This is a genomic window from Butyricimonas synergistica DSM 23225 (assembly GCF_000379665.1).
Taxonomy (GTDB): Bacteria; Bacteroidota; Bacteroidia; order Bacteroidales; family Marinifilaceae; genus Butyricimonas; species Butyricimonas synergistica.
Genome location: NZ_KB903369.1, coordinates 173015 through 230685, shown reverse-complemented (window position 1 = coordinate 230685; position 57671 = coordinate 173015). Strand labels below are relative to the sequence as shown.

Below are 57671 nucleotides of genomic sequence, written 5' to 3'. Positions count from 1 at the left end.
CCACATACAACCACCCCCAGCTTTTTTTCCTGGAGGAACGCACCCGTGCTTCCAGATGACGCTCCAATCGGATCAACCCGTCAATCGGGTCGCTTGGGGTTGTCGTCAACCCTTCCAGAGCCTCGTACAGAAACGGATCAGACAAAGCCTCCCGCTCCAGCTTATGGGCAGGCTTCCCTTTCCGGTTGCCCCGCAGGTAATCTTTTATATCATCATTCCGCTTCATACGAATTTATTCCTTTACGTTCCAAACACAATTTCAAATTACGTTTCCCATTCTGGATAAAACTTTTTACCATCTTCATGGAAAAACCAGTCCGTTCTTCCACTTCCTTGTACGACAGTTCCTGCAAGAAAAAATGGTTCACGCTGATACGTTGCTTTTCGGGAAGTGCCTCAATACATTCCCTCAGCGCTTTTTCCCGCTCCTCATCTTCTCCTGCAATAGTAAGATGAATATCATCGCAAAATTCCATAAAAGAATCGTCCAAAGAAACAGATAAATTTCTATTTCGCTTCCGAAGTTCCATCAAACAGTAATTCCGGACACAAGTGTAGAGCCATGCTTTAAAAGATTTGATGTCGCTTCCCTTCACCTTCACGATCAACTCCTCGAATAACTGCATAACAGCATCTTGAGCATCCTCCGGTCGTTTCAAGTATTTCAACGCAACACCGTAAACAAGCGGCATATACCTTTTGTATACCTCCACGAGATACACCAATTCGCCCCTTGCACAATACTTTCGCAAAAGTTCTTCATCCGTTCTATATTCTTGCACCTGATTCACATCCAAGTATTGATTTTCACAAATATACGAATTTATAAAAAATTCTTTCACACATTTATGGAATTTCTTTTTCGCATGCATCTTCTCGTAAAACAAACTTTAAAACATTGCCTTATGAAGACCTGTTACATTTTCACGAAGATCACTTTTATCCTGATACTAAGCATGGGGCTGTCTCACGCCGCTTTTTCACAAAAGATACAAGTACGCGGAGTCGTATTTAGCGCAAAAGATAGCTTGCCGCTTCCCGGAACCACAGTTTTAATAAAAAACACTAGCACCGGATGCGCAAGTGACTACAACGGGAAATACACGATTACGGCACAAATCGGCGACTTTCTACAATTCAGTTTTATCGGATGTAAATCAATAACCGTTCCCGTAAAGGACTCCGTCCTAAACGTTTATTTGCAAGAAAGAATCCCCATTAACGATATTACAATTCCCAACAATGAAAAAAACTCAAAGGAATCATTTGTTATTATGGGAGCAGAAGGATCAAAAGCAAAACTGCGACTTAATGGCAGAAAAACTCGAACTCTAAATTCAGAAATACGTGTTCAAGGTTATAGCCGTCAATATGCTCCAATAAACACAGAAGAGTACAAAAGTTTCTCGCAAAACAATTTCCAAAAAGCTTTGGACGCTCCGCTTTCCACATTTTCCATTGATGTAGATGTTGCTTCCTACTCGAATATGCGGCGTTTTATCAATAACGGGCAAATACCTCCCGCCGACGCCATTCGCACGGAAGAATTGCTGAATTATTTCACTTATGATTACCCCGCCCCCCAGGGCAAAGACCCGGTAAGCATCACGACAGAAGTATCCTCCGCCCCGTGGAATCAGCAACACCGCTTGGTACATATCGGTATCAAGGCAAAAGAAATTGCCATAGACAACCTACCCGCTTCCAATCTAGTATTTCTGATTGATGTTTCCGGCTCCATGGACTCTCAAAATAAATTACCGTTACTAAAATCATCATTAAAACTGTTGGTTCAAAAACTTCGCCCACAAGACCGGGTAGCGATCGTCACTTATGCTAACCACACGGAAGAGGCACTTCCTTCCACTTCTTGCGAAGATAAGCAAAAGGTACTCTCCGTTATCGAGAACCTGCACGCCGGAGGCGGTACTGCTGGCAGCGACGGCATACAAAGAGCTTACCGGATTGCCGAAGCGAACTTTATCAAAGGCGGTAACAACCGGATTATTCTTTCCACGGACGGCGATTTCAACATCGGTCCTTCCTCTCCCCAAGAACTCGAGAAACTGATCGAAATCAAACGTTCCTCCGGCATTTACCTTACCGTACTGGGCTTCGGCATGGGTAATTACAAAGACAACCGGATACAAACGCTGGCAGAAAAAGGTAACGGGAATCACGCTTATATCGACAATCTGACGGAAGCCAAGAAAGTTTTAGTCAACGAATTCGGCGGCACTCTGTTCACGGTTGCCAAAGACGTGAAAATCCAAGTTGAATTCAATCCTGCTAAGGTACAGGCTTACCGTTTAATCGGGTACGAAAGCCGCCTGCTGGAAGACAAAGATTTTAACGACGACACGAAGGATGCCGGGGAAATGGGAGCCGGACATAGCGTGACAGCCTTGTACGAGATTATCCCTGTCGGTGTGAAGAGTAACCTACTAGGTGACATAGACCCGCTGAAATACCAGAAAACCGAGAAGAAAGAAGAAAAGAAATCACTAACAGATAGCCCGGAACTCCTGACGTTGAAACTCCGGTACAAACAACCGGACTCAGACAAAAGTTCCAAAATGGAGGTTTCTGCCATAGACAAAAACACTTCGTTGAACAACGCTTCCGAGAACTTCCGATTCTCGGCAGCCGTAGCAGGATTCGGGATGCTGTTGCAAGACTCCAAGTACAAAAACAACTTGACCTATGACGACGTTATCTTCCTCGCCCGTAAAGCCACCCGTTACGACCCGGAAGGTTACCGGAAAGAATTTATCCGCCTGGTTGAAAGTGTAGCCTTACTGAAATAAATGATATCTTCATTACTACTGAATTATATTGTTCAGTAGTGATGAACAAAAAAAAGGTCTATAAAATCCGAACGGATTTTGTAGACCTTTCACGTACTAAAACGAATGATTATTTTATCAACAAATCTCCTTGCAAGGCAGTACGAGGAACAACAACTTCAGCGGAACCACAAGCATAAGCCCCGAGCACGTATTGTCCGTACAAGAAATAAACTGATGTTGCATTAAAATTGATTGCCCCCACTAAGTCTAATGTAGGTTCCATCGTAAAGCAACCATCCGGATTCTTAAAATTAGCCTTCAGCCGCGTGTTAATCTGGGCGGCATTGGCATAATTCAAGATTTCCTTGTTCGTCAGGAACTTTTGGTTTTTCACATCATAATTAAATGAATGATATACCGTCATTCCATGCGCTCCTCCCGTGAAGGTATAAACCCTTAAACGAACGCTGATAAATTGGTCGGTAGCCATAAACACGCTATCGTCAACCATCAATTCATACTTCCAATTCGGACGTTCATCCGGTTTATCCGCGAATGTTTGGAATAATTCCGTGGCATCCGCCCGCAGGCTATCCCTCAAGTCGTTTACCAACTTCTCGATTTTGCCGTTTAATACCATGCAACTTTTGTTAACAGCCTCGTCTGCAGCAGAGAAAACCGAACGGTCGATCTGAATGTCACAATCTTCCGAGGTCACTTCCGAGTGTTCCTGTTTCACGTTCAGATCCTGAACCCTAGGCTGGCATCCCACAAACGCAAGAGCCAGCCCCATTACCATAATTAGTGTGCTTTTCATAGTGTGTTTTATTTTTGTGTACTACAAATTTATGAATTAAAACATTATCCTAATCTCAAAACACAACTATTTTTTCTGCAAATCCAATGCCGCCAACTTTCTCTTGATTGTCATCTGAACGGCTTGTTGAGTCATCTTCTGCTCCAACTGCATGGACTCCATGAATGCCTGATTGTAGCATTTTTTAGCTTCATCGTATTTCTCCAATTCCCGATTGGCATCTCCCAATAAAACGATCATATTCAACTTATTCATCAGGGCAATATTCGGATATTGCAAAGCTTTAACAATCATATCGGCTGCTTTTTGATGCAATCCCGTTGAAATTTTTCCACTTGTGCCCACGTAAAGATTTTGCACGACATTGCCATAATCCGTATCATTTACCTGATCCCCCAATTCTTTAAGGTATTTTTCCTGCAACTCCATATACGCCTCTCCATCCTTTTTATAGTAAATCAAATACTCTCCGTCGTACATATATTTAATACGGTCATACGGACTCACGTTACGTTCCGGCATCAAGTCATAGGCAGCTTTCATATCCCCCCTCACCCGTTCCACGTATTTCTCGTACTCCTTCTTACCGGAACGAGCCAAACGAGAAGTCATTTTATTGTTATACTCCAATAAATAAGCACCGGCGTATTTCCCGACATTCTCTATATACTCGTCCAAATGGGCTATCATTTTTTCCAGGAACGGATCTTCTTTCCCATCCATTTTATGGAAAGTGCGAACAATTTTAAAGTCATCTTTATTGATTAACTCTTCGATCGGTTTCGTGGTAATATACTTCTTGTACAAATCTTCCACGCGAGTAACCCATTTCTGCTTATCCACGGGCTTTTCCAACACACTCACGAAACCAGGTGCCCGTACAAGCACCTGCTGCAATAACTTCATATCCTTGGAATTTGCCTTATACTTGGCATACAACGCTTCAAAACTCAACTCCTCGCCAGCAACAATCCGACCTTCCATAATAAAATCCTCCACGCTCATTGTTCCGGAAACCGAAGAAACCAATTTCCCGTCCGGTTGTAAATATACCAGTGTCGGCAAGGATGTTACCTTATATTTCTTCACATAAACCTTATTGGAAACCTCTTCCGCATTTACTTTCACGCAAATAAACTTCTCGTTGTAATATATTCCTACCTCAGGCTTCGTGAATACATCTTGAGCCAATTGCTTGCAAGGTCCACACCAATCCGCGTAAAAATCAACAAAAACCAATTTCTTCTCTTCCTTAGCTCGTTCAAACGCCTCATCCAAAGTACCCGAAAAGAACTCTATTCCCTGACCGAAAATATTTCCTCCCATCAGGAGCCATACCACGATTATAATCAATGCTTTCATTATTTCTCTCTCACTATAAATTTATAAATATCCTCTAAGTTCACACTATAATCCTCGTTGTACACTTGTAACGTCACCACGTAACGCCCGACAGGCAACTCCGTGTAAAGAGGCAGCTCCATCATTCCTCCCCCGCGGACTTTAAATTCTTTTTTGAAAATAGCTTCCGCTTCAGCAGAGGCAGCTTTTACACTCACCAAACGATAGCGCAACGGTGCGGTGCCCAACACTCCTTGTATGTTCTCCGTCAACCAGGGGATCTCTTTCTCGATTCGCTTTTTATCATCCGCATTCTTGATATCCAACTCCTTGCGAATAATCAACGAGTCGGTACCGTAAGCCGCGTTATCCGCTTTCAAATAACCAATTTTCGTGTCATGGCATCCCACCAAGAAAAAGATGCACAAATACATCATAGCATATAATTGTTTCATTTCATTCTAATTTTCATCATTTCACAACCATTTCACAACTCTCCCAACGTGTAATTCGGGTGCAAGGAATGTACCACGCCCGTGGTCGGCTCGATATTACAAGAAGCGATGTCAATATCCGTTTTCGTTCTCAACGAGCGAATCTTTATGACCACGGCACCTACACCGATCACCCCGTTATAAGGCAATTGCTCCGTGTACACCCACATTTCATTGTTCTCATCCCCTCCGGTCATAACCATTCCACCGGAAGTACCTTCCATACTGACGGTTCCGCGGGGAATATCGTTCAACATCGTTTTTCCCTTTACCACGTGAGCCATTACAAATTTGCGACACTCTTCCGGAGTCAGTTCCTCCAAACGCCGGGGTCTGGCAGCTTCACCCGGCTTCGGTGCCTCCAGCATCCAACGACGAATCGAGTGATTGGTCGGTCCCCAAAACGTGATCTCCTCGTAACCGGCTTCCCGCCCGTTAAACAAATTCTGCAACCCGGCCTTATCTATCATGATAAGCAATGAATCCCAGTTATACGAATCGGAATGGAAATACTCATACATAGTTCCAGCAAACTTGCCTTTTGCCAACCCCGTGTTGTCCATGTTATAATCAGTCTGACAAGCCACCGTTGTTATCGCGATCAATACCGCCCATAATATCTTTTTCATATCTCACTAATTATTCAAACTTAAACCAATATCTATTCTGTCTTAAAATATCATTCATCTCGAAAGCATCCTGATAAATCGGCAAATAAAGCACACCGTCTTGAATATCCTGTTTTGACAACTCGGCATACACCGGATCCAATTCCGTCAGATAATTATTACGCACGGCATCGTAATAGCGATGTCCCTCGTAAATCAACTCCTTCTCCCGTTCCCGGAAAATAGCCATACGAATATCTCCATCGCCCGGAGCCGGATACTCCGTGGCTTTTGCCCGACGACGAATCATGTTCAAATCTTCCTCCGCCCGGGCATCTCCCAATTTCGCGTAACACTCCGCACGCAACAGATAAATGTCTGCCAAACGCCATACCACGTAGTCGGCAGCCACGCTTGTCATAGAAACACTACCAGTAACAGATGTTTTGTAAAACCCTTCTCTCCACTTGTACACGTAGGCATAACCGCCCGTTACATTCACATCCTCGTTTGCCATGGAATCCAACTTATAAAAGAAGCTGTGGCGTCGTTCGTCTTGAAGTTCATACATATTTTGGATACGGGAAGCTTTCACCGCATAAGTTCGCGTCTTCACGGCAGCCTCCGAAGCTGTTGTATTCACCGGCCACGTTGTAAGAAATCGGGCAAGGGATACAGTCATCGGGAAAGATGAAGCATACTCGTCAAATGCCAGCGAAAATATATTTTCGCTACCATAGCCTCTTAAACTGTTGCGACAAAGATTCTCCACAGTTTCCAAATCGTAATTTCCCGCTTTATCCTCGATCAAAACGGTAGCCCATTCTATCGACTTCTCGTAAGCTGCCTTCGCGTCATCTTTCCAACCGTAAAGCTCGATCATCGCCCCCTTCCATGCGTAAGCATGTGCCAACAAAGCGACGGCAGCACCTTTACTCCCGTATTGCTTGGAAGGCAAGGCATTCCCGTTCAAATCGACCAACTCCTCGAATTTACCCAACGCCTTTTCTGCCAATTCCGCATTCCGGATCGCTTCCACCAACACCTCTTGATCAGTACTATTTCCCAGAATCGCCTGCGACTCACTATCCTTCGTGATCACGGCATGTCCCCAGTCCTGAGCCAGACGGAAATACATGAACCCTTTAGCAAAATACGCCTGTCCCAAATAGAAATTCTTCCGATCATCCGCCAAATTCTCCACCCGATGGATATTATCCAATATCAAATTCGCAAAATGAATCACGTCATAATGCCCTTTCCATTTCGTTTGAATATTATTCAGAATAGCACTCGGCAATAACTTCTTTGCGTCGGAATAAGAAGCTACCGAAGTATGATCAAAAATCATCCCCATCTTCACGTGCAAGTTCTCTGCCGCTCCCACGCTTTTCATAAAAGAATGCATTTGAGCGCACACGGAATTCAAATCCGACTCGGACTTGTAAAAATTGGTAAAGGTAACGGCATTCTCCGGCGTTACATCCAACAAATCGCTACACGAAGAAATACCCAACGCCACGACAATTAATAAGAATATCTTTCTCATGATCAAAAGTTTAAAGTCAAACCTAAAGTAAATTTACGAGCCAACGGATAATTGGAAAAATCATCAATACCCCCTTTGGCCGGATTCACCGTTTCCGGATCCAAACCGGAATAATTCGTCAACAAAAAAAGATTCTCTCCCGTGAGGAACAAACGAACTCCCTCAATATTCACCTTTTTCAACCACTCTTTGGGCACATTGTACCCCAAGGTCAATTGTTTCAAACGCAAGTGATTCACTTTCTCAATATTAGAACGGTATTGTCCATCAAATTGCCCCACGTAACCATTCGTGGAAGCCGTCAATGTAGGCCAATCCGCCTTATCCCCAGGCTTGTTCCAGAAAGTAGCATTCTCCACGTTCGTGAACAACGGGGAATCCTTGTATCTAATTGACCTGTAAGAGGGTGGGGTCGCGTAAGCATTCATAATATGCCGTCCTAAACTATAAGTAAGCAAAACGTTCAAATCAAAACCTTTCCATTTCAATTCATTCGCGAATCCACCGTGAGCCACAGGCAAGGCTGAAGCCACATATACCAAATCTTCCTGTCCTATTCTCCCATTACCGTCCACATCTTCCAATAAACGCATACCGGGTGTAATTGGATTTTCTGCAGACCCACTATTTAACGGGTTCTTATTTCCCCAACGATCGACATACACGGGAATCTCGTTCTCGTGTTCAACAATACCCAAATCATTGTAAGCATACACACCTTGCACCGGGCGACCGATAACGGCAGTCGTCAAATCCATCCCCGTGTTTGTCTTTTCAAAACGGTTCCAATTCCGGGAAATATTAAAACGGGCACGCCACTTCACCGGACCGTCACGCAAAATATCGGCCAATAATTCCAACTCCAAGCCCTCGTTGGAAATTTCCAACACGTTCTGCATTGCCGAGGTATGATAATAAACGTTTCCCGGCAATTGCACCAATTGCAACAAAGAAGTCGAATATTTATAATAGTAATCCAACTTGAATTTCAACCGATAGTCAAACAAATCCACATCTAGGCCGATATCATACTGGTCGGATTCCTCCCAGGTCAAATCACTTGCCAACATCATTGTCGGAACCATTCCTAACGTCCCCATAAAACTATTCCCGGAAGCCATCACCCCATGCGCCAAATAAGGATCCCGAAAAGCTTTTCCCTGTTTTCCCCAGGAAGCGCGAATCTTTCCATAGCTCAACCACCAAAAACGCTCCATAAACGACTCCTCAGAAAAAGCCCATCCCAATGCGACCGAAGGGAAGGTCGCCCAACGCACATTCTCCCCAAACACGGAAGAACCATCCCGACGCACGGTAAACTCCGTCAAATACTTCTTGTTAAAATTATATGCCAAACGCCCGAAATAACTCAACATAACGGACTCCTCGAAATCCGACTCGTAATTCTTCATGGCCGTGGGTTGCCCGTTAATACTGATAATGTCTTGAAAATCGGCAGTAACATATTTCAAATAATCACTGGGGGAACCCATGCCCCAACCTTTCAATGCATCAGAAGCCTCTCTCGTGTAAGACATTCCCAACATCACATCCAGATTATGAATCTCGTTAAAAGATTTGCTATAATGGAGCAAATTCTCGTTCGTCAACATCGTGGAACTTGCAGTTTCTCCCGTGGATTTACTCAAATCATCCGGATTCAAATAGCTCGGTTCGAAACCATTCTTTTTGGATTGCGTGAAGTCAATTCCTAAAGTAGTCGACAAATCCAACCCGGGTAACACGTTATACGAGAGTCCCATATTCGCCCGCACCCGATAAGTAAAATTCTTCTCGGAAGTTTCGTTCAAACGTTTCAATGTTTCGTCCAACACGGCCCCGCTACCCGGGTAAAGGGATGAATTCACTTTCGGGTCCACCGTCAAACCTTCAAAAGCCGTAGCCTGACTAAAAGAGGTGTTCGCCGCACCTTTGCTACGATCGGTGTAAGCCAAATACAAACGGGCATCCACCGTCAATCTCTCGCGAGGGACGATCCGCAAATTACTGATCATGTTTACACGAGAGAAATCACTGCCTAACATGATTCCCTTCTCATCATACCATCCCAGCCCGACCATATATTGAAAAGTTTCCGACCCGCCTGATGCCTGCAAGTTTGCATTCAAAATCTTTCCTGTCCGGAAACTATGCTTCCACCAATTAGTCGCGTTATTATAGAACGGGTTCAAGCTATCGTGCAAAATACGATCCCCATCAACATAAGACTCGCTGATCTTGTAACCATTATTCCAGAAATAATCGTAGACCCCCGCCGTACCATACACATCATTATAAGATGTAGGGATAATATATTCCCTTGTCCGGCGATCCTGATAAGCTTTCCGGCGAGCACGCAAAGCTTGAATATGCGCCATCCGCTCCCCGTGACCGATCACCTGGTAAGGAGTCTCTGGAAGAATTGACCAAGACTGCGACACATTAGCCGTAAATTTACCCCGTCCGGCACGTCCTTTCTTCGTCGTGATAAGAATTACGCCATTGCTGGCACGCGACCCGTACAAAGCGGCGGAAGCCGCATCCTTCAATACCTCAACCGACTCAATCGTCGATGGATCAATTTCTGCCAAAGTATTCGTACCCGTTACCGGAGAGGTAAATGAATTCACGGGAACGCCATCAATGACATATAGCGGCGTGTTATCCGTCATACCCTGCATCAACGAGTTGTAACCGCGAATAGCGACCTGAGATCCCCCGCCACCGGGAGAACCGGAAATATTATTCACTTCCACCCCGGCCATGTGTCCCTGAAGCAATGTTTCCAAACTTGCCGATGGGAGCTCGTCCAAATCTTCCGCTTTCACGGATGACACGGAACTGATCAACTCCCTCTTTTTCCGTTCACCATAGGCGACAACAGTCACCTCGTCCAAATCTGAAACATCCTCTTCCATCACCACATTAACCACATTATTTTGCCCCAGTTTCACATCCTGAGTTTTCATCCCGACAAAAGAGAATTGCAAAGATTGGGTTGAAGCCGGCACTTCTATTTTATAGACACCGTCCACGTCAGTAACCACGCCTATCGTCGTCCCCTTAATATAAACGGAGACTCCCGGCAAAGTTTCATTCCGCTTATCCAATACTTTACCGGAAACAATCCTTTTCTTGTTCGCGATAGCCGTTTTATCCTTCGCGTCGGCTTCTCTTTTCTTGATCACGACAACATTCTTTTCCAATGCATACGTGTAATCGGTTTTCCTCAAACAAACATTCATCACGCTGTCGATCAACACATCCTTCACGTCAATCGTGATCTTCCCGATTTTATTCACCGCGTCCATGCTATACACAAACGTCATCTTGCTTTGCTTCTCCACGGCAAAAATGATGTCCAACATCGAGGCATTCTCCCTTTTCAAGGTCAGTTTCTCCGTTTGTGCAAAGGTATTATTGAGCATACCACCGCCCAAAATGAATGCTAGACACAGGCAAATTTTCATGCAAATAGCACTTTTCTCCTTTTTTTTATCGTGCAGGAGCCACGTCCAAAGATTTTTTTTCATAACTTTGAAAAATTAAATTGATTTTGAATTTAACCAAATGGGTGGCAGGAAATAATCACCACAAAATTTCCGCTACCCGTTTTTTATTTATACCAGCTAATACTAAGTTCCACTCATCACGGTCAAAGTTTTTCCCTTCATCACAAACCTCACTTCCCCGGTCAATTCCAAAATATTTAAAAGAGTTTCCACCTGCTCGTATTTTTCCAGTTTAAAACCGAACCGTTTATCTGCCATCTCCGGATTCTGGTAAAAAATCTCGAAATCATACCAACGCGCCATCTCCTGCAAAATATCATCCAGCCGCTCCTCGTCAAACACGAACACCCGTTCTTTTCGCAAGCGATAGCTCTCCCCGTTTATTTCCCGGTAAGAGAAATCCCCCGTGTTCTTGTGAAAAACAGCCTGCATATTCGGGCGCAACACGTTATCTTTCAAACTTACCATACCTTCCACCAGCGACGTTTCCACGATGTCCATATTATTATAGGCTTTCACGTTAAAACTCGTTCCCAACACCTTCACGTCAAGCGATTTTGTTTTCACGTAGAAAGGATGCGCGGGATCGTGACGCACCTCGAAATAAGCCTCCCCGGACAAATACACTTCCCGCTTGCTTCCCTTGAAACGAGTCGGGAAACGAATTTCCGATTCGGCAAACATCCAGACTCTCGTGCCGTCTGCCAGCTTCAAATTATATTCCCCTCCCCGGGGCACAACTATCTTATGATACTCCACCTTCGCATCCATCACGGAATCCAATCCGGAATAATCCAACCCTTGCCCTTCAGCCATTGTGACACCAAAATCATTCAACTCACTCGTCACATTTTTCGTTGTATCCAAGGCAATACGTACTCCCCCGGGTAATTCCAGCATCGTCTTATGAGATTCAAAATAGGCGTCCACGATATACCGGGGATGATTTGCCTGCTTACTTCTATTGCTGAAAAAGATTGAAGCAGCCACGGCAAGAGGCAATACAAAAATTGCCGCGTACCGGAACACCCGGTATAGCATCCTCGAAGACCTTCTACCCGTAACTTTCCGGATCTTCTCCCAACTTTTATCCGCATTGAACGAATCATACATTTCTTTCTTGGCCGCAATCAACTGTTCATCCCGAACCCGAAGCAAAAGTCCCTCTCCATCCGGACGATCGTGTAGGCGTTTTTTCAATTCAACCTCCTCCTCCGGTGAAAGTTTTCCTTTCAGATATTTCGTGATTTGTTCCGCTAATTCTATCGACTCTCTATATTTTTCCATGTCATTTTCTCATTGTTTTGTATATAATATGCAAAAACATGATTTAGGGGTGACTGGAAACTCGATTTTTTTATAAATTCATGATAACAAGGAAAAATATGAACAAATTTTTCAACTCTTCCCGCAAAAAAGCATAAGCTTTTCTTTTCTGAGTCTTGATCGTGTTTATAGATACATGCAATTTCTCGGCGATCTCTTCTTGTGAACACCCTCCCATGCTCATTTCCACGATCCGCCGTCTTTCGGTAGGCAATTTATCAATCGCCCGGATGATTTCCCGATGCACCTCCTCCTCAATAATAGCATTCAAGATGTTATCCGAATTGTCCTCGATGGAAGGATCAACCTCCTCATTTTCCTGGTATTGCCGCAAATAATACAAAGCGTTATTACGGAGAGCCTTGAACAAATACGCCTTGAAATAAATCATATCCGAGTAAATACCCCGCTTCTCCCAGATCTGGATGAAAGTTTCCTGCACAACATCTTCCACGGCTTCGTGCTCTTGAATATACCGGTTCACGAAAGCGCACGACGACGCAAAAAAGCTATCAAACAACTTCTTAAAAGCCCTCTCATCACCTTGGTTTAACTGACTCAATAACATTTGTCTCCCTGTATAATTGGGATGGCAAGTTATGCTTTTTTTTCTTCAAAAAAAAGCTGCAACAAACCGAAATTTGTTGCAGCCAAGTTTTTAATATCTCGATCAAAACTATTTACAAGAAATAGGATTAGATGATACCTTGTTCAAGCATAGCAGTAGCCACTTTCATGAACCCTGCGATGTTAGCACCCTTCACGTAGTCGATATGACCGTCAGCTTGCTTGCCGTATTTAACGCAAGCCTCGTGAATAGAAGTCATGATGAAGTGAAGTTTAGCATCCACTTCTTCACCTGACCAACCGAGGTGAGCAGCGTTTTGAGTCATTTCAAGACCAGAGGTAGCAACACCACCAGCGTTAACTGCCTTACCCGGGGCAAAGAGAATACCGTTAGATTGGAATGCGTGGATAGCTTCCGGAGTACAACCCATGTTGGAAACCTCGCAGCAGCACCATGTTCCGTTAGCGATCAATTCTTTAGCATCGTCACCGTTCAACTCGTTCTGGAATGCGCAAGGCAATGCGATATCACATTTTACAGACCAAGCTTTCTTACCGGCAGTGAATTTAGCCTGTCCCGGGAATTTCTCAGCCATCATCTCAACGCGATTCTGGTTAGAAGCACGCATAACGAGCATATAGTCGATCATCTCTTTGGTGATACCGTTAGCGATTTCGCAAACACCGTCAGGACCGGAAATAGCGACAACTTTAGCTCCAAGTTCGATAGCTTTGGTTGCAGCACCCCAAGCCACGTTACCAAAACCGGAAAGTGCTACAGTCTTACCCTTGATGTCTTTACCTGCAGTGTGCAAAACGTGTTGCGTGAAGTAAAGAGCACCGAAACCGGTAGCTTCCGGACGGAGGATAGAACCACCCCAAGTTGCACCCTTACCGGTCAATACTCCAGTATTATATTCGCGGGCAAGTTTTTTGTACATTCCGTACATATAACCGATTTCACGACCGCCAACACCAACGTCACCAGCAGGAACATCGGTATCAGGACCTATATTTTGCCACAATTCATACATGAAAGCTTGGCAGAAACGCATGATTTCAGCATCTGATTTTCCAACCGGATCGAAATCAGAACCACCTTTGCCACCACCCATCGGGAGAGTCGTCAAAGCGTTTTTGAAAGTCTGCTCGAAACCGAGGAATTTCAACATAGAAAGGTTAACTGCCTTGTGGAAACGAAGCCCGCCTTTGTACGGTCCAATAGCGCTATTGAATTGTACGCGGTAACCCAAGTTGGTCTGAACTTCACCTTTATCGTCTACCCATGCCACGCGGAAAGTAAAGATACGATCCGGCTCTACCATACGTTCAACGATTTTTGCTTTCTCGAATTCAGGGTGTTGGTTGTAAACCTCTTCGATTGATTCCAACACTTCGTGTACCGCCTGAAGGAATTCTTTTTCACCTGGGTGTTTGGCTTCCAGGTCAGCCATTACTTTTGCTACATTCATAATAAAATATTTTAAAGTAAGATTACACATCTACACAACGGCTGAATTTTTCAACCGCAATCAACGATGCAACATTACTGCTTTTTTCCGGTTCAAACAAATATTTTAGCAAAAAAGTTTTTATCAAAATAAAAAACAGATAGATAGTAACAAAACACCATAAATATCACATCACTAAATGATAAAATTGTTCCCAAAAACCGGGAAACGACTTAGAAACCACATCGGCATCCCGCACGGTCAACCCGCAATACCTCAACCCGGCAGGAGCAAACGCCATTGCCATCCGGTGATCCTGGTAAGTATCGATCTCCAACGTCGTACATGCATTCCGCTCCCGGTTCCAACACAACTCGCCACGCGCAGGAACTTGTAAACCATACCCTAATTTACCAGCCTCCCGCATGACAGCCATCACCCGGTCACACTCCTTTATATATAACGTATCCAACCCCGTCAAATGAAAGGGAATATCCAACAAACAACAAGCCACAATCACGGGAAGAGCCACATCCGGCATCCCCGACAGATCAGCCTCAAAACGGGCAACACGATCGCTATTAGCCGACAGGCGAACCCCTCCAATTACTTTTTCCGTGGTTACACCCAACTGTCGCCACAAATCAACTTGATGGGCATCACCTTGTAAACTATCGATATACAGACCTGGAAGGAAAATCTCCCCCTCCCCGGCAATAGTCAACAACTCGTAAAAAAAAGAAGCGGCACTCCAATCGGCACTTACCCGGAAAGAAACAGGCGTGTACACGCCTTCCGGGATTGCCACCCGTTTTCCCTCGAAGTCGGTGTCCACCCCGAAGCGACGCATCATCTCTGCCGTCATGCGAATATAATCCGCAGAAGCGACCTTCCCCTTCAAATCGATCACAAGCCCCCCCTTCAACAAAGGTGCAATCATCATCAGAGCCGAAATATATTGGCTACTCACGGAAGCATCCAGGCTGATCGTCCGCTCTCCCTTCAACACGGAATTACCAATCCACAAGGGAGGGAAGCCCTCCCGTCCCAGATATTCGATCTTCGCCCCCAACTCCCGTAAAGCCTCCACCAGCACTTTTATCGGACGTTGCTTCATCCGTTCCGACCCGGTTAATTCCCACACCCCTTCCCGCAAGGCAAAATAAGCCGCAAGAAAACGCATAGAAGTACCGGCATGCCCAACATCCACGAGCCCCCCCGCCTGCTTCAACGCCTCCGTCAACACTTGGGTATCATCGCTATCAGACAGATTCTCCGGTATCCCGCTACCCGCCAATGCGCTCAAAACGAGAGCCCGGTTAGACTCGCTCTTGGATGCTGGCAAAATAACCACACCCTCTATCTTTCTCTGTGCCAAAACGATAACTTTATCCATCCTTACAATCTTATATTTGCCTTAAAGCCTCCATTACCAGTTCCCTCGAACAATAATTATCAACAGAAAACTGTCCAACGTTCTCGAGAAGTGTAAAATTCAACCCTTCACGATCATTTTTCTTGTCATGCGACATCAATTCGCACAACATATCGGCATATTCCATGACCGGATAAGCGGGATAATACCTTTTTATAAAATCACGCACCCGATGGTATATCTCTTCCGGGAAGCCTTTCTCCCGCACGGAAAGATACAATTCCGCGATCATCCCTAACGCCACCGACTCCCCGTGCGACAAATTTTCCTGCCGCATGACGGAACAACTTTCAATAGCGTGCCCTATCGTGTGCCCGAAATTCAAGGCTTTCCGCACCCCTTTTTCCAACGGGTCTAAAGTCACGATTTCACTCTTGACGGAAATCGATCGCTTGAGCAAATCAAGAAATTCTTCCCGGTCAGGCTCATTCCTACCACAGGTCAACAACCGGTCCAGATACTCCACATCAGACAACAAACCATGCTTCAACATCTCGGCAAAACCAGCCATCCGCTCCCGCATGGGCAAAGTCTTCAAAAACATGACATCAATAATCACCCGTTCCGGCTCCTTGAAAATACCGATCTCGTTCTTCAACCCGTTAAAATTTATTCCAGTCTTCCCCCCTAACGATGCATCCACCTGAGCCAACAACGTGGTAGGCACATAAATACAACGCATTCCCCGCTTAAAAGTCGAAGCAGCAAATCCACCCATGTCCGTCACCATACCTCCCCCCACGCACAACAGAATGGAAGAACGCCGAGCTCCTCGTTTACTCAGGACAGACCAGATACGGGCTACACTATCCAGCGATTTGTTTTCCTCTCCGCAATCAACCACCGCCACGTTCAACGGTATCCAATCCACCTTTTCCAGCAACTTATCGCAGAAACCTACCGTGTGCTTATCCGCCACGATAAACAATTGTTCATGCCTGACACCTCGTAACAAGTCGGCAAGAACCATGCTCGAATCCGTTGTAAATACAATATGCTCCATTTATCCCGTATTTCTTCACAAAATTACATTATTTTACGCATTAATCAAAAATACCCTCGCTAAGCAAGTTATAAATATTATCCAATTTAAAATCTAAAATCATTAAATTTAAAATTAATAGGTTTTCTCGCCATAAAAAGATAACTTTGAACCTATTCATTAAAACGACCAGCGGCATGAATAATGACAACTCAATCCTGACACGAGTAGCCATCACGATGGCTCCCAGGTTAAACAACGCTCTGTACTCCCCGTTATTTCTACAATGCGGGGGCATAACCGGATTCTTTCAAGAAAGCGATGCGAATATCGAGCTCCTTTTCAAAGAAACCCACCTGACGAATATACAACCGGAACGGTCGCTATGGCTGCAACAGGCAGAAGAGGAATTGAAAAACATGGAAAAACACCATATCCAGATCTGCGGGATTGAAGACCCTCACTATCCCCGCCTGCTAAAGCATTGCGCAGATGCCCCTCTCGTTCTATTCTACAAGGGAACGCTGGAAGCCGATGAAACCAAGAATATCGCCATCGTGGGAACTCGCAAGGCAACGGAACTGGGCAAAAACCGCGTGGGCAACATTCTTCAGCAACTGGCAGACATGGGATACCGCCCTAATATCATCAGCGGGCTTGCCTACGGGATTGACATTGCCGCCCACTCCGCCTGCCTTCGGCTCGGGCTACGGGCGCAAGCCGTACTCGGGCACGGGTTGCACATGGTCTACCCGGCATCTCATAAAAATATAGCGGAAAAAATACTGGCACAAGGAGGTACGCTACTCTCGGAATTCCCGACTTGCGCCCCCATTCATCCCACGAACTTTCTTCAACGCAATCGAATCGTGGCAGGCATGAGCGAGGCAGTACTCGTGGCTGAATCTCCAGTGAAAGGCGGTGCCATGTCGACTGCACGCCAGGCTTTATCTTACAGCCGGGAAGTGCTTGCTATACCCGGTCGTCCGGAAGACCCGAATTACACGGGGTGTAATATGCTGATAAAACAAAACATTGCGGCACTCGTGGAAAATGTTTCGGACATACTGAAAGCCGTAAACTGGGACCCTATCCCGACGGGACCACGCCAGACCACCATTGATTTCTTTTCAGCATCAAACGATGAAGACCTTATCAAACAAACATTAACAGTGGCGGGAGAACAGAACATCGACCAACTTCATCAACTCACTCGGATACCGGTACACGACCTGTCAGTTCTACTCCTAAAACTGGAATTGGAGGGGATTGTCACGCAACTTCCCGGTAAATGTTATTCACTCATTTAACCTATAACGCTTGCGTATAAACTTACTTAAACAATATTCAAATGAAAGCAGAGATTAAAGAATTCATGGATGCCTTAAAGGATAGAACTGTAGGCGAAACAGAATTTCACCAGGCTGTTCAAGAAGTGATCGAAACTGTATGGGATATCTATCAGGCAAACCCGAAATATAAAGCTAACAAAATCCTCGAGAAGATGGTAGAGCCTGAAAGAGTCATCATATTCAGAGTGCCCTGGATCGATGATAAGGGTGAAGTACAAATCAATCGCGGTTACAGAATACAATTCAACAGTGCCATCGGACCATACAAAGGAGGTTTACGCTTCCACCCGTCAGTGACTCTTGGCGGATTGAAATTTTTAGGTTTCGAGCAAACTTTCAAAAACTCTTTGACAACACTCCCGATGGGAGGTGGCAAAGGAGGTTCTGACTTTAACCCGAAAGGCAAATCCGATAACGAAGTTATGCGTTTCTGTCAAAGTTTCATGACAGAACTTTGCAAATATATCGGTGCAGATACTGACGTACCTGCCGGTGATATCGGTGTTGGAGCTCGTGAAATCGGTTATTTGTTCGGACAATACAAGAGAATTCGTAACGAATTTGTTGGCGTGTTGACTGGAAAGAACCGCGAATTCGGTGGTTCAAGAGTACGTCCGGAAGCCACTGGTTACGGTACCGTTTACTTTGCACAACATATGTTGGCAGAGAAAGGTGAGAAAATCGCTGGTAAGACGATAGCTATCTCCGGCTTCGGCAACGTTGCCTGGGGCACCGCCCAAAAATTAGTCCAATTGGGAGCCAAATTGGTCACCATCTCCGGTCCTGACGGATACATCTATGACGAGAAAGGCTTAACACAAGAAGGTGTTGACTACATGTTGGAATTGCGAGCCAGCAACAACGACGTGGTAGCTCCTTACGCCAAGAAATTCGGTGCTAAGTTCATCCCGAAACGCAAACCGTGGGAAGTAAAATGCGACATCGCATTCCCGTGTGCTATCCAGAACGAATTGAATGAAGAAGATGCAAAACAATTGGTCACTAACGGCTGCCAAATGGTTGTTGAAACTTCTAACATGGGTTGTACCGCAGAAGCTGTTAACTACTTGAACGAGCACATTACTTTCGCCCCGGGTAAAGCGGCTAACGCTGGCGGTGTTGCTGTTTCCGGTCTTGAAATGAGTCAAAATTCAATGAGATATAGCTGGACCGCAGAAGAAGTAGACGCAAAACTATTTCAGATCATGAAAGACATCCACGATACTTGCGTTAAATACGGCAAAGAAGGTAACAAGATCAACTACGTTAAGGGTGCAAACATCGGTGGTTTTATCAAAGTTGCTGAAGCTATGTGCGCTCAAGGACATTGCTAAAAAATTGATTTAGTTATAAAAAAAACCGCCTTTCAGCAAGGCGGTTTTTTTTATAACCAGACATTAACGTCCTCTCCTTCTTATCCATATTACGCTTGCAAACAAAATCAACATCAATGGAATTACTCCTATCAACACAATTTTTGTTACAGTCATTCCACCCTTAGTAACATAGACTTTATTATCTGGAAGTTTCGGACGACGAACATCAATAGGCACTTCTCCATCTGACATCCAAAAGAATGAGGAAGTAATTAAAGAATAATTGGATGCTCCTACCCCATTACGAGAAATACTGATCTCTCCGTTACTCAAGCAATCCGCATCTCCCAAGATAATAATTTTCTGTTCCCTGTTCCCCACGGCGCGAGAAAGAGCAACCATAGTTGGAACCTGATTCAATTCGACCTCCCCCTTATCCGGATTCATCACAGGTATTTCATCTACAAAGTCCGTACTTTCAACCTCATTCCAAACGGTTTTCAGTGAATCAGTAACTAACAATACTGTTACCTTGAAACCGCTATTCGGTATTCCGGATAAATCCAAGCCCACGGTAGAAGGCATCGTTGCCACGTTTCCATATCTATACATGTCTTTTAGTTCGTAAGAAAACTCGGCTGCCTCTTTTGTTACCTTGGACATGATAAAATCCGACTGAAAATTCTCACTTGGACTCACCAAACGTCCCGACATAAAACGAACCCCGAATTGCTCCACAAGAGGATTCATGTACTTCTGACGCTTAGGTTCTCCCGCTATCAAAAGATTCCCTCCCCGGGCAATATAAGCATCCAAATTCTTCCGATGTGCTTCCGGCAAAACCTCCCTCACATCCGCGATAACCAAAATATTGATATCTTCAGGAATTTCTTCGTCTAAAGTAACTTGTCTGAAATCAAAACCTTGATTAATCAAAGAATAGCGGAAAGGCTTATCTTGTGCAAAACGATTATAATCTCTATCGCCTTGTTTGATACAATCACGTTCTCCGTGTCCTTCCACGAATCCCACTTGCGGCAAATCCATCAGCAATCGTTTAAAAGCCGCGGTAATTTCCGTCTCGAACGGGAACACATACATATCATCATAAATACGCAAAAATGCCTTCTGCCCATTCTCTCTTTCCAATACTCGCACGAAACGATAATTTTCACCCGACAAATCTTCCAATTTGCTCACTTCATTCACATCAAGATAAATAGAAGAGTCTACACCATAATTCTGGGTGATTTTCACCATCCTCTCGCGATCATTCAAAGTAGGATAACGCTTATTCAACTCCTCCTCGTTATTTCCTTTGGCATAATAACGGACATATTTCATCTTGATATCCGGCTTAAAACGAGTATATTGCTTGAAACGTTTGATATCGCTCAACTCACTTTTCGGGAAGCCATACCACAAAAATCGATCTTCATCCAACACGTTGGCATAAGTGGTAATTGTCAAATTCCCTTTCATCTTGGACACGATTTCCTGACTATTCGGAGTCAAGGTATTTACTTTAGTCCGCGTAGCATCATAATAACACATGAATGTAGGTCGAGAACTCAAATACCCAATCGACACAGCAATCAATATCGCCGAGAAATACCAAGAAGTACTAACGAACCAACTTTTTTTCTTACGTATCACGGTCAACCTGATTACAGTAAAAGTCAGAAACAAAACGACAACAACCAAAAAGTAAATTACATCTTCGCTACAAAGCAAACCGTTGATAAATTCACCTGAACGCCCTCGAATTGACAACCAATACGTGATATCCCGCACAAAAGCGATATCCTGCCACATACCACCCACGTAATTCAACACGGCAAATACCGCAAAGGTACCCATCGCTGCAACCACCTGATAAGAGGTCAAGGATGACATGAAAAGCCCGATAGCTCCATACGCACAAATCAACAGGTAAAGCCCTAGCAACCCTGCCAATACCGGAGGTAAATCAAATTCATGCACGAAACATACACCATAAATAACGAACAGACCAAGTACCGCAATCATCACAAGCGCATAAATCATTATTGAAATAAATTTCCCGATAACAATCTGAAAATTCGTCACTGGTGACGAGTAAAGCAACTTGATTGATCCACTACTCAACTCCCGACTCATGATACCCATGGTCAATAAAGGTATATACAAGTATAAATACCCTTGAATTTCGGGAAACAATCCCCCACGCCAAGGATTGGTAAAAGTCCCCATGGTCACATTATAAACGTAACGTCCCAATTCTTGAGAAACGACATACCCCTCAAACGCATTCACAAACGTCATGCTGGCCTGAAACGTGAAAATAATCAAGATGAACCATGCTATAGGTGAATAAAACATAGTCTGCAATTCCGTCAGGGCAATTCTTTTTATAGCTTTCATATTTCTTCCTTTACTTTGATTTTTTAGACAATTCTGCAAAAATGGCATTAAGCGAACTTTTCTCTACGCGTATCTCGTTCAAGCGCCAAGCATTTTTATAACTATATTCCACCATTTGTTCGATAACATCATTCACGTCCGAGGCTATCAACCGGAACTTCGTTCCCCCCAACTCTTCCACTCTTGTTACCCCGGGAACTTCAATCAACACTTCCGGGGCCGGAGCATCAAGTAAAGATACGAATACGGTGTTCGGGGTAATATAATTGTCAAACTCATCCACACTACCCGAGAACACCATATGACCTTCTTCCACCATAAGAATATGATTACATATCGCTTGCACTTCGGTAAGCATATGGGTTGAAAGAATTACAGTTCTGTTCTCCGCAATCTTTTTTATCAGATTGCGGATTTCAAGAATTTGATTCGGATCCAAACCATTTGTAGGTTCATCAAATACAATCAACTCGGGACTATGAATAATTGCTTGAGCGATACCCACCCGTTGTTGGTAACCACCCGAAAGATTACGAATCAAGCGATTCCGGAAATGCAATAACCCACACTCAGTTAAAGCATTTTCCACCGCTCCCGGAATCTCGCTATCAGGCATAAGTCGAATTCCCGCGCAATGATAAAGGAACTCCTCTATCGTCAAGTCCATATGCAAAGGAGGTTTCTGAGGTAAAAAACCTATCAAACGCTTCGCCGCAACGGAATTTTCTTTTGTATTTATTCCCTTTATAAAAATATCTCCTTCAGTCTGTCTCAACACGCCACAAAGAATATTCATCAATGTTGACTTCCCCGCACCGTTTGAACCCAGCAATCCATAAATTCCCCGGGTAGGTATTTCAAAATTAATATCCCGTATTGCCCATTGTACACTATACCGATGAGAAACATTTTCAATTTTTACAATTGGTTTTTCCATAAATCTTAATTCACATATTTAAATTTCACACACAATACATTTTCCAAATACTAGTAATTGAAACCGAAAGCCCAACCGACATAACTACTAGGTTTCCAAACGACATCCGTAATTTTACCCAAACCTTTTGTCACGTGATAAGTCGCTTGCTCTCCCAAACCTTCTCCTGTAAAGAAACGATCGTACGTACCCAACAAGTGGAACTCTCCATTTTCCAACGCCACACCTATCATCCAACTCGCCGGATTTTCAGTAACACTTGTAATCCTTGAACCAAAATCCTTGAACAATCTCAAACCTCGTTCCGGAATACTCATTTCATAGAAATACAACCTGCTACCTTCTGCCACAAACATATAATCACTATCGTATTTACATTTCATGTAAATTGAATTTTCATTCACTTTACCATCAGCCGGGAATTCTACGGGTGCCTGCATTTTAGAAATCTTAAAAACACCGGAATAATAATCCACGTAAGCATAGCACTGTTGTGAATAAAGTTTATCTCCCTTTTTCAACAGCATAAATAGTGTCGATGAATTGTAATCACTGGATGATCCTATACTAGCCACATAAACCGGAGTATACTCGCCGGTATTCCCTAGTAGTACAAAGCCATCCGGTATCGTTTCTCCATAAGTTATATCCAAAAGACGAGCCGCTGCAGATTCACTAGTTTGTGCAACCGTAGTAACCGGTATAATAGCTTTATTTGTTTCATCATATACCAGCATCGCTCCCAATTTATAGATCCATGTATCAAATATTTTCGTGATTTTCCCATTATTACCGAAATAAAGCAGATTCTCCCAACGGCATTGTCTTGAATCCATTGTTGATGCATCGATTTTTCTCCAATAAATAGATCCGTCTTTCCCGACCATATAGTGAGAAGTCAGCGCATCGATAAACTGAACCGGTTCAAAAGCTCTGGCAACCCCGGAACCGAAATCTTCATTAAAAGCATAATATTTAGAAAAATCATTTGCATTCAACACCCAATTATCACCATTCTCTTGGATTACCACGATCTCAGCGTAATCATTACTGTAACCGACCCAACCCATATCCACGGAAACCGGTTTACTACCCAACGGACTATCCGGGTGCAATTCTTGATAAAGATCGATACCATCTTCCCAAGAACACAAATACCCTCCGCCATACACCTCTCCACTTTCCGTGATATCACCATTCTCGTAATCCACGTACCCCTCATCTCCTTCATCCAGATTATAATAATTCCGGGTTTGAATAAGCATTGACAAAGCCGTCCTTCCCTCCTTTTCAGACAAGATCAACCAACCGGTCTTGAAACGTGAATTCACGGTATAACTCACGCTCACCATTGTCATCAGTTTCGTGGCACGTTCTTGCGCTATCAAGTAACCGATGTGAGCACCAACTTCATCGGGAACAATTATCAGATTCCGTTCTCTACAAATTGTATCACCACTAAAAACATAAAAATAATCATAAGCTAATGTATCAACTTCCGGATTCACCCATGTAATCGTGGGGAAAATTTTTACCGTATCTCCCAACGTCACCGTAGACACATTCTGTTTCGAATAACAATTAAGTTTTTCAATGTTCGAATAAATATGATCATAATGACCCTTATCTTCATAACATGCCCCGAACGCAAAGACGATCAGACATAATAGCATATACTTCGTTATCTTTTTCATATCTTCCTATTTAAAATTAACCTCCAATATAAGCGACCTTCATCTCGGTACCATCCTTCTCGTACACGGTCTGATCATTCTCCGCCATCTGCTTCAAGTAGTTTTTCAGTTTCAGTGTACAGGTTCGAATCTCGTTGGCATCATTAACATTCACGTTTACTTTTCCGTCATTTATCTTGATAAATAACTCGTACTTCATATCAGAATACTTACCCAACCAAGTTTTTTCCACGGTAGAGTTCCACCAATCCGGTTTAAATATAATATTCGACACGTTGATAATTGCCACTAAACGATCTGCTTGCCCTAAAGCAAAATCTTCAGTTTCTTCCAGACACAACGTCAAACGACGGGCTACGCTAGAGAGTTCCGGTGTCTTTTTAAAAACAATCACACAAGTATCCACCACTTGACCGGCTTCCATCACAAACTTTTCCGGTAATATATAAGTACCATCCGGAGTATCAGTATAATCCTTCATCACGGAAATCTTGTATTCCCGATCCTTGTCTGAGGGAAGTCCTATCAACTTTACTTCCAACTTATACTCTGCTTGTTCCACGTTAGGATAAGCAAGAAAAGAGAAACTGGTGGAATCTTGAATATATTTCGTGAACAGGATATAATCCTTGTCGCTATATAACTTAATATCATCTTCGGAACACCCGCTCACGCTCCACGAAAACGATAAAAATAAAATATAAATCAAATACTTTCTCATAACACTTTTATTTTATTATAAATATGAAGTTTCGCCATCAGGAAGCGGTGCATACCAATTTTCAGGTTTCATCTCTATATTAGTAGCTCCGTTATAAATATCCCGATTCAATCGTTTGAACATAAAAAAGGTTTGCCCTTCTGTCAAGGTTTCTCGAATAATATCGTTATACAAGATTTCAAGCAATACCTCTTTTGTCGTCTCTTGTTCAATCTTCAACTTACACCCTCGCTTTGCACGCATGGTATTCAGCAATTCAATGGCTTCACGTCGTTCATTACGGTGCAGCAACATACATTCCAATTGAATGTGATACAATTCAGAAAAACGCAATAACGGCAATAGCGGACCTTGATCACTCACAGAGGCAGACACCGAAGATGAAGTGGATTGCGGGCGTTCCCATACCAACCAACGCTTATTATTGTTGTACCGACCGGTCACGCCATTCGTTCCATACATACCGCGCAAACGATAATCATCCTCATCTCCCTTAAACAGAGATGCCAAGTAATTAGCATTCATCACAAAACATTTGGCATAAGAACCCGTCGTATAAGCTTCCCAGTTATCATAGCTATTGTTATTGGAAAAACAAAGTAATAACTCGTCAAAACGTTTAGGATATTGGCTAGCCGCATTAGATGAATATTGATAACTACTACTTGTCCAACTATACCACCCGGCATCAACAAATTCCAGTGCTTCCAGCGCACGTTCATAAGCCTTGTCATAATCCCCTTTATAAAGATACATACGTGCCAACAATCCCGTAGCCGCCATATAATTCATCCGCATTCCCCGATAACTTACAAAATCATTAGGCGGAGCGGATGAATACGAGCTCGACTGGTAGATCCGTCCGGAAGTACTTTGGTTCCAACTCAAACAAAAAATAGTATCCACCGGGGCCAAAATCCCTTTTGCTTTCTCCATATCGGCAATAATACTTGCAAGCACATCATTCACACTCTTGTGTTCAGGCTGATGATCCGGATAAGTGGTCACGTAAGGCATTGCTAACCCTGTCGGGTTCGTCACCGGAGCAGGAGCAAACAAACGTAACAAATCAAAATGCATCATGGCACGAATGCCATACATCTCACCTAAAATCATATTCTTCTCCATACTTCCAAATTCGAAAAAGGAAGTGTCTTTCTTGGAAATCTCTTGAATAATATTGTTACAATTAGCAATCACATTGTATCCTTTAGCCCAAATATTAGTCATAATTGTTTGTACTCCAGAATACTCCCACGTATATCTAGAAGCATTATAATAGTTCGTACCCAAATTACTTGAAGAGGTAGAATTGTAATTATTTCCCAACACACTCGCTAGCCCCCATGTTAATTCCCGTCCATATAATGAAGTTTCAGACAACAAACGATAAACCCCGTTCACGTACATATGAACACCATTTTGCGATTCAAAAGTTTCATCTTGCAGCATCTCCTGCTTGGAAGATACATCCAGGAACTCATCACACGAATTGAAGAAACCTAGAGGCAATAATAATAACAGATATATTAACTTTTTCATTTCTCTCTTTGTTTTAGTTAGAAACTAGCATTCAACGTAAATGTAAACGTCCGGGCAAACGGATAAGACAACCCCATCTCTTGCTTGATGGTCGACCACGTGTCGATATCCTTCATGTTAAATTGCAATTTCAATGTACTCAGTCCCACACGACGGATTAACTCGCGATTAAAGTCATAACTCAAAGACAAGGAATTGAAGTTCACGAAATTATTTTTCTGCACGAAACGAGATGTCGGACGAGTCACATTATACCGATCCTTCAACGCCTTTAACGGACTCACATCACCCGGCTCCTGCCATCTATCCAACACCACCCGGTAATCAGCGTTATAAGCGTTCAAATCCACATTCTCCACGTTACTGATCAAAGTACTATTATAAGCATCTCCACCCCATTCATACAGGAACGTCGTGTACATAGTGAAATTTCGCCAACGCAAATTAACACCGAAAGCACCTTGCGCCCAAGGCTCTGAATCCCCCACTTTTTGTTGTTCAACAGATGACCAATCATAAGTCAAAGTTCCATCACGTTTTACGTAGATTTCCTGTCCGTCCGCCGGGTTTATACCGATAGATTTCATTCCATAGATTGCCGTCAGCGAATTTCCCTCCTCATACTTCATATAAGGCTTCATATACGGTTCGTTTTTCTTTATGGTACTCATGATCGTTTGCATTTTCGAACCTTCCGCAATCTCTTTGTACCCGGCATAAAATTCATCAATCCGCTCATTATATCGTTTCAATGTTTCGGAAATAGATTTCAATTTATTCTTGTTATGCGCCAAGTTTCCGAAAAGAGAAACATCCCAATCCTTCGTAGAATACACGCGCCAATTCACATCCACCTCGAATCCCTTGTTCTCGACTTCCCCAATGTTATCCGTGTAGACCGAGAACCCGGAAGAAAGCGGCAAAGAAACTTCTGTCACCAAATCTTTCGTATTCTTGATATAATAATCAAACTTTATCATCACCCGATTGAACAACCCGATATCCGCACGGAAATTCCACGTCAACAATTTTTCCCACGTCAAGTTTTCATTTCCCATCGCCACCAAAGAAGCTCCGATTCCGGTTGGATACCAGTCATCCAACATCGCGTTCAACGTATTACGAGCTACATAAGGCTGGAAATTTGATTTACCGGTTTCTCCCACGCTGGCAGAAACTTTCAGATTATTCAACCAGCCGTACTTTTGCATATACTGATAATTGTGAATGTTCAATCCCGCTCCCAATGACCAGAAAGGAGCATATTTACGATCTGTACCGAACTCGGAAGAACCGTCAAAACGATAAGAAGCATCAAACAAATAGATATCATTCAAACTATAGTTCAAAATCGCAAATCCTCCTAACAAACGCGTTTCATTATCCGACATCGTGGGCTTCTTCACGATCTCGTAAGCGTATGCCTCGGAATGATGGTCCGCATCCGGAAAACCACGATAATGAGAATAAATATACTTCGTACTCGTTGATTTAATATTTGTACCGGCAGAGAAGTTTATATTATGTATTCCTATCGAACGATTGTAAGAAAGAAATGCATTCCCATCCCAACTATTAGTTTTCGTTTCGGTTTTTGTCAATTCACCCTTACTGAATAACTGCCCCCGTTCAGTATAAGTACCCGAAGTTGGAGATGTAAAATTTTCCGTCCAAGCGTCATTTAAAGTAACCGCCACTTGGGCTTTAACCATCCAATGATCATTAAAGAACCAATTGACAGACAAATTATTCGTCCACTCCTTATATCCGTTCTTGCTGAAATTTCCCTGCTTGGCTTCATATAACGGATTCTTAACAGAAGTTGCCCCGTTAGAAATCAATTCCACCCATGAACCATCGTCATTCAACCAATAAGCATAAGGTTGTTTACGGGAATAATCGGAAAAAGAACCATAAGGAGAATTCTCGTTCTTCATCACGTTGTAGTTCACTTGATTTTTCACTTGCAACCCCTTCCAACGATAATCCAATGTCAATCCGGCACCAATACGATCGCGATAAGATTCCTTCATAACACCGTTTTGATTATCGTAACGCAACTCCACTCCAAAACGAATATTCTCAGCCCCTCCCTCCACGTACACACTGTGTTTATGATTGAACTGCGTCTGCAATGGTTGTGACAACCAATAGGTATCCTTTCCTTGTAACACGTAATTCAACTTTTTGATATAAGCACTGTAAGCACTTCTCCACCAACTATCCCAACTACTTTCATAAGAAATTGCATTTTCCGGTTCAAATAAACCGGCAGCAACTTCTGCCGCTAATTTATCTTTAGCATTCATCAAGTTATAACTGCTCAAATCAGGAGCCGTAATCTCTAAATTACCATTGTAATTCACTGTCAATTCGCCCGGTTTAGGAGCCACCGTTTCGATCACAATCACTCCGTTAGAAGCGCGGGAACCGTACATAGCCGTGGCAGCAGCATCTTTTAGAATTGTGATATCCTTAATACGGTTAAGATCCATGTCATAAATCTTCTGCACGGAAACCTCGAAACCATCCAATATAAAAATCGGCGTATTCGGATTATTGGTTAAAGCATACTTTGACACATCTTCCGCTTCCAACACATCCAACTCTCTTACATTAGAAATTCCTGAACGACCTCGTACATAAAATTCCGGCAACGTATTGGGGTCCGACCCCATATCGTTATTCCTCATCACACGCAAAGAAGGATCAAATACCTGCAAAATATCTATCACATTTGAAGCCCCCACTTTCATGATATCCTCTTTTTTCACGTGAGTAGCACTCCCCGTAAAACTAGATTTTTTGATATTTATATATCCAGTAACCACCACTTCATCAATTTTCTGTTCATCATCTTCCATCACTATACTCAAATCTTTTCGCTCTTCACCTGCTTTCAATACAACACGTTGAGTCTTCATTCCCACGAAAGTAAAAACAAGTGTTGCCGTGTCTTGAGGCAATGCAATCTTAAACACGCCCTTTACATCTGTAACAACACCCAACGAGGTCCCTTTAATCATCACCGTTACTCCTGGCAAGGGAATCCCTTTTGTATCCTTTACTATTCCATGCGCTACAATTGTTTTCTCTTTATTCTTGTCTTTCTCTTCCCCCTTCCGCATAATTATTATAAGCTCATCCCTAAATTTAAAAGTCAAATCCGAACCTTTTAAAACACATTTTAAAACGTCCTCTACTGTTTCATTTTTTACTCGTAATGATAATTTTCCCAACTTATCCGTCTGCTGTGGGTTAAAAAGGAAACATAATTTGGTTTGTCTCTGAATTTCATCCAACAATACTTTTACCGTAACATTCTTCAGATCAAAAGTAACTTTTCCCCTTTGTGCCAACGAATTAGCGGAAAGAGTAAAGGTAAAACCACAAATCAATAAAAAACACAGTTTCATAATCACCTTAAATTTTTTCACACGTCTTCGATAAAATCGAGGACATAATCGTTTTTTTTTCATACATTTGTCAATTAGAATAGTTAAACATTCAATAAGCCTCACTCCAACTGAAGTTTATTGGTTAATATTAAAGTTCAACGGAAAGTCTCCAACACTTTCCGTTTTTTCTTATTTCGACACAATAATCGTTCTTCCATTTACATCAAAATGCACATCCACAACATCCGTGATCGCATCAAGGATATCCATCACGTCGCTATACCTTCTCATATACCCCGTGAAAACTAATCCTTTCACTGATTCCGACTGAAAAAATACATCCACATTATACCACAACGAAAGGGTATTCATGATCTCTTCCAAACTCTCCTCTTCAAAAGCGAAAAAACCATCCTTCCAGGCAATATATCGACGTACGTCCACCTCCCGCAAGACAATCTCTCCGGTCTTCCGATCCAGTGTAGCCAACTCTCCCTGTTTCATTAGCACCTCATATTTTCCACGTCGGTCACGAGCTCCAATCTTACCGTTAACCAACACGGTTCGCACGCCTCCCTTTCCACGTGTATCCACATTAAACTCCGTCCCGTAGACCCGGATCTCCAACTCATCCGTCACCACGTAAAACGGTCGTTCAACATCTTTTGCCACCTCAAAATAAGCTTCTCCCGATAAATACACTTTTCTCTCTTTACCATTAAACGCCACGGGATATTTCAGTTTTGTTGCCGAATTTAAATAAATAACCGTTCCGTCCGACAACGTTAATTGAAACTCTCCTCCTCTCGGAATCCTCAACGTATTCATCTCTAATATATTTTCATGCTCTGCCGCAACCACAGAATCATACACCAAATTACTTCCACCATGCTTAACCAAAACTCCTTCCCCCACCTCTATCACCTGTTGTTCTTGTTTCCCGTTCAACTCGTGAATCTTCCCATCTGCGGCAACCAGCACTGCCTTGCTCTCGCCCGGAACAATGGTTTCGCTAGACCGAGAAGCCAACTTGACGACATTGTCCCTTTGTCCCAAATACCAAAATACCGAAATTATTAATGGAACCGCAATAACCGCGACATACTTCAACATTTGCCAAATAACCACTTGTCTTTTTCTTTTCCTCGTTATTGTTTTAAATTTCAACCAAGCAAACTCATCATTCAACGAACAGAACACCGGACTCTCAACGGAAACACGCATGTCCCTTTTAACCTTATTAAAAAGAACACCATGCTCCCTTGAATCCTTCAGCCACGCCTCTAACTCCTGCCTCTCTCTCTCTGTAAGCTCACCCAGTAACGAACGTTGTATTAATCGGGCGATATTTTCGTTGTATAACTCCATGTCGTATCTTCATTTTACACCATATACAACAAGGGTAGGAAAAAGTAGCAAATGAAATTCGATTATTTTTCAAAAAAAATCAAATTTCATGTACATACCAGTACAACAGGAACAGATTCCCTATTCTCTCCTTCAAAAAATGGATAGCATTTTGTTTATGTGATTTCACGGTAAGAACCGAAATTCCCAATATTTCGGCAATCTCATCATTTTTCTTCCCTTCCAGATGTAATTCAAAAACACCTCTGCACTTTTCCGGCAATTCCCGAACAGCGAGATACAATTCCCGGTAAATCTCTTCCTGCATCAAATCATATTCCCTCTCGACCTCCTCCTCTGTGACTTTCACGTAAGAAACATACTTCTCTTCAACCGTCTTATGCTTCAAATAATTCAAACACCGATTTTGCACCAGATCATACAAATACGCCTTAAAACCCTGGTAAGAATTATAAACTTTTTTACTTTCCCATACCGTGATAAACACCTCCTGCACAATATCCTCCGCTACCTCCAATTGTCCGACACGCCGCATGGCAAACAATACAAGATAACTTCTAAACCTCATGAACAAATCATGGAAAGCCTTCTCATCTTTCACGTTGATACGTTGAATAATATCTTGTTCTGAATCATTCATTCTCACACCCATAGAATTTTCGACAAATATATACCATTCTTAATAAATAAACAAAGCCCACCCTCTTACAAAAACAAATTGTTTACCGTATTTTTGCATCTCGAAAAATTCATCAAAAAAACAATGGATCAATCATCACGTGAAACGGTGCGCATGGATATGCTGCATGGCAGCCTGTTAAACAAAATCTTACTCTTCGCCTTGCCACTGGCAGCGAGCAGTATATTACAACAATTGTTTAACTCGGTAGACGTGGCAGTCGTGGGTAAATTTGCCAGTAGCCAAGCTCTGGCTGCAGTGGGAAGCAACGGTTCGGTCATCAGCCTGATGATTAACCTATTCGTGGGAATATCTGTCGGGGCGAGCGTCGTCATAGCAAACTATATCGGGCAAAAAAATCAACGCGGCATCAAGAATGCCATACATACCGTCTCCGTGGTCACGCTGACAAGCGGCATACTATTACTCGCGATCGGATTGTTCTCCGCCCGCCCCATCCTGGAAATGATGGACACACCCGATGACGTGCTCGACTTGGCAGTCCTGTACCTACGCATCTATTTCCTGGGAATGCCATTTTTCATGATCTATAACTTCGGGGCTGCCATCCTTCGCAGCATGGGCGACACGAAACGCCCTCTCTATTGCCTCGTCATAGCCGGATTGATCAACACGGCATTAAACTTATTATTAGTTATCGTTTTCAAAATGAGTGTTGCCGGGGTCGCCATCGCAACCGTCGTGTCCAACATGTTTTGCGCCGGCATGGTCATCTACATTCTTTTACACGAGCAAGAACCTTTCCGGCTCGAAATCAAAGATATTAAAATATCCCGCCCCGAATTACGGAAAATGCTTCAAATCGGCATCCCCGCCGGGGTACAAGGCATGGTATTCTCCATCGCCAACGTCTTCATTCAGGCAGCCACCAACCGCTTCGGTTCAAATGCCATCGCCGGTTCTGCCGCCGCCCTCACCTACGAGTATTATTGCTACTTCGTCGTCAACGCCTTCAGCCAAGCGGCAGTCACCTTCATCAGCCAGAACTACGGGGCCGGACAAATTGAACGTTGCAAGAAAGTATTCCGCCAGACGATGTTACTGAGCGTCATCTCCTGTGCCCTTCTGAACGGGCTCTTCGTTTGGCAAGAGAAACTCGCTATCGGCATCTTCACCTCCAGCCCCGAGGTATTCCGGTTTGCCGCCATCCGCATGGAGATTGTCCTGTTGACACAAAGCATCGCCTGTTCCTACGAGATTGCCGGGGCGGCTCTCCGGGGATTGGGGTATTCCATGCTCCCTGCCATACTCACGGTATTCGGCACCTGCGTGTTGCGCCTATTCTGGGTCTACGTCATCTGTCCCCTCTTACCCAGCTTCCAAGCCCTAATGGTCATCTATCCCATCTCGTGGATCGTCACGGGTATGGCTGTCCTCATCGCTTACCACGTCGTGCAGAAGAAACTTTTCCGGCCTCACGAAATCAGGATTTCGTGAAAAAAGGAGGTTAAAACCATGCGGATTACGTGAAAAACATACCGTTCCTACACACGGATTACGTGAAAATATTTATATTTGTAATTAAATTACAAAACGTTATAGACATTTTCGACCTTCATTTTCCCGTTATGATCTCCACGATCCGCTCGTTAGCGACCATCATCATCCCGTGCCTGTCACTCGATATGCCCTCTGCCAAGCGGTAGGTATAAGTGGGGACCTTTCCCTTCATCACGGTCGGTAAATACATGAACCGGAAGTGTTCACTTTTTTCCGCCAGCGCGGACCCCGCCTCGGTGATATGCGTGGAAACCATGTAAGAACAATTCCGGCTACCCCCGAAAGCCGACATCACCGCCACAGTCGCATCGTAAGCGTCCTTGACATTCGTGCCCTTGAACAATTCGTCGAAGACGACCGCCAAATGCTTCCCGGAACAGACCTCTTCGGCGACACGCTTCACCCGTGCCACCTCGGCATAAAAATGACTATACCCCATGTTCAAATGATCCGACATGTTAATTGAAGTATACAAGCCGTCGTGCACCGTGAATTCCATTGCCGTCGCCGCCACGGGGAAACCCATGTGCGCCAAGTAAAGGGCTATGCCGAAAGCCTTCATGAGCGTCGATTTTCCCGCCATATTCGCCCCGGTCAGGAACAACACGTTGTGCTCCCGGTCTATCCGGATGGAATTGCCTACTGCCCCCGGCATCAACGGGTGAGAAAAACCTCTCAGGTCTATCCGATTTTCCCCGTTTCCCCGGGCAATTGCCATGGCTCGCACGAACCCCATCTTTTTCGCCACAGCCGCCACGGCGATATAAACATCCGTCTCGTAAATCATCTCCAGCAAACGCCGCAACTCATCCCGGCAAACATGGCGCAACAAATAATCGTAACGGGCCATCTCGAACACGGAGAACTCCCGCTTTTCCCGCTCCACGGACAATGGGATCTGTAACTTGTTTTCCAGTATATCCCGCATCTCCCGCATCACCCTGCCATAAACCGAATCCTCGCCCGCATTCCCCAACGAGGCGTTGAACACGGCACACTCGCGCAACAGTTCCAACGCCTCCATCACTCCCGCGCAAATCACATCATATTTTTTCTCTTTCGACACACGACGGAAAAACCTCAAGCTATAGACTTTCCAATACGCCATTCCTCGCATGGCAGGAACCCGGATACCCAAATAACGTTCCACCCGGTCCACCAACTCCCTGGTAAACGGAAACGCCACCTCTCTCTCCTTGAAAAACTCGAACATTCCCGACCGCTCGTTGATGGCATCCGCGTCCGTCAAGGGGTGTTGAAACATCCGGTCCAAAAGCTGCTCCCCTCCACGGGTACACGTGTGATTGAAGAGATTGAAAACCGACCGCTCTTTAAATTTTCCAAGGATATGCAAATCCGCCAAAGTCTGCGTATCCACCTCAAAGTCCCCCTGAGTTTCCACCCTCTCCCGCTGACTTCCCAACATCTCCACGATTCCTTCCTGGTTTATAATCGCCATCCCGTACCGGTCATCCGAGATTCCCGACTCCAAGGTGTAAGGGTAAATCAATTTTCCGCCTTCCTTCACGGTCGGGAGATACGTGAAATGCACGTTATCACACCTCTCCCGTAACACTTCCCCGACTTCGATAATATGCGTGGAAATCAAAAACAGACAATCCTTTCTCGTGGCAAAAGCCTCCGTGACGGCAAGTGTCGCATCATAAGCATCCTTGACATTCGTACCCCGGAACAGTTCGTCGAAGACAACCGCCATATTCCCCACCTGCCGAACCCGCTCCGCCACTTTGCGCACCCGCAGCACCTCGGCATAGAAATGGCTGTATCCCATATCCAAATCATCCGGCAAGTTAATGGTCGTGTACATCCCGTTCCGGACGCTGAACTCCATCCGCGACACCGGCAACGGGAATCCCATGTGCGCCAAAAACAGGGTGATGGAAAAAGCCTTCATCAAAGTCGACTTTCCCGCCATATTGGCTCCCGTCAGGAAAATGACATTGCTGTTCCCGTCCGCGTGCAGAGTATTCGCCACGGCTCCCGAGAGCAAAGGATGATACATCCCCTCCGCGTGAAACACGTTCGCCTCCGGCTCCAAGGCTCGCCCGAAAACCAATCCCCGCTTCCGTGCCACCCCGGCAACAGCGATGTAAACGTCCAGCTCGTACAGGCAACTAAGCAATCTCTTGCACCGCTCATTCCCTTCGAACCGAAAGCGAAAGTCATAATCGGCCATACGGGCATACGGCAATTTCTTGGGATTCTTCAACGACAACGCCCACGACAAATTCGAGTCCCGCAACATCTCAGTTATCTGTTCATACCTCTCCCGGTACTCCTCGGGCACCCCCACCTTTGCCATCGACTGCAACAACAGCTCTGTCCCCTTCACGATACGGATTCCGGCAAGCACCCCCTTCTGCAACAGGGAGTATTCCCTCTCCCGTCCCGAAAGTTCACGCATCCGATGCCCCAGGGTGTTCCCCTCCACCGCCAAGCGGGTACGCTGGTCCCGGTTGCTCAAATAATACTCGAAAGCATTAAACCACTCTGCCATAAACGGGAACTCGATCTCCCGTTCCTGCAAATAGCGAATCACGGCACCGCGCCGATTGATTTCCCGGGCACTCTCTAACGGGTAATTGAACATCTCCCTCAACACGGCAGCCCCTCCCCGGGTCTTCGCTTTAAACAAATCATACACCGAGGATCTGCCCACTCTCCCGAAAATACCGAGATCGTTTAATGTCTGCTGGTCTGTTACAAACGCCATAGATTCATGCTTTAATTCATTAATTCCTTATTCCAACTTTACCCATTTCACCGCATCCGCCACGATCGCTATTTCATCTCGCCCGCGAATCTCCTTATCCGAAAGCGTCACGCTTGCCTCCCCCGCCGGGAAATCATACTCCCCGAGAGAAGCCCAGGTATTCATCTTTCCGGATCCCGGCATACAAAAATCCAGACTGATCTCCACCTCCCGCTCTTGCCCCCCGGCTGTTACCGTGTAATAATAAATGACCCCATCAAACGGTCCCGCTCCATCAAGCAGAGACTTCATCCATTTGTTCGTGAATTCCCTGTACACCCTTGCCATCACCCGATAACGTCCCGCCTCCGGGATATTCAACCGCCATGTCGCCGAGGACTTCCCGGAACCGCCAATGATATAATGATATCCCCGAATAGAATCGCCACAAGCATTAACATCCAACACCCTCTTCCACAGCGGATCCATATTGCCGATCTGGGGAGTCATAACAAGCTTAGGTTGCGTTTTCCTCCTCTGCTGAAACCACGAACGAGAGCCCTCCTGTAGACGAAAACCTGCATCCGAATCATCCACGATAAACTCGTTCAAGTCTTCCCCCGCCATGAATTCCGATGCGGGTATCGTGCGCCACTCTTCCTTCAACTCCCAAGGAGTCGGCAATTCGTCAACATCATTACTTTGAAAGTGAAACACCCCCGGACGATTAGCCGCTAAAACGGTATTAATACTCTCGGCAGGTTCACTTGTCACCAACGTGAAAGCCTTCGCCTCACCAGGCTCCAAGTAGCAATTACTATGGTACATTTTCATAAAAGTGCCATATTCTATGGAAACTATGCCACCACTCTTGCCGGCATTCATGACTTTCCCCTCGAGCTTATAACGCCCGGAAAACCGGTCAGCATAACACACGGCATCCTTCACCTTAAAATATTGCTCGTGCCTCGTGGTAAGCCAATCCTCGATAATACTCTCCACATCCGCATCCCAACGCCTTGACCACACCTGCATCAGGGAATCGAAATCCACCTCACCCCCGCCACGACGATACAAACTATCCAAACTTTGTCTCAATTCCTCCTTCGGTATCCTCAACGTCAAACGATACCACAACTCCTGCAACTTTTTCCCCGAGTCAAATTTCTCGTCATTCGCCAATATATCCCTCAACGAACGTCCGACAAAAAAATCGTCCTTCATATTGTCAATTAAAACGTTAGCCATATTCCCCAACGCCGTCTCCCAATTTCCCAAAAAGAAATCATACCACATTTTACCCATAAAAGGATACTTGGAAGAATACGCCCAAACTTTTGGCATCCCCTTCAACGATTTTCCACAATGATCATTCTCTATCTCTTTCCTGCGCCCCCAGCCATATTCACTTTTGCTGATTCCCCGCAAAGGATGACTATCAAACATACTGCAAGTGGGAGAATTGAATATATAACCGTAAATAACGTTCGTCACCCTAAATAACGTATCACGACTCCACACTTTTTTACTTATGGTAAAACTCATATCAAACCCGCGCTCCCGCAAAAAGATCATTCCCGGCTCCACCAACCCGCATTCGCTCTTCCCGCTATGGTTATCCAACCGGAAAGAAACAGGCACCTCCAACAAATACAAGTAAGGAGCCTCCGGATTATACCAATCCCCGGACAAGTAATCTTTCCACGCAAAAAAATCATACGGGTCATCCGACCACATGGATATAAAATCCTCCCGACTCATGCTCGAGTACCTCTCCTCGAAAACCTTCCCCCAACTCTGTGTGTTCAACTCTAAATTTACCGACAGGTCCGTCGGTATCGTGTAACGTCGCTCGTTAGAACCGCACAAGGAGATCCCGTGCAACGTCTTCCGATTCTCGAAAACCACCCGGTCATTCCCTTTCTCGGGCACACCCTGCGAGATCACCTCCCGCTGCCGGGGATGAAGCACCTCCAGGCGGAAACGGGTGAAATCCCTCCCCGTCGCCATAGGCATCAACGGGTTCACGGGGGGAATAGCTACCGGGTACCACACGCTTGCCGGAGTCAACACCAGCAAATCATCCTCCACGAAGGCTCCCCGCCTGCCCGTCGCGTAAAAGCGATCGTGATAGAAAGCGTCCTCGTAAGCCGAGTCCCGCAAGTGCAAGTCGCAAAAACGGTCATCGANANGCCCCGAGTAATTCACTNGCAGCCGCAAGGAATCCCCCGCCTCCAGCACCCGGTCGATCAACAACACCTGCCCCTCCCGCCGGTACTTCTGTTCCCCGTCCCCCGCGCTCACTCCCGTCACTCCCAATCCCGGGTTCAGGAAAAGAACAAGCCGCTCCAACGGTTCCCGTCCCGGGTTACGTAACGTCATATCGCTCCGCATCTCCAACGTGCTCCCGGATTGCTCCAACGTGATCGAGTGACGGCTCNCCCGGCAAGTATGTTCATCCCAATTCCGGGCGAAACTCTCCCGCCACAACTCCCGGCTCTGACGGTCCCGGTAACACGTGTACTCCAGCATTCCCCCGCACGACACCCCCCGCCACCACAAGCAACAAACCGACCGACACGTGCCCCTTACGCCTCCCCGGGCTGTTCGGGAGCCGCCTCATCAGGTTAGCGCTCCACGCCAACAACCCCGCTCCCGCCAGCAAGTACGCCAACCGGTGCAAGGCGTAACGCCCCGGGTTCAAGTGACCAATCACCCCCGAGAACAAATTGGGCACCCCGCTGGCAAGGTAATCCAGCGTACCGTGCAACCGGTAAGGCAACCAGAAAATACAACCCAACCACCAGATCACGGGAATCGCTATCGCCAGCCAACGGGAACGTGCCACGCCACCCAGCCACAGCGTCAAACCCGCCACGAACACCCACGCCGGAATATTCAACGTCAACAAGTAAAACAGGTAATATTTCCAACCCACGGGTGCCAGGCTCGTCAGGTTCACCAGCAAGATCGTGAACAAAATAACAACCACGTTCAACAGCAAAAACAGCAAGAAATTCCCGGCAACCACTCCCCGGTAATATGAATCGTTATGAAACGGGCGCACCTGTATCGCCTCCGCCGCTCCCTGCCGGTTCACCCGACCCGGCACGCCGGACATCATCACCACCAAAAACAGTGACTGCACCACTCCCCACAGGTAAGCGTTCATCAACGGCATCGAGCAAGGCAACGCCACCGCTTTCCAATTGAAGCAAATACCCTCCCCCTGCCANTACACGTGACACGCCACGATACCTACCAGCGACACCAACACGAACAACCGGAACACCCAACTCCGCCACTGCAACTTCATCTCGTACCCAGCGATACACATTATTTCCTGCAAATTTTTCATAAGCATTTATTTTTTAACTATTACAATTACGAACTTTCACTCCAACCTCACCCATTTCACCGCATCCGCCACGATCGTCACCTCTTCCCGTCCCTGAGCCTCCCTGTCAGACAACGTCACGCTCGCCTCTCCCGCCGGGAAATCAAATTCCCCAATATCAACCCAACCACTTCCACCCCACTTGCTCGGGAAATGCAAATCCATAGGAACTTCCACGTTTTTTTCCCACTCACCTCCACGCACCGTGTAATAATAAACGATACCAAGAGGTACCCCACCGATAGAATTGTTGGCACTCTTGTGCGCCAATCCCATCACCCGGTAGCGCCCCGCCTCCGGTAAAGTCACCCGCCACGTTGCCGTCGACCTACCGCTACCGCCATTGATTTTATGGTAGCAGCGAATTGAATCCCCTTGGGCTCTCGCGTTAAGATAAGGCGTCCACTGACGTACTTCCGAGAGAAATTCCAAGGGTCTCGTTCTTTTCTGCAACCTGCGTTGCAACCAGTTTAAATTTCCCTCCACCAGTTCGAAACCGGCATCAGAATCGTCTACCACGACCTCGTTTCGCGGTATCCCCGCCCAAAACTCCTCCGGGGTAGAATCCTCCCAAGTGCACCCCGCTTTTCCATCGTAAGCACTCAAATCCCGCTCGGAAGAAACAAAATCCGCCATGACCGGACGATTGGCTGACACGCCAAAATACAACGGGAATATATCTTTCGACATCGTTTTCCACACCTTTTCATCCTCGTAATCCTCTTCTTGAACCACGATTCTGAATTTCTTCACCTCCCCCGGGGCAAGGTAACAATTAAAAACTTCGATATCCCTTCGAGTAAACATTTCACCCGTTGCCAGCGTAACCACCCCGCCACACCTTCCCGCATTCAGCACCATTCCCTCCGCCACCTGAATCCCCGTTTCTTTATCAAGATACCGCACCATACCGCTCGTCCGATAAAACTGGGCGTGTGTCGCCGCTTCCCATTCTTCCACGAGTGCCAAAAAATCAACATTCCATCGTCTGCTCCATTCCCGGGAAAGTGCCTCGTAAGAAACCTCACCCTCGCGACAGGACAAGCTGTCCAATGCCAACTCCAGCTCCTTTGCCGGGACATACAGTCCCAAACGAAGCCAAAAATCCTGCATCTTCAACTCGAATATCTCGTTTTTCTCTTGATGCCCGAAACAAACTTCCTTTAAAACATCCTTTAAATTCCTCCCCAACAAGCAATCGTATCTCTCGTGCAAACGCCATAAATCTGCCACGACCACGTTACCCAATCCCATCGGCAACATTTTCTCCTCGTCCTGCAAATACTCGAACATCTTCCCGGCTAACGGATCCTTGGCTGAATACACCCGGTTCCGGTCCACCCGCCACAAGCTCTTCCCCATACTTTCATTTATCCACGGATATTGTTTCCCATATCCCAATAAAGGATGACATACAGCTCTATAACTTCCCCAAGCAAATAACACATTATATAACATCCAAGTAAAACTTTTCAATTCACCATCATTTTCAATCATCTGAAGGTTTGCTGTTTCTACTAAATCCATATCAAAACCACGCTCATGAAAAAACACCATCCCCGGTTCCACCATCCCCGCCTCTTGTTTACCCGAATGGCTTGACAAATAAAAAGAAATCGGTACTTCAAAAAAAGACAAGTTGGGCTCCTCCTGGTTATACCACGCCCGCTCCGGGATCGTCTTCAAATTCTCCTCCGTATGATTTAAAAACGAAACGACACTATCCTGTTGCAAGCAAGGCAAACGACGAGAGAAGTTTTTCCCCCACTCTGTCAAACCAAATTGCAAATTATATACCTCTCCCGCCGCAAGAGTGAATCGTTTCAAGTTCCCTCCGTAAAGAGAAATTCCGCTCAATGCGTTCTCGCAAGTAAAGGACACTCCCGATTTATCTTTCAAACGAACTCCCTGAGAAAACAATTCGCACTGCCATTCTCCCTTCACGAGAAGATGAAATCGGGTAAAATCACGAGCAGTTGCCAACGGTAACAGCGGATTCACCGGGGGAAACGCCACCGGGTACCACATGCTCGCCGGTGTCAACAAAAGTAAATCATCTCCCACGAAAGCACCTCGCCTCCCCGTCGGGAAAAATAAGTCCCCGTGAAAAACATCTTCAAATTCATCATCAGGCAAGTGCAAGTCGCAACAAACGTCATCCACCTCGCCCGAGTACTTCACCCGAAGGGAAAGCGTGTCCCCGGAACCAAGTTCACGCTCCACCACCAACACGTGTCCCTCCCGTTGAAACGGCAATTCCTCATTCCCATCACTCACCCCCGCCACCTGCAATCCCGGGTTAAGAAAAAAGACAAGCCGTTCAAGACTCTCGCTGTTCGGGTTATAAACCCGCATATCACTACATGAATGCAACACCCCTCCCCGCTGTTCCAACTCGATATCATGACTCTCCACCCGACAAGTGAAAGGCGACCAATAACGCTCGAAACTTTCTCGAAGACCACGCCGCATTGAACGACTATGAAAGTAATCAAGCTCCACCAGGCAAAGGCTAAAGCCCCCTGCAGCCACGAGCAACAAACCGACACCCCCCAAACGTCGTTTCACCATGTCAACATTCGGAAGCCGCATCATTCGACGCACGCAAAGGAACAGCAATCCTCCCCCCATCAGCAACCAACCCGCACGCTGCAACAAGTACAACCGCAAGTTCACGTGACCGACCAAATTTGAAAACAAATTAGGGATTCCGCTACCTAAATAATCCAGCGTACCATGAAAATGGTAAGGCAACCAGAACAAACACCCCAACCACCATGCCACCGACAAAAAGATAGAAAGTATCCGCGACCCCGTGTAAAAACTGGTCCAAGTCCCGAAACCCGCCACGATCACCCATGCGGGTATGTTCAATGTCAATAAATAAAACAAATAGTAACCGAAAGAATACTCCGCCAAGCTCGTCATGTGAACAAGGAACACCGTCGCCACAATCACCACCATATTCAAGCAAAGAAACAATAACCCAATCCCCGCCAAACTACCCAAAAAGAATGTGACGTTAGATACCAGTCGAACGTGTATTGCCTCCATCTCCCCCCGGCTCAACATCCGAGAAGGCAAACCGGCAACCATCAGCGACAGAAATAACCCCTGTATCAAGCTAAAAAGATAAGCGTTCATCAAGGGCAAGGAGCAAGGAAAAGCTACCATCCGCCAATGTTCACAATTCTGCCCCTGCCAGTACACGTGACAACATACAATAAAGACCAAAGAAAACAACACGAAGAGTCGAAACAACCAACTACGGCTTTGCAACTTCGCTTCGTGAAAAACTACATGTAAAAAGTCACGTGCATTCATCTACTTAAAATTTAAATATTTAACATTAAGTAGTTTACATTACAATTATAAACTTTCATCTCTCAAAACTTCCCCTAAAAAAGCACGGTCAGACAGCGAGCAACCTTCCCCACTACCTGACCGTAACTTTCAAAAAACACAAAAAACAATACTACCTACCTCTTCTCCTCAACCAGATCAACATATAAATAATAAATAGCAATCCCGGGAAACCGCCCATCAAGGCATAATTCAGGATCTCGACCCCGGTATCTCCCACGTTTACCCTTCCGTCCCGTGCCTTTGGGCGTCTCACGTCAATCGGCACCTCGCCATCCGACATCCAGAAGAAACTTCCCTGAACGATCCCGTAATTAGCCGCCATGTAAGGACTCCGGTTACGGGTCAGTTCCCCGTCGCTCAAGCAATCGGCATCACCGAGAATCACAATTTTTTGCTCCCGGTCACCTACTTTACGGGATAACGCCAACGCCAGCGGGTAAGACTTCTGCACCTCTCCGGCGGCAGGATTACACACGATCTCTTGATCCACGATATCCGTGTGCTCCACCTCGTTCCAACAGGTCGAATCCGACATGAGCAACGGGATCACTTCAAAGCCCTTATCCGTCGAGTACTCCAAACCGGCAGCCGTAGGCATCGCCACCACGAAACCGCGAGGCTTCAAATCACCAAAAGGGTACGACAACGCCTCTGCCTCCAAGGTCGGTTGTGAAATAAGCACATCTATCGGCAACTTCGGTGCCACGAAACCGGCAAACGGACCGAGGTTCCGGTTATTGCGCTTCTCCTCTTCCGGGCTTTTCTTCTTTTCCGGCTGGATCAGGAAACCATCCACCAGGCGCACCCCGAACGGGTCAAGCACCGGGCTCATCACCCCCTGACGACCCGGTTCCCCGACAATCATCAAGTTCCCCCCGCGGGCAACATACTTGTCAAAATTGACCTTCTCCGCCTCCGTCATGGGCTCTCGCATCTCGGCGATAACCAAAATATTGATGTCCGCGGGAATCTCCTTCTCCAATGTCACCTCCTTGTAATCAAATCCTTGATTCACCAAAGCCGGGCGCAACGTGGGCAAATGGGTAAACATACAATAATTCCGATCGCCGGGACGATTCGTCTCACGCTCACCGTGACCGGTAAGGAACCCGATTGTGGGCAATTCCTTCATCACCAAACGTTTCAACGCGGCAGAGATCTCCGGTTCGTAAGGCACACGTATATGATCATCATAAAATCTCAAGAAAGTCTTCTCTCCCGATTCCCGTTCCAACAAACGCACCGTGCGATTTCCCTCCGTCGTTCTCAAATCAACAATCTTCCGGATCTCTTCCGGCGACAAAACCTTCTTCGGGTTCAATTTATTCTCCTCGATCACCTTCTCTGCTTTCTCCTTGTAACTCATCCCCGGGTAAGCCCTTTCGAGATAATCGTTCTTCACCGTGTCATAATAGAGCACGTATTTCATCTTGATCTCCGGCTTGAAGCGGGTATATTGCTCGAAAAGAAGCATATCCGAATTATAATTCGCGGGATAAGCCACCCAGCCGTTCGCATCAAGGATATTCGCGTAAGTGGTGATCGTCAAACCGCCTTTCAATTGCTCGATGATAGCCTGGCTGTTCGGCGTCAGCGTATTCTTCTTCGTGTGGGTCGCATCATAATAGCACTTGAATACCGGGCGGGAAGAAACGAAAGCCAATACCACGGCAATTCCCCACACGCCCACGTATTTACCGACCGAGGTCAAGAAACCCACCTTCTGCCGTCTGCCCTGCAAACGAATGACCGTCATCAACAGGAACAAAAGCACCACTACCACGAAATAAAGCACATCCTCGCTGCAAATCAGACCGTTCATAAAATTATCCGACCGTCCCGTAATACCGAACCAGTACGTGATTTCCCGAACGAAAGGCACCGTTTGCCACAAACCTTTCACGTAAGTCAACACGGCAAGTACCGCCAGCGTGCCCACGGCAGCCACGATCTGGTAAGAAGTCAGGCTCGACATGAACACACCCACCGCCACGTAAGCGCACAACAACAGGTAACAACCGAGGATAGCCGTCAGGATAACCGGCACATCTGCCCCCTCTATCGTGAACATGCCGTAAATACCGTAAACGAGCAACACGCCCATCAATACCAACCCGTAGATCATCATAGCGAGATATTTCCCAAAAATAATCTGGGCATTCGTCACCGGAGAGGAATACAACAACTTGATGGAACCACTCCCCAACTCCCGGCTCATCACTCCCATCGTCAGCAATGGGATATAAAGATACAGGTAGGATTGTACCGCCACACACAAACCCCGTTGACCGCCAAAAATCCCCAACGTCAAATTTCCTTCTCCTCCTCCTCCCCCCATGGCTTGGAAACCTACTATTTGCGAAATCATACCGGAAAATAACATTCCGGTCTGGAACGTGAATATGATTAAAATCAACCAGGCTATTGGGGAATAAAACAAATCCCGCAATTCCGTTTTTGCTATCTTGAATATAATCTTCATCTCTACTCTAAATAAAAAATTAACCTTACTTTCTGGACAATTCCGCAAAAATCGTATCCAAAGAACTCTTCTCCTGTTGCAATTCCGTCAACTGCCAACCTCGGGTGAAACTTGCCTCCACGATCCGGTTCATCACCTCCCGCGCGTCCGAGAAATGAATCCGGAAACGGGGACCTCCCAACTCGTCCACCCGTACCACGCCCGGAAGGGCTTGAATATCTTCCACCGGGGGGACCGCCGCCAGCGACACCAGCAACGTGCTCGGCTGGATATAGTTGTCGAATTCATGCACCGTACCGGAGAATACCAATGACCCTTGCTCGATCATACGGATATAGTCGCAAGTCGCCTGCACCTCCGTCAGGATATGTGTCGAGAGAATTACCGTCCGCTCCCGGGCAATGTCCTTGATCAAGTGGCGCACCTCTACGATCTGGTTCGGGTCCAAACCGTTCGTCGGCTCGTCGAACACCACCAAGTCCGGCTTGTGGATAATCGCCTGGGCAATCCCCACCCGTTGCTGGTAACCGCCAGACAGGTTATGAAGTACCCGCTTGGCGAAATGAGTGATACCACAACGCTCCATCGCTTCCCCGATGGCTGACTTCACCTCGCGGGTCGGCACATGACGCAACTCGGCACAATACTCCAGGTACTCCTCCACCGTCAAGTCCGGGTGCAAAGGCGGCACCTGAGGCAAGAATCCGATATGCCGCTTCGCCTCCACCGGGTTCTTGCTCACGCTGATCCCCTTGATGTAAACGTCCCCTTCTGTCTGCTTCAACACCCCGCACATGATATTCATCGTCGTGGATTTCCCGGCTCCATTGGAGCCGAGTAACCCGTAAATACCGTTCTTGGTGATTTCAAAATCTATATCCCGTATCGCCCACTGCACGCTGTAACGATGGGATAAATGTTCTATTTTTACTATTGATTCTGACATACAATATGATTAATTTACAAATTTTACCTACCCCTTCTTCTCAACCAAATGAACATATAAAGAATAAACAATAATCCCGGGAAACCGCCTATCAAGGCATAATTCAACACTTCTGCTCCGGATGTACTCACGTCTACTCTTCGGTCAATAGGACTCGGGCGTCTAATGTCGATCGGCACCTTGTAATCCGACAGCCAGAAGAAGCTGGCTTGAATAATCGTGTAATTAGCGGTCCACAACGGCTGTCTACTACGAGTCAACTCACCGTCACTCAAGCAATCCGCATCCCCAAGAACAACAATCTTCTGATCCCGGTCACCCACTTTACGGGATAACGCCAAAGCCAACGGATACGATTTCTGTACCTCCCCGGCAGCCGGGTTATACACGATGTCCTTATCCACGATATCCGTGTATTCCAACTCGTTCCAGCAAGTAGAGTCCGACATGAACAACGGGATAACCTCAAATCCCTTGTCCGTCGTGTACTCCAAACCGGCAGCCGTGGGCATCGCCGCAACGTAATTAGGTATCATATAAGAAAAATAGTAGGACAATTTTTGAGCCCCCTTGGTCGGTTGCGTACGAATCAAATCAATCGGCTGCTTCGGAGCCGTGAATCCGGCAAAAGGCCCGAGGTCCATATTATCCGCTTTCAACTCTTGCGGTTCACTCTCCTCTTCCGGCTGGATCAGGAAACCATCCACTAATTTCACCCCGAACGGATCAAGTATCGGATTCATTACCTCCTGGCGCCCCGGTTCCCCGATAATCACGAGATTTCCCCCGCGGGCAACGTATTTGTCAAAATACACCCTCTCCGCCTCCGTCATGGGTTCTCGCATCTCAGCAATAACCAAAATACTAATATCCTCCGGTATCTCCCGGTCCAACGTCACGTCCTGATAATCGAAACCTTGGTTCACCAGCGCCTGCCGCAACATAGGCAAGTGCGTGAACATACAATAATTCCGATCTCCCGGGCGGTCCGTTTCACGCTCCCCGTGACCGGTTAGGAAGCCGATCGTCGGCAAATCCGTCATCACCAAACGCTTTAATGCTGCCGAAATTTCCGATTCCGTGGGATGGATCGAGGCATCGTTATAAAGTCGCAAGAAAGTTTTCTCTCCCGATTCGCGTTCCAGTAAACGCACCGTACGATTCCCCTCCGTTGTTCTCAGATCAATACGTTTCCGAATTTTTTCCGGCGTTAAAATTTTCCGCGGATTCAACTTCTGCCGTTCAATCACTTTCCTGGCCTTCTCCTCGTAAGTCATTCCCGGGTATGCCTGTTCAAGCTGGTCGTTTTTCACCGTGTCATAATAGAGCACGTATTTCATCTTGATTTCCGGCTTGAAACGGGTGTATTGTTCGAAAAGACGTACATCTTCGTTATAATTTTCGGGGAAACCCACCCAATTATTCACGTCAAGGATGTTCACGTAAGTCGTAATCGTCAAACCGCCTTTCAATTGCTTGATAATCTCTTGGCTATTAGGTGTCAACGTATTCATCTTCGTGTACGTGGCATCATAATACCCTTTAAATACCGGACGGGAAGAAACGAAAGCCAACACCACGGCGACACCCCAGACGCCCACGTATTTACCGACTAAGGTCAGGAAAGGCACCTTCTGCCGCCTGCTCTGCAAACGAATGATCGTCATCAACAAGAACAAAAGCACCACCACCACGAAATAAAGCACATCCTCGCTGCAAATCATCCCGTTCATGAAATTATCCGACCGTCCCGTCATCCCAAACCAGTAAGTGATTTCCCGAAGGAAAGGCACCGCCTGCCACATCCCCTTCACGTAAGTAAACACGGCAAGAATCGCCAGCGTGCCCACGGCAGCCACGATCTGATAAGGCGTCAGGCTCGACACAAACAAACCTACCGCCACGTAAGCACACAACAACAGGTAACAACCGAGAAGACCCGTCAGAATAATAGGCGTATCCACGTTCTCGATCGTGCACATCCCGTAAATGGAGTAAACCAACAACACGCCCGTCAACACCAACCCGTAAGCCAGCATGGCGAAATATTTTCCCAAAATAATCTGAACATTCGTGACCGGCGAGGAATACAACAACTTGATAGAACCACTCCCCAACTCCCGGCTCATCAAACTCATCGTCAACAACGGGATATAAAGATACAAATAGGATTGTACCGCCACGAACAAACCTCTCTCTCCGCCATAAATCCCCAAGGTCCGGTACAAACCGCTATACCCCTTGCTTTGGGTCGCCACGATATGCGAAATCGAATCGGCAAACAACATCCCCGTTTGGAACGTGAATATGATTAAAATCAACCATGCGATCGGGGAGTAAAACAAGTCCCGCAATTCCGTTTTTGCTATCTTGAATATAATCTTCATCTCTATTCTGAATATAAAATTAACCTTACTTTCTGGACAACTCCGCAAAAATCGTATCCAAAGAACTCTTCTCCTGTTGCAATTCCGTCAACTGCCAACCTCGGGTGAAACTTGCCTCCACGATCCGGTTCATCACCTCCCGCGCGTCCGAGAAATGAATCCGGAAACGGGGACCTCCCAACTCGTCCACCCGTACCACGCCCGGAAGGGCTTGAATATCTTCCACCGGGGGGACCGCCGCCAGCGACACCAGCAACGTACTCGGCTGGATATAGTTGTCGAATTCATGCACCGTACCCGAGAACACCAATGACCCTTGCTCGATCATCCGGATATAATCGCAAGTCGCCTGCACCTCCGTCAGGATATGCGTCGAGAGAATTACCGTCCGCTCCCGGGCAATGTCCTTGATCAAGTGGCGCACCTCTACGATCTGGTTCGGGTCCAAACCGTTCGTCGGCTCGTCGAACACCACCAGGTCCGGCTTGTGGATAATCGCCTGGGCAATCCCCACACGCTGCTGGTAACCGCCCGACAGGTTATGAAGCACCCGTTTGGCGAAATGGGTGATACCGCAACGCTCCATCGCTTCCCCGATGGCAGACTTCACCTCGCGGGTCGGCACATGACGCAACTCGGCGCAATACTCCAGGTACTCCTCCACCGTCAAGTCCGGGTGCAAAGGCGGCACCTGAGGCAAAAATCCGATATGCCGCTTCGCCTCCACCGGGTTCTTGCTCACGCTGATCCCCTTGATGTAAACGTCCCCCTCCGTCTGCTTCAACACCCCGCACATGATATTCATCGTCGTGGATTTCCCGGCTCCATTGGAGCCGAGTAACCCGTAAATACCATTTTTTGTTATTTCAAAATCTATATCCCGTATCGCCCACTGCACGCTGTAACGATGGGACAAATGATCTATTTTTACTATTGATTCTGACATACAATATGATTTATATCCTACTTTAATACTGATCTATAATTTGTGTATCATTATTCAACTCTTTTAAAGAAACCACCTTACCCCCTACATTCAATATCTTAATCACTTTAGGATTAACTGTCAAAGGTTCACCATACGGTGTACTATACACGATAAAATTTCCTTTTTCCGTACCCACAAACAATCTGCCATAGGACTCGTATGCCCCCCAAGCCATATACGTCACTCGATCATTCGGATCTTCCAATGTAATGAATGGCTGATCTCTATATCCCAAAGCACGATCGATATAACGGATCTCATTTCCCTTATTATATAATACGTAATCTTGCTTTTGTGCTCCATAGTTTGATCCTATTCTGGTCAAGAAAAGAGTTCCTTCTTGCAAATTTCCCGCAGGAAACTCCATGAGTCTATTGTCACTTCTGTTTTCCACCTGTCCGGTATTCGCATTCGTGGCAAACTCTGTCCACCAAGTCTTACCGGAAACATCATTGTAAATCATCCCAAGAACCGGATAATTCCCTCCCATAAAAGGATGCCCCGCCTCCTTTACATACCAGAGATACAAAGGTTTCGTTCCTTCCGGCATATTCCAAACCTCAGCACATCCATCAATCTCCATACTTGCCGTTGATTTTGTCGATACCAAATTGGCTATCTGAAATTGCTCGCCATCTTCAACCCAACTTCCCATTCCAGAACCGGGAAACCATTCCTCAAATTTCAACGCTCCACTCTTCGTGAATAAGATTGTAACCACCCGTCTATTCAAAGCGTCATAACACGGTATGGGATCAAACCATGTTGAAGAATGACCAATATGTGAAATACTATATCCCTTGGCGTCCAAAACCATCGGTTCCCGACCAAATGCCCCCATCAAATTATTCTTACTCATCATCCGGCGATACAACAACCCATCCGCATCTTTCACAAAAGTCTGTAAACCGTAGTCGGTTCCTTTTACATCATATCGAGCCGTGATATTTCCGGCACACGGCACCTCTTCCAAATTTCCCACCTTCATGAAATTCTCACAATTAATCTCGTACATCCCGGAAGAAGTGACCACCGTAATCGTCCCCATCGTCCCGATATGCGTGGCCCCACTAGCATAATTCATAAATTGGGGAGTCCCGACAAGCTCTTCACCGTTCGTCTCTGCATAAACATTTTCTCTCAACTCGTAACTCCAAATGCCGGCATCCGCAACACGCTTGATGAAAGAAAGTTTGGAATTTCCCCCGTTTTCCGATAACACAAACCAATCTGCCGAAGCATTTGTAGGTGTAAAAGTCACAGATATCGGCAATACAAAAGTAACTCCGGTATTTTTTTCAATGATCGAAAATGTACCACTTCGAGGTTTTGACTCAATCTTCACCAAACCGATCCGCCCAATAAGCTCGTTAGTCGGCATCTCAAAATCCACCTCATGACTCAACACCTCGTTTTCCAACTTCCACTCGTAAGTCACTTCCGATGCCCGTTGTAAAGAATCCACACTCCACGAAAAATAGGGACTTCCTCTAAACTTCGTTATCTCTCCCGCACGTGCGGTCATTTGAATTGTATTTTCCTTCCAATTCGGTTCATTGACTTTTTTATAATCATAATTTCCTTCATCATCAAAACAGCCTGTTAAAAAGCCCAACATGAAGATTCCTAAGAATATTATACTATTTCTCATACTCTTTCATTTTAGCATTAAACCAATGAATTCAATATACGTTGGTATTTTTCTCCATCAACCGGATCATCTAAATGTTCATTCAACCACTTTTTGAACTGGTTGACCATATCAATCGCTTTTGCCGGATTCTCTTTGATCAGCTCGCCATTGAAATCGTTAGCCTCTTCTACTACCTCCAAGAACAATTTATACTTCTCGTAAGAATACTCGCCCAATAGGGCATACCGCACCTCGTAATCCCACCACTCGGGAATTCCCTCCACGTTCGTCCACACGATCACGGCACGCCGACGTTCATATTGCCCGAGGTCCACCGTTTCATTCGGGACAAGCTCCACTACCAAGCGGATGCCCTCTTCGCCCAACGACACCAAACGATCCGATTTGTTCAACGTCACCGTGATTGTATCCCGGATTTCCTTATCACCCTCTGCCACGGGACGGGCATGAAAAGTATATTGCTCCTCCAACGTGTATTCCCCCGGTTGGGCAGTAGAAGCTTCCTCTATGGCCTTCAATCCAAAATGCAAATCCGAATCCAACATCGTTCCGGACAACTGCACCGCCAATTTCACCTGTATCGATTTCGTCCCATCCGGATAATAAAAGAAGGATGCTTGAGTCGTATCTGCCTGCTCGGTTCCCGGAGCTAGGGCATTCATGTAAAATTTATCGAAATAAATTTGATGTTTCCCGCTAAAAATGTTGATCTCATCCTTGCTACAAGCAGCGGCTAACAACACAAACGTAACGAATAATATATATATACCTCTTTTCATAACATTTCTTTATCGAGTTCAACTGATTTATTTCTGATCCGCTGGCAAAGGCAAGCAAGCCTCGCTTTTTGTCAATTTCCGGTTCTGCTCAAAAGGAGCATCCAATCGCTTGTACAAGTAGAACAACTGCCCTTCCGAAATCCACTCCCGACGCGCATCCTCCACCAAATCCGTCACGAATTCCGCAAAGCTGTTTCGCTGGGTCAACACATTCGCCAAACCGCGCTTCTCCCGGATGTCATTCAAGATAGAGTATGCCTCTTCGAAATTTCCTTTCTTGGCATAATACTCAGCCATAATGTAGCGCATCTCTGTCAAACGCAATACCGGGGACATCCTCAAATGCTCGCTCTCTTCAGGATTTCTTGAAGGAACATACCACTTACCCGAAATCATATACACACCTTGAGCATAAAAAATCAGGTTTTTGGAACGAATATCCGTTTCCCATTCGTCAACACCGCGACTCTTGAATAACTCCTCACGCCGTACCACGAAATAAACATTACGAGCTCCTCCACCTCCCTCTGGGGCTTTCGGTCTGAAATAAGTTCCTAAACCGGCATCTTCATACGCTCTTTTATTATAAGCAGCAAAAAGCACGCTTGATTTCGACTTATAATCACCACGGGCATCAAAGGTTGCAATACCATTAGGATCATCGGGATCACCGACAACGGAAGTCAATCCGTTAAAATTATCTGTAAAAAAAGCCTTACCCCCATTTTGTGTTCCAGCCTCCACCACCTCCTTGGCACAGGCAAAAGCCTCGTCAAGACGGTTTGCATATTGATACACACGTGCCTGCAAGGCAACAATTGCATAATAATTCAATCGATAAGCCCGTCCGTAAAAGAAGTCCTCGTAATCCGCACCTGAGGGCAAAGAGGTCCGTGCCGACGCTGTCGCATTGGCTTCTTTCCCCGCTTCTGTGGTATCATACACGGCAACCAACTCTTTGGCACGTTTCAAATCGTCAATCACCTTCTCCAAGAACGGAGTCACCTGTATGCTCGTTGCCAAGATATTCGGGTAAGTTTCAACATAAGGCACATAAGTCTGTTGGTCATCATTCACGGGTGCCGGAGCAAACAAACGCAGCATATCGAAGTGCATCAACGCCCGACAGGCATACGCCTCTCCCATGATCAGACTTCTCTCCAACTCGCCTTGCCGAAATTGGTCGGCAGAAGCCTGCTCTATATTCTGAATCAAATCATTTGCATTGGCAATCACCTTGAAAGCAGACAACCACACTTGGTTAATCATATCCCGAGTCGTATTGTTCAAATACCTGAATCCCTGAAAATCTCTATACGCATCATTACTATTCACCTGATCATCACTCAAATCATATTGTTGGGACATACAATCCAGCATCTCAAACGACAACTCCCGACCATACAAATTAGGAGCCCCCATGGATTTATACAAACCGTTCAACACGGCTCTGTATCCTTCTCCTTCAGCAAACAAATGCTCCGACTCAAATTCTCCCTCTTGCTGCACATCCAACCAGCTCTCGCAAGCCGTGAACGACAACAGGAATACAATGGCTAATATTCTACTATATATTTTCATATCACTGCTTTTTTTATCAAATTCCTATACTAACCGTAAAACTATAATTCCGTGAAAAGGGATAACTCGTACCCCGCTCCTCTTTCACCGTCGACAACCGGAACACATCGTTCATATTAAAACGAACGGACAACGTGTTCAGACGATATTTCGAGATCAAAGCCCGATTGAAATCGTATCCCAAAGAGAGTCCGCTAAGATTAAAATAGTTATAGTCCTGCACGAACCGGGAGGTCACCTGGGTTTCCGTATTTTTTCCCATGTCATAGAAAGGAGTACGATCACCCGGTTTCACCCACCGCTGCGTCAACACGCGTTTATCCACGTTATCTTTGTAAATATGCGCATTCTCCACCTTGTTCAACAAGGTCTCGTTGTATGCTTGGGCACCCCATTGATACATGAACGAAGCGTTCATATAAAAACCTTTCCAACTCACGTTCAATCCCAAAGACCCTTGTGCATCCGGGTTTTTATCTCCCACAACCACTTGGTCGTTGGCATCCCACGTGTAGGTCGACATTCCGTTTTTCTTGATAAACCGCTCTCGTCCGTTTGCCGGGTCGATCCCTTCCGAACGAACCGCATAAAGAGCTGATTTGGAGGCACCTTTGTAATACAAAATGACTGGACGAGTCAAAAGATCCGCATATTCTTTATTACCTTGACCATTTTTAAAATTCTCCCACTCTTTCAATATCGCCGCATTGTATGCCTGCACGTCTTCGCCCAATTCCGTGATCACATTCTTGTTATGTCCTAATGTACCGCTAACAGATACCATCCAGTCCTTATTACGGAAAAGCGTGGCATTCAAACCTAATTCGATACCCTCGTTCTTAATTCCGCCGGCATTCACGCTGTAAGAGGTAAAACCAGAAGATTTGCGCACGTTGATATTATCAATCAAATCCGTGGTCTTCTTGCAATAATATGCGAAGTTCAACGAAACTAAGTCATTCAAGAATCCCATGTTTAAACCAAGGTCCAAAGTATTGGTCTTTTCCCAAGTCAACTTCGGGTTTCCCAACGCCAACAATCCGGCAGAAGGTCCCGTGAAATACCAGGCATCGGTATCGACTTTATACGTCGTGGTTGCCATACTCGCCGGGAAGCTCACGTTACCGGTACTACCGTAAGAACCTCTCAATTTCAACGTGGAAACCAACCAACTGTCCTTCATGAAAGCATAATTATGAAAATTGATGCCGACTCCAAAAGACCAGAAGGGAGCCCACTGCTTGTCTTTCCCGAACTTGGAAGAAGCATCGAAACGGAAAGAACCGTCCAACAGATAGATATCCTTAAACGAATAATTGACCGCACCCAAGATCCCTATTTTCCGGTTTTTACTGGACGAAACACTGGTTTTATCCTCTTGCCTTGCCGCATAAATCGGGGAATAAGCATTACTCAACCCGAATCCCGTGAACGAATAAGAAGACGACTCGCTCTTATCCTCGCTCAAATCCACACCGAAAGTCACATTCAAGAAATGGTGCTCGGAGAACGTGTTGTTGTAATAGAACATCGCCTTACCACTCCAGCTCCAACCACTGCTGTTGGAAATACTTAATCTTCCCTTATGCTCATCACCGGTCCCGCCGAAAGAGCTTTCTCGGGGATCAACAAACGATGTCGTTTTTCCTGTCTGTTTCCGAATGCTAAAAGAACCCTTGAATTGGAAACCGTCCAAAAAATACATATTCACATTAAAATTGTTCGTGATGTCATCATTGGATCCCCGTCCATCGAAACTGTTCAAATAATGCACGTTATACAACGGATTCGTCGCACTATAGCTCCCGACAGAAACTTCTTTCAACATTTCACCATTCTCATCGTACAATTCTACGTAAGGTTTTAACGTCGTGTATTGGGAAAAATCCCCGTAGGGTGAATTTTCCGATTGCGTCCGGTTATACGTGATGGAATTCAACATTTGCAACCACTTTTTCGGTCGGTAATCCAAGGTCAAGCCGGCACCTATCCTTCTGCGGTGGGAACCTTTCATCACTCCGTTGTTACTGTCGTAACTCAAATCCAAGCTATAACGGATACTCTCTTCTCCCCCTTGGATATTCAAGCTATGCGTGTGGTTGAACACATTGCGCAGCGGCTTGGACAACCAATCCGTATCCACCCCCCGCAAAATATTGTTCAATCGGGCATGATATTGCTGGTCACAATAGGATTGTGAATTGTTTTCATTGGGAGTATATTCCCCAGACAACCGTTCCACTTCCAGCATCTCCTTTGCGTTACAAAGATTGTAATCCGACAAATCCGGAAAATCCGCACCTCCGCTAAGGTTATACGTGATGCGCATCTCTCCCGGCTTTGGGGCTACCGTGGTCACGACTACCACGCCGTTAGCCGCCTGCGAACCGTACATTGCCGTCGCTGCCGCATCTTTCAAAATCGTCATGCTCTCGATACGGTTCATATCCATATCGTAAATCTTCTGCACGTCCACCTGGAATCCGTCCAGAATAAATATCGGCAAATTCGGGTTATCTTTCAAATTCGTCCGCTGGGTACGCCGGTTTCTCTCAGCTTCCAACCCCTTGTTGATCTCGATAGACGATTCTCCCCGGATATTGAACTCCGGCAAGGCGTTCGGGTCCGAACCCCAGATATTATTCTCCTTGAGGCGGAAAGAAGGATCGAATACCTGCAATGCGGCAATCACGTTCTTGTTGTTCGTCTTCATCAACTGGTCTTTCGTCACCGTGGTCACATTTCCCGTGAAACTCTCCTTGCGCACGTTCATGTACCCGGTCACCACCACCTCGTCCATCTTCACCTTATCCTCCTTCATCACCACGTTGATCGTGTCCTTGCCCGTGTATTTCACCTCTTGGGTAACCATGCCCACGAACGTGTAAACCAACACTACCTCTTTCATTTCCGGCAACGCCAGCGAGTAGCGTCCCTCGGCATTCGTGGCAGTTCCGAGATTCACGCCCTTGACACGTACCGTTACCCCCGGCAAAGGTTGTTTTGCCTCGTCCGTCACCCGACCGGCAATACGGATTTCTTTCTTCTTCTCTTCCTCCTTCACGGGTTTCAACACGATCACGGCATCCTCGATCACGTAAGTCAAACCCGTCCCTTTCAAACACTCTCTCAAGATTTTCTCAATTTCTGCGGCCTTGACATTCACGCTAACCTTCCCGGCTTTATCCAAATCCTCCTGGTTATACATGAACACGAAAGTAGTCTGCCGCTCGATCTCCCACAAAACATCCTTCAAATAAGAATCTTTCATCGAGATAGAAATTTGTTGCCCAGCCTGGGAATACACGGATGCGTTCACGCTCGTGATCCCCAACAAAACAAATAATAGGGTACACTTCATCATAAGCCACAACTTTTTAAACTTCCCGAGATTACCTCGCGGAAACATCGATTTTTTTTCCATAAATTTGTCACTTTAATGCATTAATAATTATCTCTACCTAAGCGGAGGTAATTCGGACAGGAAATGTTACCGGCATTTCCTGCTTTTCTTATCTACCGCATTTAACTTTTAAAACTTTACCGATTCTATCTATTTTTACTTTACCATTCAAC

36 protein-coding genes (2 of these 36 running past the window's edge) are annotated in these 57671 nt (G+C 45.7%); 4 read left to right on the top strand and 32 right to left on the bottom strand.

Annotated features, from left to right (window positions below; genetic code table 11):
• Together A3CY_RS0116290 and A3CY_RS0116285 are read right to left on the bottom strand one after the other, a co-directional pair.
• Positions 1-226, bottom strand: the beginning of a protein-coding gene (locus A3CY_RS0116290) for a carboxypeptidase-like regulatory domain-containing protein (protein ID WP_018339002.1). It extends 1070 nt beyond the left edge of the window; 226 of the gene's 1296 nt are visible here — the first part of the coding sequence; the start codon lies at positions 224-226; its stop codon lies beyond the left edge, outside the window.
• Entirely contained in the window at positions 213-842 is a 630-nt protein-coding gene (locus A3CY_RS0116285; protein WP_240388171.1) for an RNA polymerase sigma factor, read from the bottom strand. Before A3CY_RS0116285 ends, A3CY_RS0116290 begins: the two co-directional genes overlap by 14 nt.
• A 63-nt stretch (positions 843-905) precedes the next feature.
• Between A3CY_RS0116285 and A3CY_RS0116280 the strand changes: the two genes are divergently transcribed.
• Complete coding sequence (locus A3CY_RS0116280) at positions 906-2807, top strand: YfbK domain-containing protein (RefSeq protein ID WP_018339000.1); 1902 nt, start codon at positions 906-908, stop codon at positions 2805-2807.
• Positions 2808-2916: 109 nt separating this feature from the next.
• Here the strand turns inward: A3CY_RS0116280 and A3CY_RS0116275 are convergent, their stop codons facing one another.
• From A3CY_RS0116275 to aroB, 11 genes are all read right to left on the bottom strand, one after another.
• Positions 2917-3606, bottom strand: coding sequence for a DUF4163 domain-containing protein (locus A3CY_RS0116275; RefSeq protein WP_081619492.1), 690 nt, complete (start codon positions 3604-3606; stop codon positions 2917-2919).
• A 66-nt stretch (positions 3607-3672) separates the two neighbouring features.
• On the bottom strand, positions 3673-4968 hold the full coding sequence (locus A3CY_RS22245) for a thioredoxin family protein (protein WP_018338998.1): 1296 nt from the start codon (positions 4966-4968) through the stop codon (positions 3673-3675).
• Complete coding sequence (locus A3CY_RS22240) at positions 4968-5402, bottom strand: hypothetical protein (protein ID WP_018338997.1); 435 nt, start codon at positions 5400-5402, stop codon at positions 4968-4970. The genes A3CY_RS22245 and A3CY_RS22240 overlap by 1 nt, the downstream gene beginning before the upstream one ends.
• A 32-nt stretch (positions 5403-5434) precedes the next feature.
• Positions 5435-6070 carry a fasciclin domain-containing protein gene (locus A3CY_RS0116260; RefSeq protein ID WP_018338996.1) on the bottom strand — a complete coding sequence of 212 codons (636 nt, stop codon included), beginning with the start codon at positions 6068-6070 and terminating at the stop codon, positions 5435-5437.
• Positions 6071-6080: 10 nt separating this feature from the next.
• Positions 6081-7598 carry a RagB/SusD family nutrient uptake outer membrane protein gene (locus A3CY_RS0116255; RefSeq protein ID WP_018338995.1) on the bottom strand — a complete coding sequence of 506 codons (1518 nt, stop codon included), beginning with the start codon at positions 7596-7598 and terminating at the stop codon, positions 6081-6083.
• 2 nt (positions 7599-7600) lie between these two features.
• Positions 7601-11131, bottom strand: a complete 3531-nt coding sequence (locus tag A3CY_RS0116250) for a SusC/RagA family TonB-linked outer membrane protein (RefSeq protein WP_018338994.1) — start codon at positions 11129-11131, stop codon at positions 7601-7603.
• 102 nt (positions 11132-11233) lie between these two features.
• Positions 11234-12397 carry a FecR family protein gene (locus A3CY_RS0116245; protein WP_018338993.1) on the bottom strand — a complete coding sequence of 388 codons (1164 nt, stop codon included), beginning with the start codon at positions 12395-12397 and terminating at the stop codon, positions 11234-11236.
• A gap of 70 nt (positions 12398-12467) precedes the next feature.
• Positions 12468-13004, bottom strand: coding sequence for an RNA polymerase sigma factor (locus A3CY_RS21380; RefSeq protein ID WP_018338992.1), 537 nt, complete (start codon positions 13002-13004; stop codon positions 12468-12470).
• Positions 13005-13131: 127 nt separating this feature from the next.
• Positions 13132-14475: an NADP-specific glutamate dehydrogenase gene (gdhA, locus tag A3CY_RS0116235; RefSeq protein ID WP_026207774.1), complete on the bottom strand. Its 1344-nt coding sequence runs from the start codon at positions 14473-14475 to the stop codon at positions 13132-13134.
• A gap of 166 nt (positions 14476-14641) precedes the next feature.
• Complete coding sequence (locus A3CY_RS0116230; protein WP_018338990.1) at positions 14642-15850, bottom strand: 3-phosphoshikimate 1-carboxyvinyltransferase; 1209 nt, start codon at positions 15848-15850, stop codon at positions 14642-14644.
• Positions 15851-15860: 10 nt separating this feature from the next.
• Complete coding sequence (gene aroB / locus A3CY_RS0116225; RefSeq protein WP_018338989.1) at positions 15861-16892, bottom strand: 3-dehydroquinate synthase; 1032 nt, start codon at positions 16890-16892, stop codon at positions 15861-15863.
• 176 nt (positions 16893-17068) lie between these two features.
• On the opposite strand from aroB, the gene dprA reads away from it, so the two are divergent.
• On the top strand, positions 17069-18181 hold the full coding sequence (dprA, locus tag A3CY_RS21375) for a DNA-processing protein DprA (protein ID WP_040371940.1): 1113 nt from the start codon (positions 17069-17071) through the stop codon (positions 18179-18181).
• A 41-nt stretch (positions 18182-18222) separates the two neighbouring features.
• A complete protein-coding gene (gene gdhA / locus A3CY_RS0116215) occupies positions 18223-19557 on the top strand; it encodes an NADP-specific glutamate dehydrogenase (protein ID WP_018338987.1) in 1335 nt (444 codons plus the stop codon).
• Between the two features lie 63 nt (positions 19558-19620).
• Here gdhA (A3CY_RS0116215) and A3CY_RS0116210 read toward each other — a convergent pair whose 3' ends face one another.
• From A3CY_RS0116210 to A3CY_RS0116175, 8 genes are all read right to left on the bottom strand, one after another.
• Positions 19621-21942 (bottom strand): Gldg family protein, encoded by a 2322-nt coding sequence (locus tag A3CY_RS0116210; protein WP_018338986.1) that lies wholly within the window; start codon positions 21940-21942, stop codon positions 19621-19623.
• Between the two features lie 10 nt (positions 21943-21952).
• Positions 21953-22879: an ABC transporter ATP-binding protein gene (locus A3CY_RS0116205; protein WP_018338985.1), complete on the bottom strand. Its 927-nt coding sequence runs from the start codon at positions 22877-22879 to the stop codon at positions 21953-21955.
• 50 nt (positions 22880-22929) lie between these two features.
• Positions 22930-24573: a PKD-like family lipoprotein gene (locus tag A3CY_RS0116200; RefSeq protein ID WP_026207772.1), complete on the bottom strand. Its 1644-nt coding sequence runs from the start codon at positions 24571-24573 to the stop codon at positions 22930-22932.
• A 16-nt stretch (positions 24574-24589) separates the two neighbouring features.
• Entirely contained in the window at positions 24590-25294 is a 705-nt protein-coding gene (locus A3CY_RS22235; RefSeq protein ID WP_018338983.1) for a DUF4843 domain-containing protein, read from the bottom strand.
• Positions 25295-25309: 15 nt separating this feature from the next.
• Positions 25310-26836: a RagB/SusD family nutrient uptake outer membrane protein gene (locus A3CY_RS0116190; protein ID WP_018338982.1), complete on the bottom strand. Its 1527-nt coding sequence runs from the start codon at positions 26834-26836 to the stop codon at positions 25310-25312.
• Between the two features lie 17 nt (positions 26837-26853).
• A complete protein-coding gene (locus A3CY_RS0116185) occupies positions 26854-30252 on the bottom strand; it encodes a SusC/RagA family TonB-linked outer membrane protein (RefSeq protein ID WP_018338981.1) in 3399 nt (1132 codons plus the stop codon).
• A gap of 171 nt (positions 30253-30423) precedes the next feature.
• Positions 30424-31602, bottom strand: coding sequence for a FecR family protein (locus tag A3CY_RS22230; RefSeq protein ID WP_018338980.1), 1179 nt, complete (start codon positions 31600-31602; stop codon positions 30424-30426).
• 79 nt (positions 31603-31681) lie between these two features.
• Positions 31682-32242 (bottom strand): RNA polymerase sigma-70 factor, encoded by a 561-nt coding sequence (locus tag A3CY_RS0116175; protein WP_026207771.1) that lies wholly within the window; start codon positions 32240-32242, stop codon positions 31682-31684.
• Between the two features lie 123 nt (positions 32243-32365).
• Here A3CY_RS0116175 and A3CY_RS0116170 point away from each other — a divergent pair, with 123 nt between their 5' ends.
• Positions 32366-33739 (top strand): MATE family efflux transporter, encoded by a 1374-nt coding sequence (locus A3CY_RS0116170; protein ID WP_026207770.1) that lies wholly within the window; start codon positions 32366-32368, stop codon positions 33737-33739.
• Between the two features lie 118 nt (positions 33740-33857).
• Here A3CY_RS0116170 and A3CY_RS22570 read toward each other — a convergent pair whose 3' ends face one another.
• The 11 genes from A3CY_RS22570 to A3CY_RS0116105 all read right to left on the bottom strand — a co-directional run.
• Complete coding sequence (locus A3CY_RS22570) at positions 33858-36536, bottom strand: MutS-related protein (protein WP_018338977.1); 2679 nt, start codon at positions 36534-36536, stop codon at positions 33858-33860.
• Positions 36537-39909: 3373 nt separating this feature from the next.
• Positions 39910-43236, bottom strand: coding sequence for a golvesin C-terminal-like domain-containing protein (locus A3CY_RS0116150; protein WP_018338976.1), 3327 nt, complete (start codon positions 43234-43236; stop codon positions 39910-39912).
• Between the two features lie 151 nt (positions 43237-43387).
• On the bottom strand, positions 43388-45760 hold the full coding sequence (locus A3CY_RS0116145) for a Gldg family protein (RefSeq protein WP_018338975.1): 2373 nt from the start codon (positions 45758-45760) through the stop codon (positions 43388-43390).
• Between the two features lie 25 nt (positions 45761-45785).
• On the bottom strand, positions 45786-46706 hold the full coding sequence (locus A3CY_RS0116140) for an ABC transporter ATP-binding protein (protein WP_018338974.1): 921 nt from the start codon (positions 46704-46706) through the stop codon (positions 45786-45788).
• Between the two features lie 23 nt (positions 46707-46729).
• Positions 46730-49093, bottom strand: a complete 2364-nt coding sequence (locus A3CY_RS0116135) for a Gldg family protein (RefSeq protein ID WP_018338973.1) — start codon at positions 49091-49093, stop codon at positions 46730-46732.
• Positions 49094-49118: 25 nt separating this feature from the next.
• Positions 49119-50039 carry an ABC transporter ATP-binding protein gene (locus A3CY_RS0116130; RefSeq protein ID WP_026207768.1) on the bottom strand — a complete coding sequence of 307 codons (921 nt, stop codon included), beginning with the start codon at positions 50037-50039 and terminating at the stop codon, positions 49119-49121.
• 22 nt (positions 50040-50061) lie between these two features.
• Complete coding sequence (locus tag A3CY_RS0116125; RefSeq protein ID WP_018338971.1) at positions 50062-51732, bottom strand: PKD-like family lipoprotein; 1671 nt, start codon at positions 51730-51732, stop codon at positions 50062-50064.
• 17 nt (positions 51733-51749) lie between these two features.
• Entirely contained in the window at positions 51750-52514 is a 765-nt protein-coding gene (locus A3CY_RS0116120; protein WP_018338970.1) for a DUF4843 domain-containing protein, read from the bottom strand.
• Positions 52515-52541: 27 nt separating this feature from the next.
• Positions 52542-54095, bottom strand: a complete 1554-nt coding sequence (locus A3CY_RS0116115; RefSeq protein ID WP_018338969.1) for a RagB/SusD family nutrient uptake outer membrane protein — start codon at positions 54093-54095, stop codon at positions 52542-52544.
• A 16-nt stretch (positions 54096-54111) separates the two neighbouring features.
• Entirely contained in the window at positions 54112-57459 is a 3348-nt protein-coding gene (locus A3CY_RS0116110) for a SusC/RagA family TonB-linked outer membrane protein (protein WP_231932289.1), read from the bottom strand.
• A gap of 148 nt (positions 57460-57607) precedes the next feature.
• Positions 57608-57671, bottom strand: partial view of a FecR family protein gene (locus A3CY_RS0116105; RefSeq protein ID WP_018338967.1) — the 3' portion only. Its footprint extends 1178 nt past the window's final position; only the last 64 of its 1242 coding nucleotides appear in the window; the start codon falls outside the window, past its right edge; it ends in the stop codon at positions 57608-57610.

Bases quoted from the DNA above. Each gene is read 5' to 3' on its own strand.
- A3CY_RS0116185 (WP_018338981.1), bottom strand. From the start codon at position 30,252: ATGAAACTGTGTTTTTTATTGATTTGTGGTTTTACCTTTACTCTTTCC.
- gdhA (WP_018338987.1), top strand. From the start codon at position 18,223: ATGAAAGCAGAGATTAAAGAATTCATGGATGCCTTAAAGGATAGAACT.
- A3CY_RS0116250 (WP_018338994.1), bottom strand. From the start codon at position 11,131: ATGAAAAAAAATCTTTGGACGTGGCTCCTGCACGATAAAAAAAAGGAG.
- A3CY_RS22235 (WP_018338983.1), bottom strand. From the start codon at position 25,294: ATGAGAAAGTATTTGATTTATATTTTATTTTTATCGTTTTCGTGGAGC.
- A3CY_RS0116125 (WP_018338971.1), bottom strand. From the start codon at position 51,732: ATGAGAAATAGTATAATATTCTTAGGAATCTTCATGTTGGGCTTTTTA.
- A3CY_RS22240 (WP_018338997.1), bottom strand. From the start codon at position 5,402: ATGAAACAATTATATGCTATGATGTATTTGTGCATCTTTTTCTTGGTG.
- A3CY_RS0116150 (WP_018338976.1), bottom strand. From the start codon at position 43,236: ATGAATGCACGTGACTTTTTACATGTAGTTTTTCACGAAGCGAAGTTG.
- A3CY_RS0116210 (WP_018338986.1), bottom strand. From the start codon at position 21,942: ATGAAAGCTATAAAAAGAATTGCCCTGACGGAATTGCAGACTATGTTT.
- A3CY_RS0116170 (WP_026207770.1), top strand. From the start codon at position 32,366: ATGGATCAATCATCACGTGAAACGGTGCGCATGGATATGCTGCATGGC.
- A3CY_RS0116135 (WP_018338973.1), bottom strand. From the start codon at position 49,093: ATGAAGATTATATTCAAGATAGCAAAAACGGAATTGCGGGACTTGTTT.
- A3CY_RS0116140 (WP_018338974.1), bottom strand. From the start codon at position 46,706: ATGTCAGAATCAATAGTAAAAATAGAACATTTATCCCATCGTTACAGC.
- A3CY_RS0116245 (WP_018338993.1), bottom strand. From the start codon at position 12,397: ATGGAAAAATATAGAGAGTCGATAGAATTAGCGGAACAAATCACGAAA.
- A3CY_RS0116130 (WP_026207768.1), bottom strand. From the start codon at position 50,039: ATGTCAGAATCAATAGTAAAAATAGATCATTTGTCCCATCGTTACAGC.
- aroB (WP_018338989.1), bottom strand. From the start codon at position 16,892: ATGGAGCATATTGTATTTACAACGGATTCGAGCATGGTTCTTGCCGAC.
- A3CY_RS0116255 (WP_018338995.1), bottom strand. From the start codon at position 7,598: ATGAGAAAGATATTCTTATTAATTGTCGTGGCGTTGGGTATTTCTTCG.
- A3CY_RS0116260 (WP_018338996.1), bottom strand. From the start codon at position 6,070: ATGAAAAAGATATTATGGGCGGTATTGATCGCGATAACAACGGTGGCT.
- A3CY_RS0116200 (WP_026207772.1), bottom strand. From the start codon at position 24,573: ATGAAAAAGATAACGAAGTATATGCTATTATGTCTGATCGTCTTTGCG.
- A3CY_RS0116145 (WP_018338975.1), bottom strand. From the start codon at position 45,760: ATGAAGATTATATTCAAGATAGCAAAAACGGAATTGCGGGATTTGTTT.
- A3CY_RS0116175 (WP_026207771.1), bottom strand. From the start codon at position 32,242: ATGAATGATTCAGAACAAGATATTATTCAACGTATCAACGTGAAAGAT.
- A3CY_RS21380 (WP_018338992.1), bottom strand. From the start codon at position 13,004: ATGTTATTGAGTCAGTTAAACCAAGGTGATGAGAGGGCTTTTAAGAAG.
- gdhA (WP_026207774.1), bottom strand. From the start codon at position 14,475: ATGAATGTAGCAAAAGTAATGGCTGACCTGGAAGCCAAACACCCAGGT.
- A3CY_RS0116275 (WP_081619492.1), bottom strand. From the start codon at position 3,606: ATGAAAAGCACACTAATTATGGTAATGGGGCTGGCTCTTGCGTTTGTG.
- A3CY_RS0116205 (WP_018338985.1), bottom strand. From the start codon at position 22,879: ATGGAAAAACCAATTGTAAAAATTGAAAATGTTTCTCATCGGTATAGT.
- dprA (WP_040371940.1), top strand. From the start codon at position 17,069: ATGAATAATGACAACTCAATCCTGACACGAGTAGCCATCACGATGGCT.
- A3CY_RS0116190 (WP_018338982.1), bottom strand. From the start codon at position 26,836: ATGAAAAAGTTAATATATCTGTTATTATTATTGCCTCTAGGTTTCTTC.
- A3CY_RS22245 (WP_018338998.1), bottom strand. From the start codon at position 4,968: ATGAAAGCATTGATTATAATCGTGGTATGGCTCCTGATGGGAGGAAAT.
- A3CY_RS22230 (WP_018338980.1), bottom strand. From the start codon at position 31,602: ATGGAGTTATACAACGAAAATATCGCCCGATTAATACAACGTTCGTTA.
- A3CY_RS0116280 (WP_018339000.1), top strand. From the start codon at position 906: ATGAAGACCTGTTACATTTTCACGAAGATCACTTTTATCCTGATACTA.
- A3CY_RS0116230 (WP_018338990.1), bottom strand. From the start codon at position 15,850: ATGGATAAAGTTATCGTTTTGGCACAGAGAAAGATAGAGGGTGTGGTT.
- A3CY_RS0116110 (WP_231932289.1), bottom strand. From the start codon at position 57,459: ATGATGAAGTGTACCCTATTATTTGTTTTGTTGGGGATCACGAGCGTG.
- A3CY_RS22570 (WP_018338977.1), bottom strand. From the start codon at position 36,536: ATGGCGTTTGTAACAGACCAGCAGACATTAAACGATCTCGGTATTTTC.
- A3CY_RS0116120 (WP_018338970.1), bottom strand. From the start codon at position 52,514: ATGAAAAGAGGTATATATATATTATTCGTTACGTTTGTGTTGTTAGCC.
- A3CY_RS0116115 (WP_018338969.1), bottom strand. From the start codon at position 54,095: ATGAAAATATATAGTAGAATATTAGCCATTGTATTCCTGTTGTCGTTC.